The organism is Actinomyces weissii (assembly GCF_016598775.1).
GTDB lineage: Bacteria > Actinomycetota > Actinomycetes > Actinomycetales > Actinomycetaceae > Actinomyces > Actinomyces weissii.
This window is the reverse complement of sequence record NZ_CP066802.1, coordinates 1440778-1498448: the sequence shown is the minus strand read 5'-3', so window position 1 is coordinate 1498448 and position 57671 is coordinate 1440778. Positions and strand designations below refer to the sequence as shown.

The window sequence follows — 57671 nt, the reverse complement described above, 5'->3', positions numbered from 1 at the left end:
CTGCCGCAGCGCCGCCACCGACTCGGCCTGGGGGTTGCGGCTACCTGCGTACGAGAGCGCCGTCGCGGGCTCGCTGCTCTCCTGGAGGCACGGGGGCTGCTGGGGGACCGGGACCACCTGGGAGGGCGGGGGAGTACTGGGCTGCATGGGTGGGACGCTAGCACCGGTGCGGGTCTCCCGGTCCGGGCCACAGCGGCCGGGAGAGGGCCTGCGTGCAGCAGCATCGTGGTTCTGCCCGGGGCCGGGGGTGCGGTGTCGTCAGGTTGGTTCTGGGCAGGGACGCGCTGGGTGCTGCGGCGTCTCCGGGGGCCGCAGGGGAGGCTATTGGCCGCGGGGAGGGACCCTGCAGGGGCGCGTGGGGGCGCGGCGTCCAGGGGGCCTGAGCCCTCCGGCCAGCGGGGTGGGGAGCCCGGTAGCCTGGGGGCGTGACCGCACCCGTGTTCGTCCTCACCGCCCAGACCACCTCGCCCGCCGGAGCCGCCGCCGCTGCACGGGCGGGGGACGTCTTCTCCCTCCTGGGGCCGGAGGCCCGCCACGCTGTCAGCGTGCGCCGCCTGCGGGTGGGCGAGAGGGTGGACCTGGTGGACGGCGTCGGGCTGCGCCTGGTGTGCGAGGTGCTGGAGTCGGGGGGCCGGGACCGCAAGGACCAGCTGGCCGTGAAGGTCCTGGAGCGGGTGCAGGAGCGGCCCGCCCCGCTGCGCCTGGCCCTGGTGCAGGCCCTGGCCAAGGGGGACCGGGACGCCCAGGCGGTGGAGACGGCCACGGAGGTGGGGGTGGACCTGGTCCTGCCCTGGCAGTCCGAGCGCTGCGTGTCCGTCTGGAAGGGCCCTAAGGCCGCTAAGGGCCAGGAACGCTGGCAGGCCACCGCCCAGGAGGCGTCCAAGCAGGCGCGGCGCGCCCGGGTGCCGGTGGTGGAGGGGCTGCGAGGCACCCCGGAGCTGTGCACCTGGGTGGCCCAGGTGGTGTCCGCCGGGGGCGTGGTGCTGGTGCTGCACGAGGAGGCCAGCGCGCCGATCAGCGGGGCCACCCTGCCTGCTCCGGTATCGCAGGCTGCTGCGGGCGTGGCAGAAGGCACAGAGGCGGCAGAGAGTACCGCGGTCCTGGGGGCGACGGCGGGGCTGGCACCGGTGCTGGCCGTCGTCGTCGGCCCGGAGGGCGGGATCAGCGCGGCGGAGACGGCGGCGCTGGAGGAGGCCGGGGCGGTCACGGTCCGCCTGGGGCCGCACGTCATGCGCACCGCCTCGGCGGGGCCGGTGGCGCTGGCCGTGCTGGCCCAGCGGGCAGGACTGTGGGAGCCGCAGGAGCAGGGCTAGCGAGGGCAGCCACCTGGGGCCGGAAAGAGCGCACCCAGGCGGCGAAGTGCCTACCTGGGTGCGTGTGCCTGCCGACGGGACCGGGATGGCTGGTTCCCTGGGCTGGCGGGGCCCTGGACCGACGAGACTTGGCTGGCTGGCTGGCTGGTGCCATGATCCAGCTGGTGCCGTTAGCACTGGCTGCTGGCCAGGCAGTGGCACCTGCCGAAGGGCCGGTGCGGCCATCGGTCTCAGCGGCTGGTCTCAGTCACTGGTTTCAGCGGGGGCCTTGACCGCCTTGGCCAGGGCGTGGAAGTACAGGGCGAAGCCTGCGGTCAGGATGATGTGCCCCAGGCCGGAGATCCCGGCGATGGCGGGGCTGGAGTAGAGCTCCTGGCCAGTGACCTGCAGGGTCCCCTTGACGGTCTGCATCAGCACCGTCCAACCGACCCCCACGTTCCAGACCACATAGGCCTTGGCAGCCAGCGGAGAGTGCTGGGAGACCCGGAAGACCCGCTCCAGGGCCAGCATCACCAGCATGAACAGGCAGCCGAGCACCAGGGTGTGCGTGTGCACGGTGGACAGCTGGGTGAAGGTCGGGTGGTCCCAGCCCTGGAAGCGGGTGAGCTCACGGTAGTAGACGCCGCTGAGCAGGCCGAGCACGGCCCAGATGGCAGAGGAACGGAACAGCAGCTTCTCCATGAAGGCTCCTAAAAGTGGTGACACGGTGTCAGAAAGACGCAGTGAAGCACAGGATCGGCTGCTGCACAATGGCGTGGCGCACTAGGGGCTGGTGTGTTACCGGAGGCGAGGGTGCTGCGGGTGCTGGGTGGGTGCTGGCCAGGTAGGCGCCGATAAAGGGCTCGTGGCTGGTAGTGGGGGCTGGAGTGATCCCGCCCGGCCTGTAGCACCGCTCAGCGCAGGTCGTCGTCGAAGTCAAAGCCGACGGCGTCGGCCGCGGTGACTAGTGCGGTGATGGCCTCGTCGTCGGTGAGGTAGCGCATCAGGCAGGTGGCCAGCTGTTCCGTGTCGGCGCGGTCACCGTAGGCGTAGAACATGGTGCCCTCAGGGTCGGTCTGAACGTCCGGGAGCTCGCCGCGGTCGACCAGCCAACGCACCACGCCCTCCCAGAAGTAGCCGTTGGGCTCGTGTCCCAGGGCCTGCACGGTGCTGGAGGTGCTAAAACCCGCCACGTCAAAGAAGCAGGTGGTGAAGGAGCCGTCCTCGGCGTCGCGCAAGCGAATTCGGCTGGGCGCAGGGGGTGCCGCAGTGAGTGTCATCGCAGGGCCTCTCGTTGGGTGACAAGCCTGAAGGTTGGGGAAGTACTGAAAATAACCTCTAGACGGTGATATCTGGAACCAGATTGTAAGCAAGGTGCAGCGTGTCGCAACACCGTCCGATCGGCGGGTGTGCCTCAGGGCTCTGCCGGCGACGGCGGGACTGGTGGGCGCTCGCGGCCGGTCGCCAGCAGGGGCGCGCCTCGGATCTGTCCCTGTGCGGCGTGCCGGGGTGCGGGCCGGGGCATGGTGTCCGGGTGCGGGTCGGGGGGAAGGGGTGTGGGCCGCGTGCCCGCCGTCGAGGCTGGTCCGAGGGCCTTGAGGGGGGCGTCTTCGGCGGCCAGGCGTCCGGAACGATGACAAAGTCCTTCCTCGGCCCTGCGTGCCCCGGCAAGGATCGCGGAATCATGCGGGTCGCAGGTGGTGCTGCGTGCCGTTTGCCATCGATTTGGGCAGGTCCCCGCCCGCCAGCTCCGGAAACCAGTCACGAAACCACTGCGACCAGGCTCCCCTGACCAAGTCGGCCCTGCCCGCTGAGTGGGAGTGGGCAGGCGCCCGTGCGGACCTCGCCCCCTGCCAAGAGCCCCGACCCTCACCCTGGCCGCCCCGAGACCACCGGGTAACTAAGGCAACCCTTGCCGGTCTCGCGGTACATATGTCCCGGTCTCGCGGTACATATGTCCCGGTCTCGCGGTAAGAAAGTGGGGGGTTAGGGGGAGGGCACTAGAATCCGGGGTGATGACGACTCCGCCTTCTGCCGTGACCGGCGTCAGCAGTCCGCTGCCGCCCTCTGCCGTCCCCTCCACGGTCTCCCGCACCCTCGTGCTGCCCCCGGACCTGGCCCCCGTGACCCTCCTGGGAGCGCATGACGAGGTGCTGCGCGCCATCGAGCGGGGCTTCAAGGACGTCAGCATCCACGTGCGCGGCGACTCCCTGACCGCCACCGGCCCCAGCGAGCGCGTGGACATGGTCATCCAGCTGGCCGCCGAGCTCGTGGACGTCGCCCGCTCCGGCACGCCCCTGAGCGCCGACGCCGTGCAGCGGGCCATCAGCCTGCTGGACACCGCCACCCGGCCCACCGAGGTCCTGGGGGAGGACGTCTTCTCCGGGCACGGCAAGTCGGTGCGCGCCAAGTCCCTCGGCCAGAAGGCCTACGTGGACGCCATCGAGGACTCCACCATCACCTTCGGCATCGGCCCGGCGGGCACCGGCAAGACCTACCTGGCCATGGCCAAGGCGGTGGCGGCCTTGGAGCGGCGGCAGGTCTCCCGCATCATCCTGACCCGCCCCGCCGTGGAGGCCGGGGAGAACCTGGGCTTCCTGCCCGGCACCCTCACCGACAAGATAGACCCCTACCTGCGGCCCCTGTACGACGCCCTGCACGACATGCTCGAGCCCGAGGCCCTGCCCAAGCTCATGGCCGCCGGCACCATCGAGGTGGCCCCCCTGGCCTACATGCGTGGGCGCACCCTGAACGACGCCTTCATCATCCTGGACGAGGCCCAGAACACCAGCCCCGAGCAGATGAAGATGTTCCTGACCCGCCTGGGCTTCGGCTCCAAGATGGTGGTCACCGGGGACGTCTCCCAGATCGACCTGCCCGGGGGCCGCCCCTCCGGCCTGCTGGTGGTGCGCCGTATCCTGGACGGGGTGGAGGGCATAACCTTCTGCGAGCTGGGCAGCGCTGACGTGGTCCGTCACCGCCTGGTGGGCGACATCATCGACGCCTACGCCCAGTACGACGCCGAGCAGGCCACCCTGCAGGCCCAGCGACCCACCGCCGGCAGGCAGGCCGAGACCAGCCGCCCCGGCGCCCGCAGCGGCAACCGCCCGGGCCGCACCCCGCAAGGGTTCAGAGGAAGGAACCGCGCATGAGCATCGAGGTCAACAACGAGACCGAGGTCGCCGTCGACGGCGCCGAGTTCGTGGCCCTGGCCGAGCACGTGCTGGCCAATATGCACGTCAACCCGCGCGCCGAGCTCAACATCCTGTTCATCGACCCCGAGCCCATGGCCGACCTGCACCTGCGCTGGCTGGACCTGCCCGGGCCCACCGACGTCATGAGCTTCCCCATGGACGAGCTGCGCCCCGGCACCCCCGAGGCGGAGACCCCCGCAGGCACCCTGGGGGACGTGGTGCTCTGCCCGCAGGTGGCCGCCCAGCAGGCCCTGGCCGCCGGGCACAGCGCCGTGGAGGAGATGCTGCTGCTGACCACCCACGGCATCCTGCACCTGCTGGGCTACGACCACCAGGAGCCGGAGCAGGAGAAGGAGATGTTCGCCCTGCAGCGCCGTCTCCTGCTCACCTTCCTGGCCAACCGCTGAGGCCCGGCGCCCGTGAGCGGAACCCCTGTGCCCCTGCTGGTGGTGCTGGCCCTGGTGGCCCTGGCCCTGGGCGCGGTGCTCTCAGCGGCGGAGGCCGCCCTGGCCCGCACCACCCGCGCCGCCGCCGACGACCTGGTGGAGGCCGGGCGCCCCCGGGCGCGCACGGTGCGGGAGCTGGCGGAGCGTCGCGGCGAGGTGCTGGGTACCGTCAGCTCGGTGCGGGTGGCCGTGGACATGTGCGCCGCCGTCTGCCTGACCCTGGCGGTGTCCGGGGTGGTGCAGCGCTGGTGGCTGGTGCTGCTGGTCTCCCTGGGGCTCAACGCCCTGGTACTGGGGCTGCTCGTGGGCCTCTCGCCGCGCTCCGTGGGGCGCCGCAACCCGGACGCCACCCTGCTGGCCCTCGCGCCCCTGCTGACCCGGGTGGACGCCGTGGGCCGCCCCTGGCGCTGGTTCGACTCCCACTACGGGCACGCCTCCACCCTGACCGACGCCGAGGCCCGCGCGGAGGTCACCGAGGACCTGCGGGAGATGATTGACGAGATCGGGGAGGCCGACTCCATCGAGGAGGAGGACCGTGAGATGCTGCGCAGCGTCGTCGAGCTGGGGCAGACGCTGGTGCGGGAGGTGATGGTGCCCCGCACGGACATGGTCACCATAGACGCCACCAAGCCCGCCTCCAGCGCCCTGCGCCTGTTCATCCGCTCCGGCTACTCACGGGTGCCCGTGGTGGGTGAGGACACCGACGACGTACGCGGCATCCTCTACCTCAAGGACGTGCTGCGGCGCGTGGACGCCCACCCGGAGCACGCCTCCCTGCCGGTGTCCGGCTTCGTGCGGGAGGCCGTGTTCGTCCCGGAGATGAAGCTGGCTGACGACCTGCTGCGCGAGATGCAGACCACCCAGGTGCACATCGCCCTGGCCGTGGACGAGTACGGGGGGATCGCCGGGCTGGTGACCCTGGAGGACCTGCTGGAGGAGGTCGTGGGCGAGCTCACTGACGAGCACGACCGGGCCCTGCCCGAGCCCGAGGACCTGGGCGACGGCGTGTTCCGGGTGCCCACCCGCCTGCCTATCGACGAGCTCGGGGCGCTGTTCGACCTGGAGATCGACGACGACGACGTCGACTCCGCGGGCGGCCTGCTGACCAAGGCCATCGGGCGGGTGCCCTTGCCGGGTGCGGTGGGCGTGGTCCAGGGTGTGCGCCTAGAGGCGGAGGAGGGCAGCGGGCGGCGGCGCCAGGTGGCGAGCCTACTGGCCTCCCGCGCCCCCAAGCAGGAGGATGAGCACGATGACTGAGCAAGACCGCACCCCCCAGCCGGACCCCGCCGCCGACCCGCAGGACGCAGCCTCCCCGGCGGCTGACTCGCACGCTGCTGACGTACAGGACGCGGAGGCGCAGGCCGCGGGCCCTGGCCGCCCGGCGCCCCGCAGCCCCCGTTTTCCCACCGACGCCGAGCTCATGGCCGGACCCAACGCCCTGGAGGAGATGGAGGCTGAGGCGCTGGACGAGGACGGCGACGGCGGCGGCCGCGCGCACGACGTCGAGGACGGCGCTGCTGACGGCGCTGATGACTGTGATGAGGACGACGCCTGGGAGCCGGGGGACTGGGACTCCACCCGGGCCCCGGTGATCGTGCCCGCCGTCCCTGAGGGCTTCCGGGCCGGCTTCGCCTGCCTGGTGGGGCGTCCTAACGCTGGCAAGTCCACCCTGACCAACGCCATGGTCGGCCAGAAGGTGGCTATTACCTCGGGCCGCCCCCAGACCACCCGCCACAACGTGCGCGGCGTCATCCACCGGGAGCGGGCCCAGCTGGTGCTGGTGGACACCCCCGGCATGCACCGCCCCAGGACGCTGCTGGGCAAGCGCCTGAACGACCTGGTGCGCGAGACCCTCACCGAGGTGGACGTCGTCGCCTTCTGCATCCCCGCCAACGAGAAGATCGGCCCCGGTGACCGTTTTATCGCCCGCGACCTGGCGGACCTGCGCCGTCCGGTGGTGGCCGTGGTGACCAAGGCCGACACCGTCTCCCGGGAGGACCTGGCCAAGCAGCTGCTGGCCGTGGACGCCCTGGGGGACTGGGCCGACATCGTGCCGGTCTCCGCCAGGCGCGGCGACCAGGTGGACGTGCTGGAGGAGGTGCTCATGGGGCACCTGCCGCCCTCACCGCCCCTGTACCCCACCGGGGAGGTCACCGACGAGCCGCAGCAGGTCATGATCGGCGAGCTGGTGCGGGAGGCCGCCCTGGAAGGTGTGCGTGACGAGCTGCCGCACTCGCTGGCGGTCGTCGTCGATGAGTTGGTGGACCCGGCGGACAAGGAGACGGCGGGCTTCGTCAAGGGCGCGGGCAGGCGCCTGCAGGTACGGGTCAGCCTGTACGTGGAGCGCGACTCCCAGAAGGCCATCGTGATCGGCCGGGGCGGGGCCCGCCTCAAGGAGGTGGGGGTGCGCGCCCGCCAGGGCATCGAGCAGCTCCTGGGCCGCAAGGTCTACCTGGACCTGCACGTGCGCACCGCCAAGGACTGGCAGTCCGACCCCAAGGCCCTGTCCAAGCTGGGCTTCTAGGCGCCCTCCCCGGGGCTAGTGCGAGGGCGGGGCCGGGTGGCTTGGGTTCTGCCACCCGGCTGGTTGCTCTGCCGCTCTGCTAGTGGGTGCTCTGCGGCTCGGCTGGTTGCTCTGCCAGCGGGCGGGGGCTGGCGGTTGCCGGGGGCGCTACGGACGGGGTTCAGACTGCCGACGGCGTCCACACTGCGGGCCGCGCTGCCAGGCGGACGTGACCTGGACTACGGTCATTGCCATGCGAGTGACACGTAACCTCCTTCTTAGCCGCCGCGGCGGGGTCTGACCGGCCAGCACCCCGACCGTGGCAGACTCGTAGCGCTGGCCAAGCCCAGGCCCAAGCGCGCCACGCCGGGCGCCGCCCTGGGACACCCGCAGCACCCACAGGAGAACCCTTATGCGCACCGCCTTGCCCGCTCCCCAGCAGCCCTCCGGTATGCCCTTCAGCAAGTACCGGCCCTTCCGCGCGACCATGGACACGGACCTGCCGGACCGCACCTGGCCCTCCAGGCACCTGACGGCGGCCCCCCGCTGGCTGTCCACCGACCTGCGTGACGGCAACCAGTCCCTGATCGAGCCTATGGACGCCGCCGCCAAGCGCACGGTCTTCGACCTGCTGGTGCGCATCGGCTTCAAGGAGATCGAGGTGGGCTTCCCGGCCGCCTCCCAGACCGACTACGACTTTGTGCGCTCCCTGATCGAGGACGGCGCGATCCCGGAGGACGTCACCATCTCGGTCCTGACCCAGTCCCGGGAGGACCTGATCGACCGCACTATCGACTCCCTGGTGGGGGCGCCCCGGGCCACCGTGCACCTGTACAACGCCCTGTCGCCCCTGTTCCGGGAGGTCGTCTTCCGTATGGACCGCACCCAGGTGCGGGACCTGGCGGCTGACGGCACCCGCCTGGTGCTCGCCCGGGCCGAGAAGGTCCTGGGGGACGACACGGTGTTCGGCTACGAGTACTCCCCGGAGATCTTCGTGGACACGGAGCGTGAGTTCTCCCTGGAGGTGTGCTCCGCCGTCATGGACGTGTGGCAGCCGGAGGCGGACCGCGAGATCATCCTGAACCTGCCTGCCACCGTGGAGCGCTCCACCCCCAACGTCTACGCCGACCAGATCGAGTGGATGAGCCGCCACCTGCCCCACCGTGAGCACGTGTGCCTGTCCCTGCACAACCACAACGACCGTGGCTCGGGCGTGGCCGCCACCGAGCTGGGGCTGCTGGCGGGCGCCGACCGGGTGGAGGGCTGCCTGTTCGGGCACGGGGAGCGCACCGGCAACGTGGACCTGGTGACCCTGGCCCTGAACCTCTTCAGCCAGGGCATGGACCCCATGCTGGACCTCTCGGACCTGGACGAGCTGCGCCGCGTGGTGGAGCGGGCCACGCAGATGGACGTGCCGCCCCGCACCCCCTACTCCGGGGAGCTGGTCTACACCTCCTTCTCCGGCTCCCACCAGGACGCCATCAAGAAGGGCTTCGCGGCCCGTGCCACCGCCGTCGAGGCCCAGAAGGCCGCCGGGCTGGACGATGTCGCGGCGGAGTTGGCCGTGCCCTGGCAGATGCCCTACCTGCCTATCGACCCCCACGACGTGGGCCGCTCCTACGAGGCCGTGGTGCGGGTCAACTCCCAGTCCGGCAAGGGTGGGGTCTCCTACCTGCTGCGCCAGGCCCACAACCTGGACCTGCCGCGCCGCCTGCAGATCGAGTTCTCCCGCATCATCCAGCGCCACACGGACACCTACGGCGGGGAGGTCGCGGCGGCCACCCTGTGGAGCATCTTCACGGACGAGTACCTGCCCGCCAAGGCCGCGCCCGAGGCCGGGCTCCAGCGCTGGGGGAGGTTCTCCCTCAAGGGCGCCACCCTGACCTCCGCCGGTGACGGGGAGGAGTCGGTGCTCACGGTGACCCTGCGGGACCGGGAGGAGAAGAAGCTGCTGACGGCCTCCGGCTCCGGCCCCCTGGACGCCTTCGTCGCCGTGCTGGAGACGCAGGGCCTGAGCCTGCGGGTGCTGGACTACGCCGAGCACGCCCTGAGCACCGGGCGGGACGCCCGCGCCGCCGCCTACGTGGAGTGCGAGGTCGGGGGGCAGGTCCTGTGGGGGGTGGGTATCGACCCCTCTATCACTACCGCCTCCTTCAAGGCGGTCATCTCCGCCGTCAACCGGGCCCTGCGCTGATCCCGACGGCGCAGCCGCCAGGTGGTCTGGGGTCCTGCTGGTCCGGCGGGAGCAAGCCGGGGCTGCCGGGGCCGCGCGTCAGGCTGCTGAGGGCGGCGCCCAGGTGAGAGGATCGGGCCGTGCCCATTCCCCTCTACCGTGACGAGGCGCTGGTGCTGCGCACCTACAAGCTAGGTGAGGCCGATCGCATCATCGTGCTGCTGACCCGCGCCCACGGGCAGGTACGGGCCGTGGCCAAGGGGGTGCGGCGCACCACCTCGCGCTTCGGGGCGCGCCTGGAGCCCTTCACCATGGTGGACGTGCAGCTCCACCGGGGCCGCAGCCTGGACGTGGTCACCCAGGTGGAGACCATCACGCCCTTCGCCCGGACCATCGCCGCGGACTACAGCGCCTTCACCTGCGCTTCCACCATGGTGGAGACCGCCGAGCGCCTCACCGAGGACGACCCGGACCTGGACACCGCCGACACCCCCCAGCAGTTCCTCCTGCTGTACGGTGCCCTGCACGCCCTGGCGCGCCGTCGGCACGCCCCCGGGCTGGTGCTGGACTCCTACCTGCTGCGGGCCCTGGCCCTGGCAGGCTGGGCCCCCTCCTGCTTCGACTGCGCCCGCTGCGGCGCGCCCGGCCCCCACCTCAGCTTCCACGTGCAGGCCGGGGGCGCTGTGTGCGGCACCTGCCGCCCGGCTGGCAGCGTGGACGTGGACCCGGCCACGATGCTCCTGCTGGGGGCCCTGCTCTCCGGGGACTGGACGGTGGCCGACTCCTCCGCCCCCCGCGCCCGTGCCCAGGCCTCCAGCCTGGTCTCCGCCTACCTAACCTGGCACCTGGAGCGCCGCCTGCGCTCCCTGGCCCTAGTCGAAAGGTCCTGAATGGTCTCCCGTCCCACTGCCGCCCCCAAGGCGTACCAGGACCCGCCCGCCCACCCCTCCGGCGCCCGCCCGCCCGCCCTGGACCCGGCGGCGGTGCCCGCCCACGTGGCCGTGGTCATGGACGGCAACGGCCGCTGGGCCAACCGCCGGGGCCTGCCCCGCACCGAGGGGCACCGGGTGGGGGAGGCCACCCTGATGGACGTGGCCGCCGGGGCCGTGGAGATCGGGGTCAAGGAGCTCAGTGCCTACGCCTTCTCCACCGAGAACTGGAAGCGCTCACCCGCCGAGGTCCGCTTCATCATGGGCTTCGCCCGTGCCACCCTGCGCCGTCAGCGCGACGAGCTCAACGACTGGGGGGTGCGGGTGCGCTGGGTGGGGCGCACCCCACGGCTGTGGAAGTCCGTGCTCTCCGAGCTGCGTGCCGCCGAGGAGCTGACCGCCGGAAACACCCGCATGACCCTCAACATGTGCATCAACTACGGTGGGCGGGCGGAGATCGCCGACGCCGCCAGCGCCATCGCCGCCGACGTCGCCGCCGGGCGCCTGAAGGCCTCCGCCGTGAACGAGACCACCGTCTCCCGCTACCTGTACGCGCCGGGCATGCGCGACGTGGACCTGTTCATCCGTACCGGCGGCGAGCAGCGCACCAGCAACTTCCTCATGTGGGAGTCGGCCTACGCCGAGCTGTACTTCTCCGACCTGGCCTGGCCGGACTTCGACCGGCGTGAGCTGTGGAAGGCCTGCGCCGCCTACGCGGGCCGGGAGCGGCGCTTCGGCACCGCCGTGGACCGGGTGGCTGCCCCGGCGTCCCCAGCCGAGGGGACGGCGCAGGACTAGCCTTGCTCGAGCCGCCCCGGCAGACCGGACCAAGCGGCCTCGCCTGGGCCAGCCCGGCCAGCCTGGCTTGAGCGGGCCCGCTTGGGCCAGCCGCCAAGCCTGTCCTCAGCCGCCTGCGGCGGGCAGCGGGCGGCCCGCCCGGGTCTCCGCGAGCAGGTGCCGGACCACGGCCGGTCCGCCCCCGGCGCCTGCTGCCACCGCCCGCTGGCGCTCCGCCCCCGAGCCCAGCCGCAGCACCTCCAGGACGCTGCCCAGCTCCTCCAGGCAGCCCAGCGCGTCCGCCACCGGCTCCAGACGGCGCACCAGCTGCGCCAGGGACTCCCGCACCGGCACCGGCTCCGCGCCCCGCTGCTCCACCAGCAGCGCGTCCAGCCCGTAGCGGGCCGAGCGCCACTTGTTCGCGGCCAGCAGCCAGCGCGGCAGGCCGCGCAGCGGCTCTCCGGCGTCCAGCAGGCGCAGCGCCTCCTCCACCAGGCAGTGCGTCAGCGCCGCCACCGCCCCTACCTCCAGCAGGTTGGAGGAGGCGTCACAGGCCCGCACCTCGATGGTGCCCAGGCGGGGAGCAGGCCGCACGTCCCAGCGCAGCTCGTTGACCTCCCGCAGCGCACCGGCGCGCACCAGGTCATCCATCAGCTGCTCCAGCTCGCTCCAGGAGCCGATAGCTTCCGGCAGCCCCGCCGTCGGCAGCTGCTGGAACATCATGGCGCGGTTGTCCGCGTAGCCGGTGTCCTGCCCCGCCCAGAAGGGTGAGGAGACAGCCAGCGCCTGCAGGTGCCCGATGTATGTGCACAGGTGGTTGAGCACCGGTACCAGCCGGTCCACGTCATCTACCCCCACGTGCACGTGGGTGCCGTAGATCAGCATCTGGCGGCCCCAAGCGGCTGTGCGGCCCACCAGCTCACGGTAGCGCTCGCACTCAGTTATGGCCTGGGCTGCGGGGTCGGCGAAGGGGTGTACGCCCGCGCTGGTGACCTCCGCCCCGTGCTGGGCCAGGACCGGGCAGAGCAGCCCCAGGGCCTCATCCAGGTCCGCCAGGCACTGCCCCACCCGCTGGCGGGGCCGGGAGACCAGCTCGACCATGGCCTGGTGCATCTCCGGGACCACCAGCCCACCGGTACCACCTGCCTGGTCCAGCTGCTCCAGCGCCGCCGGGGCCACCGGCAGCAGCTCTCCGGTCAAGGGGGAGACCAGCTGCAGCTCCCACTCAACCCCGATGCTTGCCCTCGTGGAGGAGGCGAGCTCCAGCCTCACTTCTGTGCCTCCGCCTCTGCGGTGGCGCTGCGGCAAAGCTGGATGAAACGGGTGACCAGGCTGTTGGCCTCCCGCACGTCTGCGCTTTCGCAACGTTCCAGCACGGTGGACCGCTCACTGGCGGCGTAGTAGGTGTCCCCGTAGGCGGCAATTCGCAGACGCATCCCGGCGGTGGTGATCTCCGGGTGGAACTGGGTGCCGTACACGTGCCGCCCCCAACGGGCCATCTGTATGGGGCAGCGCTCCCCGGAGACCAGCAGCACGCCTCCGCCCGGCAGACCGCTGACTGACTCCGCGTGCCCCACGTAGGCCCGGAAGCGCTGCGGCAGCACGCTGGTCAGGGGGTCCTGGCGGCCCTCCTCGGTGAGGGCCAGCCAGGGGGCCTGCAGCTCCTCCCCGACGTCGTCGCGCAGGCTGCCGCCCAGCGCCAGCACGACCGCCTGCAGGCCGAAGCACAGGCCCAGGCTGGGCACGTCCTCCTCCACGAGCCGCTGGGCCAGGTGCAGTACCCGGCGGGACAGGTGCTGCTGCTCGGGGGAGGGTCGTCCGTGCCTGTTCAGGCTCAGGGGGGAGCCGGTGATGATGACCCCGGCGTAGGCCTGCAGGTCCAGGTCCTCCGGCTCGGGCGCCTGCGGGTCCAGCAGGTGCAGGCTCTCCAGGTCGTGCCGGGCGTGCAGGCCGCCAGCGGTCAGGATCATGCTCCTCTCGTCGTCGGCTATGGCACCTGGGGGGCGGCAGACGGCGAGCAGGAAGGGCCGGTTACGGGGGTGCAGGGGCGCGGGCTGCACCCTTGGGGCGGCGATCAGGTCTCCTTGGGGCTGCATTCTGGGCAGAGGCCGAAGAACTCCGCCGTGTGCTCCAGGCCGGTGAAGCCGGTCTCCGCGCTGACCTCCGCGATCCAGGCCTCCAGGGCCCCGCCGGAGACCTCCACGGTGCGGCCACAGTTGCGGCAGACCACGTGGTGGTGGTGGGTGGTGTCCCTGCAGCGCCGGTAGAGGGTCTCTCCCTCGGTGCTGCGCACCTGGTCCACCTCACCGGACTCGGCCATGCCCGCCAGCGTCCGGTAGACGGTCGCCAGGCCGATCTTGGTGCCCTCCTCGGCCAGGGCGGTGTGGATCTGCTGGGCCGAGCGGAACTCCTCGGTGCGCGCGAGGATGTCGGCGACGGCGGTGCGCTGGCGGGTGGTGCGGGGCCGCGACTGGGCCGACTGGTGGGTGCGGCTGTCGGGTCCGTGGTCGTGCGAGTGCGCCATGGTTGACATCATGCCACCTGGGGGTGGCTGCGCGGCGCCGGTAGCCCCCACAGAGGTCCCAGCGGGCAGGTAGCCCCACAAGGTCCTGCTGCGCCGGTAGCCCCCACAGAGGCCCCTGGGGCTGGGCGGTACTAGCGTCCGGCCTCGCCGTCGGGCTGGCTGCCGGAGCCGCGCAGGGCCGCCAGGAGCGTGCTGACCAGGGCCACCAGGGCGTAGCCCCCGACCAGCAGCAGCACGATCATGGCGCCGGGGGAGGCGCTCACGAAGTAGGTGACGGCCAGGCCGGTCACGCAGGAGACCACCCCGATCAGCATGGCTAGGTGCATGGTGCGGGAGAAGGAGTGGGTGACCAGCTGGGAGATCGCCACCGGCACGATCATGACGGCGGAGACCAGCAGGGCCCCGACCACCCGCATGGACACCGACACCGTCAAGGCCGCCACCACCGCCACGAGCACGTTCAGCACGCTGGCGGGCAGGCCGACGGCGCGGGCGAACTCCTCGTCGTGGGAGAGCGCGAACAGGGGGCCGCGCAGCCCCAGGCCGACCAGCAGTATCAGGGCCGCCAGCCCGGCGGTGAAGCCCACGTCCTGGGGGGAGACGGTGGAGATGGAGCCGAACAGGTAGGAGTTCAGGTTGGTGGTGGTGCCCCCGGCCAGGCCGATCAGGATCACGCCGCCGGCGATACCGCCGTAGAACAGGATCGCCAGGGCCACGTCACCACGGGTGCGGCCCTGGGCCCGGATCACCTCGATCAGCACTGCCCCCAGCACCGAGACGACCATCGCGGCAGGCAGGGCCAGGGCGTCACGGGGCGTGGTGTTGGCGGCGGACCCGGCCAGCCAGCCCAGGGCCACGCCGGTCAGGGCGATGTGCCCGATACCGTCACCCAGCAGGGCCAGTCCCCGCTGGACCAGGTAGGTGCCCACCACGGGTGTGGCCAGGCCCACCAGGACGGCGACGACGAAGGCCCGCTGCATCAGCGGGCTGGACAGCATCTCGGCGATGGCCTCGCTCATGCTCAGTCCTCCTGGAGCCGGGGTCGGGTGGACAGGGTGGGGGCGTGGTGCGGCACGGGGCTGGGGCCCAGGTGGGGGTGCTGGCCGCCCAGGGACTCGTCCAGGGCGCGCCGGTGCTGCTCGGTGACCACCTCCTTGCTGGGGCCGTCCAGGAGCACGCGTCCCTGGTCCAGCAGGACCGCTCGGTCCACCACCTCGGCCAGCGCCCCGAGCTCGTGGAGCACGGTCACCAGGGTCAGGCCCTCTGCCCGCAGCTGTTGCAGGATCGTGGCCAGGGTCTGCTGGGAGCTGCGGTCTATACCGGCCAGCGGCTCGTCCAGCAGCAGCAGCTCGGGCCTGCGGACCAGTGCCCGGGCGATCAGCACCCGCTGGGCCTGGCCGCCGGAGAGGACCTGCACGTGGTCCTGGGCCCGGTGGGCCAGACCTACCGCCTCCAGGGCCTCCAGGGCGCGGGCGCTGGCCTGCCGCCCCCGGTCCGCGAAGGGCCGACGGGGTCCCAGCAGCCCGGAGCGCACCACCTCCAGGGCGGTGGCGGGCACCCCGGAGCTGGCGCCGATGCGCTGGGGGACGTAGCCGACCCGCTCCCAGGGCACCTGCCTGCGGCGTCGTAGGTCCACCCCGAATAGCTCGGCACGCCCCTGGCTGAGGGGCACCAGGCCCAGGCAGGCCCGCATGGTGGTGGACTTGCCGGAGCCGTTGGCGCCCAGCAGGGCCACGGACTCGCCCGCCTCCACGCGCAGGTCCACGCCTGACAGGACCAGGCTGGAGCCCAGCACGACGCTGGCCTCCTGCAGGTGGACCAGGGTGCTGGCGGAAGCGACGTCGGTGGGTGCGCCGGTCACTGGCAGGCCAGGGCGGTCTTGAGGGCGCTGAGGTTGGCCTCCATGGCGGCGGGGTAGTCGCCTGCCTGGGGGCGGACCTCCATGGGGGAGAGCACCGCGGTGGTCACGCCGGTCTCCTGGGCGACTACCTGGGCGGTCTTCTCGGAGACGCGCTCCTCGGTGAAGATCGTGGTGGTGCCGGTCTCCTGGACCACCTTCTTGACCTTGGCCAGGTCGGCGGGGCTGGGCTCGGACTCGGGGTCCACGCCGGAGATGGAGGTCTGGCTGAGGTTGTAGCGCTCTGCCAGGTAGCCGAAGGCCGCGTGGTTGGTGACGATCGTGCGCCGCTCGCAGGTCTGCAGGCCGGTGGAGTAGCTGGCGTCAAGGTGGTTGAGCTGCTCGGTGACGGCGGCCAGTCCGGCCTGGTAGTCGGCGGCGTGCTCCGGGTCGGCCTGGGTCAGCGCGGCTGCGACGGCCTGGGCGGCCAGCACCATGCGCTGCGGGTCCAGCCAGAAGTGCGGGTCGGTGGCCGCGTGGTCGTGGTCAGCGGCGTCAGTGTGTCCGTGCTCGTGCTCGTGGCCAGCGGCGTCATTGTGTCCGTGCTCGTGCTCGTGCTCGTGGTCGGCGTGGTCGTGGCCAGCGGCGTCAGTGTGTCCGTGCTCGTGCTCGTGCTCGGCGTGGTCGTGCGTGTTGTGGCCGCCCGCGTGGCTGACCAGGTTCACGCTGCCGGACAGGTCCACGACGGTGGGGCCGGAGACCTTCTCCACGGCCTCGTCCAGGGAGCCCTGGAAGCCCTTGACGTAGGTGATGAGGTCCGCCTTGCCCAGGTCCGAGACCTCCTTGGGGGACAGCTCGTAGTCGTGCGGCTCGACGTCACCGGGGGTTACGGAGGTGACCTGCACGTGCTCGCCCCCGATACCCTCCACCAGGTACTGGATGGGGTAGAAGGAGACCGAGACGTCCAGCCGGCCTGAGCCCTTGGTGGCGGTGGTGCCGCAGGCGGTCAGGGACAGGGCCAGGCAGACGGCGCCCAGGGCCGTCAGGCTGCGCGTGAGCGAGGCACGGCGGGAGCTGGTGACGTTCATGGGACTCATTCTCATGGTTGGGACCGGGCTAATCAATCAGCGCTGCTGATGTGTGTGTCGCACCGCCCTTAGCCAGGCCTTATACTGCGGCAGCCGGATCCCAGCCGTGTCCACCCTGCCTACGTCCCTCCCTGCTACAGGCCGCAGGCCCTCTGACCGCTGTGCCAGATCCGCCTGGAGCGCCAGAGCGCACGGGTTCCGACCAGGCTGGCGCCGTCGGCCTGCAGGAGGCTACTGTCATGCAACCGATGCTGTTAGGGGCTGTTAGGGGGGCGGATGGGGCCTGGGGGACTACGTTGGCTGCTGTTTCGGATCTGGGCCCCGGAAGGGGTGTCTAGGGCGCTGTCCAGCGCAACAGCCACGGCGTTGTCGCTGCTCCTGTTCGACAGGACGCGCTCGGCCCTGGTCCTGTCTTCAGTCGTTGGCTTCTCAATGCTGTCCTCGATCTACGTGTCGCCTCTGCTGGGCGGGTTCGTGGACCACTTCCAGAAACGTCACGTCCTGATGGTCTGCAGCCTCGCGCAGGCGGTACTGGTCGTCCTGCTAGGGATATCGGTGGCCTCTGCGGTTCCGGGCTACGTGGTGCTGTTCGCGGTGGTCGTGCTTGCCGGAGCGATCGACTCCGTCCTGGCTATCACGCTGCAAGCGGTGATCGCTGATCTGGCGGAAGACGGGACGCTTGTGCAGGCCAACGCCTTCGTGTCGCTTGTCCAGGGGGCGCCAGTGGTCCTGGGGCCGGCGATAGGTGCCGCGCTCTACTCAGTCACCTCCTTCACCTTCATAGTCGTGCTCGACCTCCTGTCCTTCCTGATGGCTGCGCTGGCTGCGATCCAGGTGCCGCTGGCACCTGCCGTAAAGGGTGGCGAGAGGTGGTTCAGGCTGCCGTTCTCCGGGGCTAGAACAGGATTGAGGGTGCTGCTCGGGAACGCGGACATGCGTTCCTCGCAGCTGCTGTACAGCCTGTCCAACTTTGGCAACGGCCTGCCTGCGGGACTGCTGCCGGTCTACGTGCTGCTTGTCTCGAACAGCTCGACGACGGCGCTCGGGGCCTTCGGAGTGGCTTCAGCGCTGGGCGCGGTAGCGTCAGCGCTGCTGCTGGGAGCTGTCAGGGTGCCAGGTAGACGTTTCGTGCTCGTCGTTGCCGGGCTCGGGCTGGCTGCGCTGCTGGGGCGGCTGCCGCTGGTGCTGGTGTCCTCCGTGGCAGCTGTCGTGGTCGTCGGATTCCTGCGGTCCTTCTGCTTAGGGGCCTCCAACTCGCCCTTGCTGGCCATCTGGCAGCGCGCCACCCCCAAGGAGGTCCGGGGGCAGGTGTTCGGCGCCCGCAGGCTCCTCGCCCAAGCTCCCTACCCGCTCGCGGTGTGGCTGGGTGGCTTGCTGGCGGAGAGTGCGGCTCCCTCCTCACAGGCCTCGCAGCTGCACGCTGTGGTGGCGCTGATCCTGGTGGGAGTGGTTATCGAGCTGGTCAGTGTCGTGGTTCTGCTGCTCACGGGCTGTCTTGCGCGGCTGGAGCAGACCGGCGGTGAACAGGTCCCCGCCGGGAGCCGGTAGTCAGCGGTGGCGGAGACGACGTCTCCTTCCTGGCCCACGCCCGGCTGACGGCGCCGGGGCCACCTGGCACGGGCGTGGGGCGGGCGCACGCCGTCGAGCGGTTTCCGGCTGCGTGGGGCGGCCTCCTATGCTGAGTGCACTCGTTCCTGCCAACCAGGTACGGACCACGACTAAATCAGGAGAACCACGGTGGCAAAGACCCCCTCCAAGCTCGACAGCGTCATCAACCTCGCCAAGCGGCGCGGCTTCGTGTTCCCCTGCGGGGAGATCTACGGCGGCACCCGCTCCGCCTGGGACTACGGGCCCCTGGGCGTGGAGCTCAAGGAGAACATCAAGAAGCAGTGGTGGCAGCACATGGTCCGCTCGCGCGACGACGTCGTGGGCCTGGACTCCTCTGTCATCCTGCCGCGTGACGTGTGGGTGGCCTCCGGGCACGTGGGCGCCTTCACCGACCCGCTGGTGGAGTCCCTGCACACCCACAAGCGCTACCGCGCCGACCAGCTGATCGAGGAGTACGCCGAGCGCAAGGGCCTGGACCCCGCCACCGTGCAGCTCGCCGACGTGCCGGACCCGGTCACCGGCCAGCCCGGCTCCTGGACCGAGCCGCGCGAGTTCTCCGGTCTGCTCAAGACCTACCTGGGCCCGGTAGACGACGAGTCCGGGCTGCACTACCTGCGCCCTGAGACCGCCCAGGGCATCTTCGTGAACTTCGCCAACGTGATGAGCGTGGCCCGCAAGAAGCCGCCCTTCGGCATCGGGCAGGTGGGCAAGTCCTTCCGCAACGAGATCACCCCCGGCAACTTCATCTTCCGCACCCGCGAGTTCGAGCAGATGGAGCTGGAGTTCTTCTGCGAGCCGGGCACCGACGAGGAGTGGCACCAGTACTGGATCGACTACCGCAAGGCCTGGTACGTGGACCTGGGCATCGCGGAGGAGAACCTGCGCATGTACGAGCACCCGCAGGAGAAGCTCTCCCACTACTCCAAGCGCACCGTGGACCTGGAGTACCGCTTCGGCTTCCAGGGCGGCGAGTGGGGCGAGCTGGAGGGAATCGCCAACCGCACCGACTTTGACCTGTCCACCCACGCCCAGCACTCCGGCAAGGACCTGTCGTTCTTCGACCAGACCAGGAACGAGCGCTGGGTGCCTTACGTGATCGAGCCCTCGGCGGGCCTGACCCGCTCCCTGATGGCCTTCCTGGTGGAGGCCTACACCGAGGATGAGGCCCCCAACACCAAGGGCGGCACCGACACCCGCGTGCTGCTCAGGCTGGACCCGCGCCTGGCCCCGGTCAAGGCCGCCGTCCTGCCGCTGAGCCGCAAGGAGGAGCTGACCGGCCCCGCCAAGGAGCTGGCCGCCCGTCTGCGCCGCAGCTGGAACGTGGACTACGACGACGCCGGCGCGGTGGGCCGCCGCTACCGCCGTCAGGACGAGATCGGCACGCCCCTGTGCATCACCTACGACTTCGAGTCGCCGCAGGACGGTGCGGTCACGGTGCGTGAGCGCGACACCATGGCCCAGGAGCGCATCCCGCTGGAGGGCGTGGAGCGCTACCTGGCCGAGCGCCTGGTGGGCTGCTGAGCCTCCCGTCTCCCGGGCCCGGCCGCGTCCCTGTCCTGACCGCCTTTGCCGGTCCTTACCGGTCTCGTGAGCCATATGTCCCGGTCTCGCGAGACCGGGACATCGGTACCGCGAGACCGGGACATATGGACCACGAGTTCGGTCCGCTGACTGCGCAACTGGGCGACACCAGGTGCCCCGCCGTCGAAAGGCAGCGGGGCACCTGTGCATCATGAAGGCGTGAGCACTGACCTGGAACCGGAGCCCCAGCACGACGACGCCCGTCCCGCCCGCCGTCACCGGCGTGCCTCCGAGCCTGCCGCGGCCCCTGAGCAGCAGCCGGAACACACAGGGAGCGCAGGGCGTGCAGAGCAGCCGGGGCGCGCCGCGCTCACAGAGCACACGGGGCAAGAGCACACAGCGCGCAGGCGGCACTCCCACTCTCACGCTCATGCCCACGCCCACTCCGGCCCCCTGGACCTGGGCGAGTCCGAGCGCCGCCGGGTGCGGGCGCTGCTGGCCGCCATCGTGGTACCGCTGGTGGCTGCCACCTTGATCGGCCTGGTGGTGCTGTGGCCGGGGCGCAGCTCCCTGATCGGCTCCCAGCCCTTCCTCGCGGCGGACTCCTCCACCGCCACCGCCACCGTGACCTCCACAGACGTAGGCCCTTGCAAGGACGCGGCGGCACAGCTGGGTGCGGTGGTCAACGAGGCGCTGCTTACGGACGCCGTCTGCGCCCGCATCACCTCCGGGGAGGGGCAGGGCCTGGTGATGCCGGTGCACGTGCCCGCTGAGTCCCGGGACAGCGCGCAGGTGGGGGTGGGGCTGCGGGTCGCCTACTCGCCGGCCGCCGTCGCCTCCGGCACCCCCTACGTCTTTATCGACTACGCCCGGCAGCTGCCGGTACTGGCCCTGAGCCTGGTCTACCTGCTGCTGGTGGTCGCCGTCGCCGGCAGGAAGGGGGTGGCTTCCGTGCTGGGTCTGGTGCTTTCCACCGGGGTGCTCGTGGTGTTCATGATCCCGGCGCTGCTGGCGGACCGCTCACCGCTGGCGGTGACCCTGGTGGGGGCCAGCGCCATGATGCTGCTGGCGGTGTACGTGGCCCACGGCGTCTCGGTGCGCACCACTACGGCGCTGCTGGGCACCCTGGCGGGGGTTGGCGTCACGGTGCTGCTGTCCCTGTGGGGTGTGGAGGCGGCACACCTCACGGGCGCCAATGAGGAGGCCGGGCTGGCGCTGCGCAGCCTGGTGGAGGGCCTGGACCTGCGGGCGCTGCTGACCTGCGGCATGGTGGTGGCGGGCCTGGGGGTGCTCAACGACGTCACCATCACCCAGGCCTCCGCGGTGTGGGAGCTGCACGCCGCCAACCCGGCCCTGGGCTGGGGGCGCCTGTTCACGGGTGGTATGCGGATCGGCCGGGACCATATCGCCTCCACGGTCTACACCATGGCCTTCGCCTACGCGGGCACCGCCCTGCCCCTGATCCTGGCGGCCTCCCTGATGGACCGGTCGGTGGTGGATACGGTGCTGTCGGGGGAGATCGCTGAGGAGGTGGTGCGTACCTTGGTGTCCTCCATCGGCCTGGTACTGGCTATCCCGGCGACGACGCTGATCGCGGCCCTCCTGTGCCGCACCACTCCGGTGCTGGAGGAGGACGGCCAGGACTGGGAGGCGCAGGCGGGCGAGGCCTTGCCTGAGGCGGAGCCTGCCTGAGACGGCTCCCGACCGTGAGGGAGCCTGCTGGAGTCGGAGTCGGCCTGCGACGGTTCCTGTTCGCGGGGGAGCCTGCCGGAGTTCTGCCTAAGACAGAGCCCGGCCGGGGCGGCTCCCGACCGGGCTGAGCCTGCCGGAGCTGCCGGGTGCGCTCAGCCGCCGGAGACGTCGGACTCGGCGTCCAGCAGCAGCAGCCGCTGTGCCTCACTGAGAGTGGGGGAGTCGAGCCAGCCCTCCGGCAGGTGCGGGCGCTTGGGGGTGCCTGCCCGTCCCCGGGGACCCTCCACCCGCTCACCGGGGTAGGGGACCTGCTGCGGCAGGCGGGCCCGCACGGCGGCCAGGGCCTCGTCCAGACCCGCCAGGGAGCTGACGTGCATCAGCTCGTCGCGCGAGCGCCCGCCCACCGGGTAGCCCTTCAGGTACCAGCCCACGTGCTTACGCAGGTCGCGCACGCCCCGGTCCTCGCCCATCTCGGCGGACAGCAGGCGTGCGTGCTCCTTGATGACGGCGATCACCTGGTCCAGGTCGGGGTGGGTGCGGGCGCTGCTGCCGTGGAAGGCGGAGACGATGTCCGCGAAGAGCCAGGGGCGTCCTTGGCAGCCGCGGCCGACCACGACGCCGTCAGCACCGGTCTGACGCATCATGCGCAGGGCGTCGTCGCCGGTCCAGATGTCACCGTTGCCGAGCACGGGCAGGCGTGTGCTCTCCTTGAGCCGGGCGATGGCCTCCCAGTCGGCCTGCCCGGCGTAGTGCTGGCGGGCGGTGCGCCCGTGCAGGGCGATCGCGGCCACGCCCGCGTTCTGCGCGGCCCGGGCCACGTCCAGGTAGGTCAGGTGCTCCTCGTCCACGCCTAGGCGGGTCTTTACCGTCACGGGCACGGGGAAGGGGCGGCCGACGGCGGTGGCCGCGGCCTCGGCGGCCCGTACGGTCTCGCGCAGGATCGCTGCCATGAGATCGCGCTTCCAAGGCAGGGCGGCGCCACCGCCCTTGCGGGTGACCTTGGGGGCCGGGCAGCCGAAGTTCAGGTCGATGTGGTCCGCCAGGTCCTGCTCCACGAGGATCCGCACAGCCTTGGCGGCGATGCTGGGGTCCACCCCGTAGAGCTGGATGGAGCGGATCCGCTCGGCCGGGTCGGTACGCACCATGCCCAGGGTCTTCTCGTTGCCTTCCACCAGGGCCCGGGTGGTGACCATCTCGGTCACGTACAGTCCTGCCGGGGCGCTCAGGCCCGTGGTGGTGAGTATGGGGCCGGGGCTATCCGGGCGGAGCCCCTCTGGCAGGGAGGACTCCCCGTAGAGACGGCACAGGCGCCGGAAGGAGGCGTTGGTGACCCCGGCCATAGGGGCCAGCTCCACGGGCGTGGCGATGCTCAGGGGCCCGATCTGTAACGGCGGGAACAGGCTGGGAGCGGCAGACGGCGGTGTCTGGGCGGCGTCGCTGTCGGTGGCTGGTGCGTGGCAGGAGGAGGGCACCCGCACATGCTCGCACAAGAAGGTTGGTATCTGACCGGTGCAGGTTGCTCCTCTTAGTGGTTCGAGACACGTAGGCTTTACCCATGCCTTCCTGGTCCCTGCCTGACGCCGTCCCTGCCCGCCCCTGGTCGCCTGACAGGAGCGGGAGCCCTGAGATGATCGATGATCCGACCCAGGAGATGCCTGCCCTGGTGTGGGCGCCGCTGCGCCCGGCCGCGGCGGAGCGCCCGGAGGACCGTACCCTAGACGGTTGCACCAGGCTGCCGGGGCTGGAGGACCCGGATGACTCTGCGGAGACGGCGGAGTCTGCCCCGGAGACTGCGGACCCGGCTGAGTGGGCGGCCGTGGATGTCGTGAAGCCGGAGAGCGCAGACGTGGTTGCGTCTCAGCCGGTAGTAGCCGCAGGTCCGGAGGAGGCGGCAGAGCCGGAGCTGTCCTCCGAGCTGACAGCGGGCTTGGATGAGCCGGGGCCGGACGCCGTGGACGCCTTCGCTACTGGCCGGGACGACCAGTCCCCTGCGGAGGGGTCGGAGGACACGGCGCCTTCTGCGTCCTCCCCAGCCTTGGCGGTCCCGGAGGGGGAGAGGGCGCAGGCCGCGCCCGTGGAGAGCGTTTTCGGGGTGGAGGGGCTTGATCCGGAGCAGATCGAGGCCCAGTCAGCCCGCGGGGACACCATTCCGGTGCTTGTGGTGGTGCCGCCGGAGGTGCTGGCCTACCAGGCGGAGACCGAGCAGCAGGGGGGAGAGGCTCCTTCCTGGTGCACGGGCGGGTGGCATGCTGCTCCTGCTCCTGGGGCCAGCCCGGCGCCTGTGGGGTACTCCCCGGACTGGGCCTGCCAGGTGGGTGCGGCCACGGCTGACGAGCCCGATGAGGTCTCGGATCAGGGTGTGGAGCCGGTGGCCTCCGGCTTTGGGAGTCCCGCTGGCAGCCCGGACAGCGCCGTGCAGGCGGAGGCTGACGAGCCGTCCTTGCCACCAGCGGAGCAGCTGAGCGGCACTTCATACGGCGTTCTCGTGCAGGAGGCTGCGGGCGAGGCGGGCAGTGAGCGCCAGGTGCCTGATCTGGCTAACTTGAGCCCTACTGAGTACGGCTATGTGCTGGCTCTGCCGCCGGAGCCGGAGTCCGGCGCACCTGCGCGGGAGAATGGCGTGGCTGCGCCGGAGGACGACGAGCAGGCGCTGGAGACTGAGGCTGGGATGCTGTCCGATGAGGCACAGGCAGAGGCAGAGGCAGAGGCAGAGGCGGGGAGCGGTGGCTCTGGGCCTGAGCCTGGTGAGCCGGATGCGGAGGCTGCTGCCTTCGAGCTGGCACCCGAGCCGGAGCTGGAGGTCGGGTCGGAGCCCGGTGAGCCGCAGCCTGCACCGGAGCCAGTCGCTGAGCCTGAGGAGGCGGAGGAGACCGCACCGGAGGCGGAGCCTGTACCTGAGTCCGAGTCGCTGGCAGAGCGGGAGGCTGCTGCCTTCGAGCTGGCGCCTGACCCTGTGGTGGAGGCGGAGTCTGAGCAGGCCATTGCATCTGAGGAGGAGCCCGCGCTAGAGCCTGAGGTGGCGTTCGATAAGGCAGAGGCGGAGTCCGGTGGCTCCAAGCTTGAGGTTGTGTCGGGTGAGCCAGATGTGGAGGCTGCTGCCTTCGAGCTGGCGCCTGAGCCCGCAGTGGAGACTGACCCGGAACTCGATGAGCCGGAGGAGGGACCTGCGGGGGAGGCTGAGCCGGAGCCCGTCACTGCGCCCGAGGAGGCGGCTGGAACCGTGCCAGAGTCGGAGCCTGCCCTGGAGTCCGAGGCGCTAGCAGAGACGCAGGAGGAAGCGGCACGGACCACGGATCTGCAGCCGGACTCGGCCCCAGAAACCGCCCCGGAGCTTCCGTACGCCCCCGAGTCCGAGCCTGCTCCAGAGCCCAAGCCTGCCCTGGAGCCTGAGTCTGACACCGTCCCGGAGACAGCCCCGCAGGTGCCGGAGGCTGCCGCTGCTGCCGCCGGTGCCGCTGCTGCGGTTGCCGCTGCCGCCCTGCCCAGCCCGCGCACCGCGCCCCGCAGCCGCTCGGAGCGTCCCCGTTCCGTGCTGGTCACGGGCGCCTCCCGGGGGATCGGCCGTGCGGTGGCCCAGGCGATGCTGGAGGCCGGTGAGCACGTCGTCGGCCTGTCCCGCAGCGGTGAGGTCCCGGAGGGGGCGCTCGGCCTGGCCACCGACGTCACCGACGAGACCTCCCTGGCTGAGGCCGTCGCCCGGGCGGAGGCCGAGTACGGCCCTGTGGAGGTGCTGGTGGCCTGCGCCGGGATCGCGCGCGACTCCCTGGCGGCCCGGACCTCGGACGCCACCTGGGAGGCCATGCTGGACACCGACCTCACCGGTGTGTTCCGTACCGTGCGTGCCGTACTGCCGCAGATGATGCGGGCCCGCTCGGGCCGCATAGTGCTGGTCTCCTCCGTGGTCGCCTCGCGGGGCGGGGTGGGGCAGGTGGCCTACGGCGCCGCCAAGGCCGGGGTGGAGGGCCTGGTGCGCTCCCTGGCACGCGAGCTCGCCCCCCGTGGCATCACGGTCAACGCGGTGGCCCCAGGCTTCGTGGCCACGGACATGACCAGCTCCTTGCCCACCGTGGTGCGGGAGGCGCACGTGGCGGCCACCCCGATCGGACGCATGGCCACCGCCCAGGAGGTCGCCGCCCCCGTGGTGTTCCTGGCCTCCCCGGCGGCCTCCTACATCACCGGCACCGTCCTGCCCGTGGACGGTGGCCTGGGCATGGGACGCTAGAGGTATGAGCCCCCAGGACCCCGCCCCCCAGCCTGCCGCGGCTGCTGGCACCCAGTCAGGGACAGCTCCCGTCTACCTGGTCACCGGGGTCCTGCGACCCAGCTCCGTCGCTACCGCCGTCGCCCGCCTGGCCCAGCGCGGCGGGGACCGGGTGCTGCTGACCGCTCCGCCCGCCACCGCCCGGCTCACGACGGCGCAGGCCCGGCGCCTGGGGGTCACGGAACCTGTGCTCAGCTGGGACGCGGCCGACCCGGGCTCCGGCGATCAGCTGCGCGAACAGCTCCAGGCGCGGGGCGTGACACGGCTGGACGGCGTGCTGCACGCCGTCGCCCACGCCGACGCCAGTCTGCTGGGCAGCCTCCTGCCCGGTGCGCAGCCGCTGGAGACCGCCACCCGGGCCCGGCTCCTGGAACAGGCCTTCACGGTGTCTGCTGCCAGCCTGGTGGCCCTGGCGGAGGGCCTGCGCAGCCTGCTGGGACCGGGCGGGAGCCTGGTGGCCCTGACCTTCGACACGGGCCACGTGCACCAGGGCTACGGCTGGATGGGGCCCTTGAAGGCCGCCCTGGAGTCCGCGGTGCGCGGCCTGGCGGTTGAGCTGGGGCCCAGCGGCGTCCAGGTGAACGCGGTCTCCCTGGGGCCGCTCAGTACCCCGGCCGCGCAGGCGATCCCCGGGTTCCCCCAGCTGGCTGAGGACTGGGCCGGACGGGCTCCCCAGGGCTGGGACCCTGCCGACCCTGCCGCGGCCGCCCGCACCGTGCTCGCCCTGCTGTCCGGGGCGCTGCCTGGGGTCACCGGACAGGTGCTGCCCTGCGACGGCGGAGGCACGCTGAGCCTCGGCTGAGTCGGAGCCGCCCACCTCCTTGCCGTAACCTGATTACGTGACCCTAAGAACCCTTGTCCTCGTGCGCCACTCCAAGGCCTCCCATGACGCGCCGAGCGACATCGACCGCCCCTTGACCAAGCGGGGCCGGGAGATGGCTGAGGCCCTTGCCCAGGAGCTGGCGCACCGGGTGGGCAGCCTGGACCTGCTGCTGGTCTCGCCGGCGGCCCGGGCGAGCCAGACCGCTGCCCCTCTAGCCGCCCACCTGGCCCCGGAGGAGACGCGGGTGGAGCCCGCCATCTACGAGACCGGTCCCGGTGGCGTCCTGGACCTCATCAACACGGTTCCGGAGACGGCCAGCGCCGTCGCGGTGGTGGGGCACGAGCCCACCATCTCCTCCCTGGCCCGTCTGCTGCACGACGCCGACGACGCCCAGGCCGCGGAGATCTCCTTCGGGGTCCCCACCGCCACCGCCGTCGTGATCGAGGTGTCCAGCACCTGGGCGCAGCTGCAGATCGGGTCCGCCCGCATCCGGGAGGTATTCACCACCCGCCGCTGAGAGGTCTCAGGTACAAGCGACGGCGCACCAGGCAGGCGGGGGTACTAGCCGCCGGGGTACTCCGGGGAACGCCAGGGGCTGCCAGTGGCTGCTGGGGCTTGTGGGCACCTGCCTGAGCCGCGGCCTGCCCAGCAGGCGAGCACCGGCCTAGAACAGCTCCAGGACCGCCCGCAGGTCGCGGACGTTGACGCTGGCGGGTGCCTGCTCCCGCACCACCGGCTTGGCGCAGAAGGCCACCCCCAGACCGGCGGCCGCGATCATGGCGAGGTCGTTGGCGCCGTCACCCACAGCCACGGTGCGTGCCATAGGCACCTGGCGCTGCGCGGCCCAGGCCCGCAGGCAGCGGAGCTTCTCGGTGCCGTCCACCACCCGCCCCAGCACCCGGCCGGTGAGGTGGCCGTCCTGGACCTCCAGGCGGTTGGCAGCCACGTGGTCTATGCCCAGATCCTGCGCCAGGGGGACCGCCACCTCCTCGAAGCCGCCCGAGACCACCCCCACCAGGCAGCCGCGCTGGTGCAGGGCCGCGATCAGCTCCGGTGCTCCGGTGGTGGGCACCACCTGTGCCCGCACCTCCTCCAGCACCTGGACGGGCAGTCCCCGGAGAGTGGCCACCCGCTCCCGCAGGGAGCTGGCGAAGTCCAGCTCGCCGCGCATGGCCCGCTCCGTCACCTCCGCCACCAGGTCGCGGGTGCCAGCGTGCTCGGCGATCAGCTCAATGACCTCCTGCTCGATCAGGGTGGAGTCAATGTCCATGACCAGCAGCCCGGGCCCCTGCGTGGTCAGGGGCCCGCTGGTCAGGGCCCCGGTGGTGCGGGGGGTGGCGGGGGCGGCGCCCAGAGACTCAGTGGCCATAGACAGAGCGTAGCGGGAGCCGAGGCGGCCCCCGCTACGCAGGTCCTGGATGCTCCCGCCCGGGGCGGGGCACCTGGGGCTCAGCTGGTGACCACCTGGCCCTTGGCCACCACGGTGATGCCGGACTCGGTGACGGTGAAGCCGCGCGCCCGGTCGTGCTCGTGGTCGATACCAACCATCGCGCCTTCCTCCACACGCACGTACTTGTCCAGGATGGCGCGGTTGACCACCGTGTTGCGGCCCACCATGACGCCGTCCATCAGCACCGACTCGCGGACCGAGGACCAGGAGTTGACCCGGACCTGGGGGGAGAGCACCGAGGAGATGACCTCACCGCCGGAGACGATTACCCCGGGGGAGACGATCGAGTCGATGGCGTGCCCCAGCCGCTCGTGGTAGCCGTAGACGAACTTGGCCGGCGGCATGGAGTTGGTGTAGCCCGCGAACAGCGGCCAGCTGGAGTTGTAGAGGTTGAACACGGGGTTGACGCTGATGAGGTCCAGGTGGGCCTCGTAGAAGGCGTCCACGGTACCCACGTCCCGCCAGTAGTCGCGGTCGCGGTCCGAGGCACCAGGGATGTCGTTGTCCTTGAAGTCGTAGACCCCGGCAGCCTGCTGCGACACGAACCAGGGCACGATGTTGCCGCCCATGTCGTGCTTGGACTCCTCGATGCTCGCGTCCACCGTAACGGCCTCCAGGAGCGCGTCGGCGTTCATGATGTAGTTGCCCATGGAGGCGAGCACCTCGTCAGGGGAGTCGGGCAGTCCCGGCGTCTCCTTGGGCTTCTCCACGAAGGCCTTGATACGGCCCGGGTCGCCCGGGTCGGTCTCGATGATGCCGAACTGGTCAGCCAGGGAGCGCGGCTGGCGGATACCCGCCACCGTCAGGGGCAGTCCCGAGGCGATGTGGTGCTCCAGCATCTGGGAGAAGTCCATGCGGTAGATGTTGTCCGCCCCGGTGATGACGACGTAGTCGGGCCGCTCGTCGTCGAGCAGGTTCAGGGACTGGAAGATCGCGTCCGCGCTGCCCAGGAACCAGTGCTTGCCCACGCGCTGCTGGGCCGGGACCGGGGCGATGTAGTTGCCCAGCATGTCTGACATGCGCCAGGTCTTGGAGATGTGCCGGTCCAGCGAGTGGGACTTGTACTGGGTGAGCACCACGACCTTCAGGAAACCTGAGTTGATCATGTTTGACAGGGAGAAGTCGATCAGCCTGTAGATACCCCCGAAAGGCACTGCAGGCTTGGCGCGGTCGACGGTCAAAGGCATAAGCCGTTTGCCTTCACCGCCTGCGAGAATGATTGCCAGGACGCGTGGAGAAGCCATGGTCATACCCTACTTTGGGCAGGGGTTCCTGGGAGGCCAAATGAGGCAGGTCCGGGCGGTTAGCAGGGCCTGCCTGCGCACTGGCAGGAGCCCTCAGCAGAGGTACAGTCCTGAACGGCCTCGCAGGCCCAGGAGCCTACAGGTGGCCGGGCCGGTACGTGCCGCTGCCCGCCCAGGCCGGGGCGCTGGGCGGGCAGCGGCAGGGCGTGCCTCAGAACGAGGGAACGAGTATCTCCACGCGGCGGTTGAGCTGGCGCCCGGCGGGGTTGTCTGAGCCGTCAGCATTGGTGTTGGGCGCAACCGGCCTGGTCTCCCCGTACCCGGTGACGGTCAGGCTCGTGGTGGCGCCGTTGGCCTGCAGCTGGCTGGCCACGGCCTGGGCGCGCTGCTCAGACAGGGTCTGGTTGTAGGCGTCGTCCGCCAGGGAGTCAGTGTGTCCCACGACCTGGGCCTGGGGTGCCTGGGCCTCGTTGAGCACGGTGGTCAGGTTGCGTAGGACCTCCTGGGCCTCGGGGCGCAGCTGGTAGGAGTCAAAGTCGAACAGCAGGGAGGAGTCCAGGCTTATGACGGTGCCGCAGGACTCCACCGGGCTGAAGGCCGCCATCTTCGGCAGTGAGCCGATGTCACCGACAGCTGCCAGGGGGTCCATCTGGACACCGGACACGCCGTTGACGGTGCCGGTGCCGTCCCCGTAGTTGACGATCGTGATCCCGGGGGCGGTGTAGGTGCCAGAGCCGTCTCCGTAGTTGGTGATGGAGACCCCCGCGCCTGAGGTGTAGGTGCCTGAGCCGCCGCCGTAGACCGTGATCGTCTCAGTGGTCTGGCTGTTGGAGTAGGTGCCCGCGCCGCCGCCGTAGACGACCACGGAGCGGGTCTGGTCGGTGTAGTTGCCCGAACCGTCCCCGTACAGGACCGCTGACACGGTGGGGCTGGTGTAGCTTCCCGACCCGTCCCCGTAGCTCACGACCGTGGCCGCGCCGTCGGTGTAGGTGCCCGCCCCGTCGCCGTAGTTGACGATGGTCCTAGAGCTGTCCTGGTAGGTGCCTGAGCCGTCGCCCCCGAGGACGGTCGTTGACGAGCCTGTGGTGATCACCCCGGCGCTGTCACAGCGGGCCGGGCCGACGGTGACGCCGGGCACGGAGGTCAGTGGGCTGGTGAGGCTGGTGGGGAAGGCTCCCCGGTCAGCGGTCAGGGTCCCTAGGTCCGGGACGGTGAACAGGGGGACGGGCGGGATCTGCCCGTAGGCGTAGCCGGGCACGGTGGGTCCGGGGGCGTTGGCGGTGCCCGCGCTGGTGGCACCTGTGCCCTGCGCGGGACCAGCGGCTGTGGCGGACGCCTTGGCAGCGGGTTGGCTGGCCGGGGCGCTGGGCGCGGGTTGGCTGAACGGGGTGCTGGCGGAGCAGGCACTCAGGGCCAGGGAGCTGGCGCCTAGCGCTGCCGCAGCGCTGAGGGCGGTGAGTGTGGTGCGCATGTCAGGGCCTACTTCCTGTAGGGCTCGACGTCGGTGTTGTGGCCGTGGTCGTGGACTACTGGCGGGGTGGTGCCTCCCCAGTAGATGTCGGCGTTGCCTGCCCGGGCCTCAATGGTGATGGTCTTGACGTTGCAGGCGTAGACGGTGGCGTTCTGGCCGGACACGACGATGTGGTCCACCTTGTTCACGGCGACCTCGTTGTTGGTTGACAGCACCGTGAGCTGCTCCAGGTCGTTCTGGATCCAGAGCTCCTCGTGGTTCTGGTTGAGTATGTAGTGGGGGCCAGGCGCGGTCACGGGGGAGCTGCCCTCAGCCTCCTGGGCCAGCCAGGGGCAGGTGGCTTCCGGGGCGCTTTGCCCCTCAGCACTGGGGGCGCCGCCGGGGGCTGGTGGCTGGACGGGTGGCTGGACGCTGGGCGCGGTTGCCCCTCCTGGTGCACCGTTGGCGGTGGCGTCCTCCGCGGCGTGTGCCGCGGTGCCCTGCGTAGGGGCGTCTGCCTGAGGGCTGGCTGCGGCGGGGCTGGGATCGTCCTTGGCGGTCAGCCTGACCTCGCAGGCGGCGGTGGCCGTCAGGCTGAGGGCTGCAGCCAGGGCGGCAGCCAGACGTAGGGTGCGGGTGGTCAGGCTCATGGTGACTCCTGTTTCTCGGTGGCGCTGAGAGCTTGGCCGGAGGTGCTTGGGCCGGGTTTGCTGTGTGACCTGTGTTACTAGGAGTCTATTTGCCGGGGTGTCGCCCCCGGGTCGCCCGGCTGTCGCAGTTACGCGACATCATCAGCGCTGGTGCGGGGGCCGCTGACCGGCAGGGTGAGCCACACCCTGGTGCCCACGGTCTCGCGCGAGCTCATGCCCAACAGGCCGCAGTGCCTCTCGGCGATGGTGCGGGCCAGGGCCAGGCCCAGTCCTGAGCCGGGCAGGCCGCAGGCGTTGGAGGCCCTGCCCAGCTCCCGGAAGACCGTCTCTATCTCCGCTGGGGGCACGCCTATGCCGGTGTCGGCGACCTCAATGGTCACCAGGCCCTGGTCCTCACGACCGCGTACCTCGACCACGCCACCGGGCGGGGTGTACTTCACGGCGTTGGAGACCAGGTTGTAGATCGCCGAGTACAGCAGGTCACCGTCACCACGCACGTGGGGCAGGGGCCAGGGGACCTGGGGCAGGTCCAGGCGGACGTGGGCCCGGCCCCCGTGGGCCTGCGCCTCCTGGGTGACGGCCTCGACGGCGTCGGTGACGGTCTCGGCCAGGTCCACGTCCTCAACTGACAGCGGCGCGGTCTCCAGGTCGGCGAGCTTACGCAGGTCGGTCAGCAGCCTGCTCATGCGGCGGGACTGGGACTCGATGACCTCCAGGTTGGTGGCGATGGCGCCAGGGGCGTTGCTGGCGGCGTCGGCGGCTGCCGCGCGCACGGCGGTGAGGGGGTTCTTGAGCTCGTGGTCCAGGCGCCGCAGGAACTGGCGGTGGTGGTCGCGTGCCTGCTGGTGCAGCTCCTCGCGGAGGCGGGCCTGGGAGCGCAGGGCACGCAGGTGCAGGGCGTACAGGCCGGCCCCTGCGGACCAGGCCAGCCCTCCAGCCACCAGCACCACCTGCCACAGGGAGGAGCGCAGCGTGAGCTCAAGCCCGCTGGCGCCCTGGTACAGGGCCAGGGCCGCTAGGCCAACCAGCACCAGGGTGCCCGCCCCCGACAGCACCGCGTGGCGGCTGGGGGCGGGCAGGCGCTGGCCGCGTGGGGGAGCGGGAGCGCTCATGCGTGTACCTGCGCGCGGAAGCGGTAGCCCACGGAGGGCACGGTCTCAATGTAGGTGGGGGCGGAGGCGTCGTCACCGAGCACCTGGCGGATCTCCCGCACCCGGTGGTCCACGGCCCGGGTGGAGGAGGCGAAGTCGATGCCCCACAGGGACGACAGCAGCGCCTCCCGGGTGTGCAGCTCGCCGGGGTGGCTCATGAGGTAGTCCAGCAGAGTGACCGCCTTGGGCGTCAGGCTCAGCTCACGGCCCGCCAGCTCCACCCGCCGGGCGGTCCGGTCCAGCACCAGGTCCCCGGCCACCAGGCGGGTGGCTGCCGTCAGAGGCTGGGTCATGCCCTGGGTACGGCGCAGCACGGCGCGGATACGTGAGGTCAGCTCGGCGGGGTCGAAAGGCTTGGACAGGTAGTCGTCCGCACCGTCGTCCAGGGCGGAGACACGCTCGTAGGAGGCGTCAAGCTGGGTGAGCATGATGACCGGGGTCCAGGTGCCTCCCGCCCGCAGGCGGCGCACCAGCTCGCGCCCGTCCATGCGGGGCATGAGCACGTCGGTGACCACTATGTCGATGTCGTAGCCGGAGAGCAGGTCCAGGGCCTCCAGGCCGTCGCTGGCCAGCAGCACCCGGTAGCCGCTGCGCTCCAGGTAGGGGCCTAGGGAGCCGCGGATCGGCGCCTCGTCGTCCACCAGCAGCACGGTTCCAGCCGGGGTGGCCCCTAGGGATCGGGCAGGCGCGGGCATACGGGTGTCCTTCCTGGGCGTATGCGCTCTGAATCTACACGCCGGGGCCCCCTCCCGCCCCGGTTTCAGAGACGGTCCCGGGGAGCGCGGCAGGCCGGGGCGAATGGGGAAGTATGGGGTTGACATCTCAGGAACAAAACGGGGAGCGCGGCAGGCCGGGGCGGGTGGGGTCCCAAAGCGCGGCCAGGGGGCGGTCCACACGCTAGAGTCGTTCCTGACGGTGCCTGTAGCCGTCGGCGCGGGGCGGGAGCGGACCTTAACTGCGTGCGGTTGGTGCCACGTGCGTGACGTGCGTAGTGAGGAGACGGTTGTGAGGGTCGACCTGCTGACCAAGGAGTACCCGCCTTTCATCTACGGGGGCGCCGGGGTGCACGTAGACGAGCTGGCCAGGGTGCTGCGGCCCCTGGCCGACGTGCGCGTGCACGCCTTCGGTGGGCCCCGGCAGGACGCCGAGCCCGGCGTCACCGGCTACCCGGAGCTGGCTGAGCTGGAGGGGGCCAACGCCGCGCTGCGCACCTTCGGGGTGGACCTGGAGATCGCGGCGGGCTGCGAGGGGGCCGACATCGTCCACTCGCACACCTGGTACGCGAACCTGGCCGGGCACCTGGCCTCCCTGCTGCACGGTGCCCCGCACGTGCTCTCCGCCCACTCCCTGGAGCCTCTGCGCCCCTGGAAGGCCGAGCAGCTGGGTGGCGGCTACGCCCTGTCCTCCTGGGCCGAGCGCACCGCCTACGAGTCAGCGGCAGCGATCATCGCCGTTTCCAACGGGATGCGTGAGGACATCCTGCGCTGCTACCCCAAGGTGGAGCCGGAGCGCGTCAAGGTGGTGCACAACGGTATCGACCTGGACTCCTGGGTGCGCCCCCAGGGGGAGCAAGAGCTGGCTGCGGCCGCCGCCACCCTGGCCCGCCTGGGCATTGACCCGCAGCGGCCCACGGTCGTGTTCGTCGGCCGGATCACCCGCCAGAAGGGCCTGCCGCACCTGCTGCGCGCCCTGGAGCAGCTGCCCCAGCAGGTGCAGGTGGTCCTGTGCGCCGGCGCCCCGGACACCCCGGAGATCAAGGCTGAGGTGGAGGCCCTGGTGGCTGGCCTGCGCGAGAAGCGCACCGGCGTGGTCGGGATCGAGGAGATGCTGCCCCGCCCGGAGCTGATCGCGGTGCTGGCCGCGGCGGACGTGTTCGTCTGCCCCTCCGTGTACGAGCCCCTGGGGATCGTGAACCTGGAGGCCATGGCCGTGGGGCTGCCGGTGGTGGGCTCAGCCACCGGCGGGATCCCGGACGTGGTCGTGGACGGGCAGACGGGTCTGCTGGTGCCTATCGACCAGGTGCAGGACGGCACCGGCACCCCCAAGGACCCGGCCCGTTTCGAGGCGGACCTGGCTGAGCGCCTGACGGCCTTGGTCATGGACCGGGAGCGGGCCGCCGCGATGGGGGCGGCTGCGCGCCAGCGGGTGGAGGAGCACTTCTCCTGGGAGGCGATCGCCCAGCGCACCATGGCGGTCTACGACTGGGTCCTGAGCCGGGGCTGAGGCTGCCGCACGGACGCCGTTAGCAGACGGACTCCAGATGACGGGCTGGCTAGCGTCCTGGCGGCGCGTCCCCCGGCGTCGGCTGCCTGCCGCAGGGGCCCCGCCGCACCTGGGCGCGGCAGCGGGAGGACTCAGCGCGCCCACCAGTCCGTGGCGGCCATGACCCCCTGCCTGGCGGTGTCCAGCAGGGGACGCAGCACCTGGGCACGGCTGCTGGCCTGGGCGGCGGTGCTGGCGGCGCCGTCGTCCTGCAGGGCCAGCTCGCACAGCGCAGACAGCCGTAGCGAGCGCTCCAGCAGGTCCCGGTCGCGCGCGCCAAGGCCCGGGGGCACCAGCGACGGGGGCAGCACCGCCGTTACGACGTCGTTGAGGCGGTCCGCCAGCTCCGGCCGCTCCCGGGCCAGGTCCAGGGCCACCAGGGCGTCAACCGCCTCGTTCAGGGCCGCCTGCACCTGTCTACGAGCTTGGCCTGCGGACAGCTGCGGCACCGGGGCCACCAGCTCCTCCACCAGCCAGGTGGTCGAGGTGCCTACAGCGCACGGCACCAGCAGCAGCGACTCGTTGCTGCTGGTGAGCAGCACCGCCTGGCCCGCTGCCATGGCCGCCGGGCTGGCCACCACCGGGGCGGCGGGGGAGGGCAGCAGGGCCACGGCGCGGCGCAGCGGACGCAGCCCCGGCAGCAGCTCGGCCAGCGGCAGGCTCGTGCCGGAGGGCAGGCGCACGTCGTGGGCGCCGTCGGGCCCCTGCAGCACGTCCAGGCCCCGGGAGGAGGGGCAGGAGGCCCACAGGGCCAGCAGCACGGCGACAGGCGGCTCGGTAGGTGACAGCGGGACCATGCCCCTGACGATACTGGGGCGGTACAGGGGGCACACGCGCCCGGCACGCCGGGCCGGGGCCCCCGGCAGCGGCTACGCTGGTGCCATGACCAACGTGCTGAGCCTGGAAGACGTGTGCCTGAAGCGAGGCGCCGTGCAGATCCTCGACCATGTCAGCTGGGAGGTGTCCGAGGGCCAGCACTGGGTGATGCTGGGACCCAACGGGGCGGGCAAGACCACCATCGCCCGGATCGCCGCCGCCCGTCTGTTCCCCTCCTCCGGCACGGTGAGCATCCTGGGGGAGCGCCTCGGGAAGGTGGACCTGGGGGAGCTGCGCCCCCGCATCGGGATCTCCTCCTCCGCCCTGGCTTCGCATATCAGCGCGGGAGAACGGGTCATGGACCTGGTACTGTCCGCTTCCTACGGGACCATCGGGGTGTGGCGCCAGGAGTTCGAGTCCCTGGACACCGACCGGGCGGAGGCGCTGCTGGAGGCCCTGGGCATCAGCGCCCTGGCGGAGCGCCGCTGGGACCAGCTGTCCACCGGTGAGCGCAAGCGGGTGGCTATCGCCCGGGCCCTTATGCCGGACCCTGAGCTGCTGGTCCTGGACGAGCCCGCCTCAGGGCTGGACGTGGCTGGCCGGGAGGAGCTGCTGGCGGCAGTCACCGAGATCCTGGGCGGCAAGGGGGCCCCCACGATCGTGCTGGTTACCCACCACCTGGAGGAGATCCCCCTGGGCTTCACCCACGCCCTGGCGCTGCGTGAGGGCAAGGTGCTGGCTAGCGGACCGGTCTCCGAGGCCATCACCTCACAGACCATGTCCGAGACCTTCGGGCTGCCCCTGGAGGTCAGCCAGGACCGGGGGCGGTTCACCGCCCGCCTGGCCTGACCTGGGCAGGCGAACCTCGCCGGGGCGGGTGGCACGGCCCACCCTCCACCTGTAGGAGGAGTCCCGGGCCCGGAGCCGCGTTGATAGGATCAGGGCGTTCGCTCGTCACGGTGACGAGCCTGTGTCGGAAGGACTCTGATGGCTTGGCTCTTGTGGCTCGCAGCGGGGCTGGTCCTCGCCGTCGTCGAGACCCTGACCGTGGACCTGACCTTCCTGATGCTCGCTGGCGGGGCCCTGGGCGGTTCCCTGACCGCGCTGCTGGGTGGTCCGGTGTGGCTCCAGGTGCTGGTGGCCGCGGTCGTATCCGCCCTGCTCCTGGTAGCAGTGCGCCCCTGGGCGCGGCGCCGTATCCAACGCACCACGCCGAATATGAAGACCAACGCGGCGGCCCTGGTAGGCCGTGGGGCCACCGCCCTGACCGCGGTGGACGCCCGCGGGGGGCGGGTACAGCTGGGCGGTGAGGAGTGGAGCGCCCGCCTCGCCCCGGAGCTGGCCGCTGCCGGGAGGGTCTGCGAGACCGGGGCCTCCCTGCAGGTCGTGGAGATCGACGGCGCCGTGGCCGTCGTCGCCCCTAAGGCACCGCACCTGGCGGCCCCGCAGCAGTAGGCAGCCGCGGCCACGGGCAGCCCCCTACCGGCTGCCGGGCCTCAAACAAGCAGCTTTCACAACGATCTAGAAAGGCAGAAACATGCCCAGTATTGAGACGATCCTGGCAGCGGTACTGCTCCTGTTCCTCGTCTTCGTGGTGGTCTCCCTGCTGCGGGCCGTGCGGATCGTGCCCCAGAGCTACGCGATCATCGTGGAGCGCCTGGGGAAGTTCCAGGCCGAGTTCGGTGCCGGGATGCACATCCTGGTGCCTTTCGTCGACCGGGTGCGTGCCACCGTGGACCTGCGTGAGCAGGTGGTGTCCTTCCCGCCCCAGCCGGTTATCACCTCAGACAACCTGGTGGTCTCTATCGACTCGGTCATCTACTACCAGGTCACTGAGCCCAAGCGGGCCACCTACGAGATCTCCAACTACCTGCAGGCCATCGAGCAGCTGACCATCACCACGCTGCGTAACGTGATCGGCTCCATGGAGCTGGAGGAGACCCTCACCAGCCGGGACCAGATCAACGGCCAGCTCCGGGGCGTGCTGGACCAGGCCACCGGCCGCTGGGGCATCCGCGTGAGCAACGTCGAGCTCAAGTCCATTGACCCGCCCGCCTCCATCCAGGGCGCCATGGAGCAGCAGATGCGCGCGGAGCGTGACAAGCGTGCCGCCGTCCTGACGGCTGAGGGTGTCAAGCAGTCCCAGATCCTTACGGCTGAGGGTGACAAGCAGTCCGCCATCCTGCGCGCGGAGGGCCAGGCCCAGTCCGCGATCCTCAAGGCCCAGGGTGAGTCCAAGGCCATCCTGGCGGTCTTTGACGCCATCCACCGCGGCAACGCCGACCCCAAGCTGCTCGCCTACCAGTACCTGCAGACCCTGCCCAAGATCGCCAACGGCTCCTCCTCCAAGATGTGGATCGTGCCCACCGAGTTCACGGCCGCCCTGGACGGCATCGCCGCGGCGCTGGGTGGCCAGGGTGCCAAGGCCCCCGGCGGCTCGGCCGCCTTCAGCGGACAGGCCCAGGACGTGCAGGTGGACCTGTCCGGTATGGACACCACCGCCCTGGAGGTGCCGGAGGACCTGGCCCGCACCCGTCTGGAGAGCCCCCGTGAGGCGCTGGCACAGGCCCGCCAGGAGGCCGACGCCGCCTCCGACGAGGCCGAGTACGGCAGCGTCGGCTACCCGCAGCCCGGCTCCGAGCAGCTGCCGCCCCCGGTGCCCCCGCAGCGCTGAGCCCACCCCGGCTCTGAGCGAACCGAGCCCCGGTGCCCCGGGGCGCGGTTCTAGTATCAGTCGGTGCTTGTCAGGACGCTGCGCAGCTACCTGGGACCCTACTGGGCCTCGTTGATCCTGGTTCTGGTGCTCAAGCTGGTGGAGACCGTCGCCGCCCTGACGCTGCCCACCCTGAACGCCAGGATCATCAACGAGGGCGTAGTGGCTGGAGACACCGGTCGCATCTGGCGGCTGGGGGTCCTCATGCTGGTGGTGACCACGCTGCAGGGCCTGGTGGCCATCGGCGGGACCTACCTGGCGGCCCGGGCCTCCATGGGCCTGGGACGCCACCTGCGCCAGGACCTGTTCGCCCACGTCCAGCGCATGAACGTGGAGGAGGTCTCCCGCTTCGGGGCGCCCACCCTGATAACCCGCGCCACCAATGACGTCCAGCAGATCCAGATGGTCGTGTTCCTGGTGTTCTCCATGATGCTCATGGCCCCGATCATGCTGGTGGGCGGCACCTTCATGGCCCTGCGGGTGGACGTGCCGCTGTCGGGGCTGCTGCTGGTGCTGATCCCGCTCCTGCTGGTGGTGGTCGGGGGACTGATGAGCCGCCTGCTGCCTCACTTCAAGCAGATGCAGTCCCGTATCGACCGCATAAACCTGGTGATGCGCGAGCAGGTGCAGGGGGTGCGGGTGATCCGCGCCTTCGTGCGGCAGCAGGAGCGCCAGCAGGTCTTTGCCCGGGCCAACGAGGAGCTCACGAGCACCGCCCTGGCCATCGGCTACCTGTTCGCCGTGCTCATGCCCGCGGTCATGCTCATCATGAACCTGGCCTCCCTGGGCGTGCTGTGGTTCGGGGGCCGACGCATCGAGTCCGGGGCCCTGGAGGTGGGGGACCTGACCGCCTTCCTGAACTACATCACGCAGATCCTGTTCGCCGTGATGATCTCCGTGATGATCGCGACGGTCCTGCCCCGCGCCCAGGTGGCCGCCGAACGTGTCCAGGAGGTCCTGGAGGTCCGGCCCGCCATCACCGCACCCGCTCGGCCCCGCCACCTGCCCGCCCTCACCGGGTCGGGCCGGGGCCGCACCGTACGGCTGGAGCAGGTCACCTTCCGCTTCCCCGGGGCCCAGGCCCCCGCCCTGCAGGACGTGAGCCTGACACTGGCCCCCGGCACCACCACCGCCCTGATCGGCTCCACCGGCTGCGGCAAGACCACCCTGGTCAACCTCCTGCCCCGGCTCCTGGACGTGACCAGCGGCCAGGTCACCGTCGACGGCGTCGACGTGCGTGACCTGGACCCCCAGGAGCTGCGCGCCGCCGTCGCCACCGTGCCCCAGAGGGCCTACCTGTTCTCCGGTACGGTCCGCTCCACCCTGCAGCACGGCCAGCCGGGTGCCGATGACGGAGCCCTGTGGGCGGCCCTGGAGACCGCCCAGGCCGCGGGCTTCGTGCAGGCCCTGGAAGGCGGGCTGGACCACCAGGTGGACCAGGGTGGGGTCAGTTTCTCCGGCGGGCAGCGTCAGCGCCTGGCCATTGCGCGCGCCCTGCTGCGGCCCGCCGGGGTGTACGTCTTTGACGACTCCTTCTCCGCCCTGGACCAGGCCACCGACGCCCGCCTGCGCGCGGCCCTGCCAGCAGCCACCCAGGGGGCCACGGTGCTGGTGGTGGCGCAGCGCGTGGCCTCGATCAGGCACGCCGACCAGATCGTGGTGCTGGACCAGGGCCGGGTCGTGGGCACCGGCACGCACGAGGAGCTGATGGCCTCCTGCCCCACCTACCAGGAGATCGTCCTGTCCCAGATCAGCGCGCAGGAGGCGGCATGAGCCACGGACCGGGGCCCCGCGGCGGCAGGCCCGTGGAGAAGGCCAAGGACTTCAAGGGCACCTGGCGCCGCCTGCTCCAGGTGCTGGCCCCGGACCGGGCACGGGTCAGCCTGGCGGTGCTGCTGGCCGTAATCGCCGTGGTGCTGAACGTGCTGGCCCCCAAGGCGCTGGCGCGGGCCACTGACATCATCTTCGCTGGCGTGCTCTCCAGCCGACTGGCCACCATAGGGCTGCCCCCGGGGACCCGAGGCAGCGAGCTGGTGCGCCTGCTGGTGGAGGCCGGGGAGGACGGCTACGCGGCCATGGTGCCCGCCTACGGCGTCGTGGTGGGGCAGGGCATGGACACGCCCGCCCTGCTGGTGGTGCTGGCCCAGGTGCTCGCCCTGTACGGGGTCTCCGCCCTGTTCATGTGGCTGCAGGGCTACGTCCTGGTCGGGGTCGTGCAGCGCGTAGGCAGGCGGATGCGTTCTGACGTGGAGGACCGGCTCAGCCGGGTGCCGCTGTCCTACATCGACCAGGGCAGCCGTGGTGACATGCTCTCCCGCCTTACCAACGACATCGACAACGTCACCCAGACCCTGCAGCAGACCCTGTCCCAGTCGGTCAACGCCTTGGTCATGGTGCTGGGCGTGCTGGCCATGATGCTCACCGTCTCGGGGGAGCTGTCCCTGGTGTCCCTGGCTGGCCTGCCGGTGGCCGTGCTAGTCACGGTGCTGATCGCCAAGCGCTCCCAGCCGCACTTCAAGGAGCAGTGGGAGGCCACCGGCGACGTCGGCGGGGTGGTGGAGGAGGCCTTCACCGGCCACGAGGTCGTGGCCCTGTACTCCGCGCAGGAGGAGTTCTCCCGCCTGTTCGAGCAGGAGAACCAGCACCTCTACCACAGCTCCTACAAGGCCCAGTGGATCTCCGGGACCATCCAGCCCGCCATGCGCGTGGTGGCCAACCTGGGATTCGTGCTGATCGCGGTGGTGGGGGCCCTGTGTGTTACGCAGGGGCGCATGACCCTGGGGGACGTGCAGGCCTTCATCCAGTACTCCCAGCAGCTCACCCAGCCGGTCACCCAGCTGGGGGCCATGGCCAACCTGCTGCAGTCCGGGGCAGCCAGCGCGGAGCGCGTCCTGGAGATCCTGGACGTCCCCCAGGAGGAGGAGCCGCCGCAGCCGCAGCACCTGGCCCAGCGCGTGCAGGGGCGGGTGGTCTTTGAGCACGTCCGTTTCTCCTACACGCCGGACAGGGAGCTCATCAAGGACCTGAACCTGGTGGTGGAGCCGGGACAGACCGTGGCCGTCGTGGGTCCCACGGGGGCGGGCAAGACCACCCTGGTGAACCTGCTGCTGCGCTTCTACGACCCCCAGGGGGGCCGGATCCTGCTGGACGGCGTGGACACCCGCCAGGTGCCGCGCAACGAGCTGCGGAACCAGATCGGTATGGTGCTGCAGGACACCTGGCTGTTTGAGGGCACGATCGCGGAGAACATCGCCTTCGGGGCCGCGGGGGCGGGGGAGGCGCAGGTGCTGGCCGCAGCCCGTGCCGCCAGCGTGGACCACGTGGTCTCGGCCCTGCCCAAGGGATACGGTACGGTGATCGACGACTCCGGCGCCGGGGTGTCGGCGGGGGAGAAGCAGCTGATCACGATCGCCCGCGCCTTCCTGGCCGACCGCCAGGTACTGGTGCTGGACGAGGCCACCAGCTCGGTGGACACGCGCACCGAGCTGTTGGTGCAGCAGGCCATGGTGGGGCTGCGGCAGGGGCGCACCAGCTTTGTGATCGCCCACCGGCTCTCTACTATCCGGGACGCGGACGTGATCCTGGTGATGGAGGAGGGGGACATAGTGGAGCAGGGCAGCCATGAGGAGCTGCTTGCCCGCCGCGGGGCCTACTGGCAGCTTTACCAGGGCCAGTTCGAGGGGCCTGCCGTCGCGGAGGGGAAGGCCTCCGTTGAGGGGCAGGCCGCTGAGCCGGGGGCCCTGCCGCCTGGGGGCACCGGCCAGGCCGGGAACACTGGAAAGCCTGGGGACTCCAGGCAGTCCGGGCAGGCCTGTGAGAGCAGGGAGAGCAGGGACGGCGCACGCCTGGGGAGGACGTCTTGATCATCAAGCTGGAGAGCCTGCAGGGGCTGGGCGAGCCCGCTACCGCCGCCCTGCTGGAGGACTACACGAGCCTGACGGACGTGGCGCTGCGCCGTCGCCTGGAGACGGAGCGGGGCCTGTACATGGCCGAGTCCTCCAAGGTGATCGCCCGGGCGGTGCAGGCCGGGCACGCCCCGCGCTCCTTCCTGATGGCGGAGCGCTACCTGGAGGAGTCGGGGCCGCTTATCGCCGCCGCCACCGGCACCGGCGGGCGGGCCGACGGCGGGCAGGTGCCGGTGCTGGTGGCCCCTGAGCCGCTGCTGCGCCAGATCACGGGCTTCCACCTGCACCGGGGCGCCCTGGCGGCCATGCACCGCCCCGCGCTGCCCTCCGTGAGCCAGGTGCTGGCTGGTGCCCGGGGTGGGGCAGGTGCCCGGCGGGTGGCGGTGCTGGAGGACCTGGTGGACCACACGAACGTGGGGGCGGCCTTCCGGTCGGCCGCCGCCTTGGGGATGGACGCCGTGCTGGTGACCCCGCAGTGCGCGGACCCGCTGTACCGGCGCAGCGTGCGGGTGTCCATGGGCACGGTCTTCCAGGTGCCGTGGACGCGTATCGAGCGTTGGCCCGCGCTGGACGAGCTGCACGCGGCGGGCTTCACGGTGGCGGCGCTGGCGCTCAGCGACGACTCGGTGAGCCTGGACGAGTTCACGGCCTCCCCGGCCTGTACGGAGGCAGGCTCCCGGGTGGCGGTGGTGCTGGGCACGGAGGGGGACGGCCTGGCCCAGCGCACCATTAGCGCCGCCGACGCCGTCGTGCGCATCCCGATGTCCGGGGGCGTGGACTCCCTGAACGTGGCGGCCGCGGCGGCGGTGGCCTTCTGGGCGCTGCGCGTGCCTGACTGAGCGCCAGCCGCTTCTGTAAGGCGTGTCCTAGACGGCTGTCGGCCCGCTCCCTAGATGGGGAGCGGGCCGACCTTCGCGCAGCCGCAGGCTGTGCCTGCGCTCCTGGGTGTCAGGCGGTCACGCGGATCAGCGGCGCGCCGGGGGAGACCTCACCGGAGGCCACCAGCTCCACCTTGGAGAAGGCGGCCGTGTTGGTGACGATCACCGGGGTGGTCAGCTTGTAGCCAGCCTCCTCCACGACGGCGCGGTCCACCCGCACCAGCTCCTGGCCCGCGGTGACCCGCTCACCCTGCTGGACCTTCTTGTCAAAGCCCTTGCCCTCCAGGTTCACGGTGTCCAGGCCCACGTGGATCAGCAGCTCCACGCCGGAGTCCAGGGCCAGGCCGAAGGCGTGGCCGGAGCCCATGGCGGCCACCACGGTGCCGTCGGCCGGGGCCGTCACCACGATGTCGCCAGCGGGCTCGACGGCGGCGCCGTCGCCCACCACACCGGTGGAGAACACGGGGTCCTCCACCTGGGCCAGCTCCAGGGCGGCACCCTGGACCGGGGCGGCGACCTGGGTGACCGTGCCGGGCACCAGGGCGGGCTTGGCGTCGGTGACGCTGCTGGCAGCGGTGGCCGTGGCAGCAGCCGGGGCGGCCATCAGCGCCATGTCGGCGGCGGTCTCAGCCGGATCGGCCTCCACCTGGCCACCACCGGCGGCGGCCAGGGCCTCTGCCCGCTCCTCCTTGGTGCGGTAGTCCGAGACGACGATCAGGATCATGGAGGTGGCGAAGGCCGCGGCGATCGCGATGCCGTAGACGCCGATCGGGGAGAAGACCGGGATGGTCAGCAGGGAGGTGAACACGAAGGTGGAGGCCTTTACACCACCCAGGATGCCGACGGTCAGACCGCCGACGGCGCAGCCCACCAGCATGCGGGGGTAGATGCGCTTGTAGCGCAGGTGGATACCGTAGAGGCTCGGCTCGGAGATACCACCGAGCAGACCGGCGGCCAGCGCACCGGTAGCGGTCTGCCGCATCTCCTTGTCCTTGTCACGGATGGACAGGAACAGCACGCCGGCGGTGGCCCCGAAGCAGGCAAAGTTCCAGGTGCCCATGGGGCCCTGGATGAAGTCGTAGCCCAGGGTCTGGATGTTGAGCAGCATGAGCGCGTTCAGCGGCCAGTGCAGGCCCAGGGGTACCAGGAAGGGGTACAGCAGCGGGATGACGATCGCGAAGACGATGGGGGCGTGGCCGTTGAGCCAGGCCAGTCCGGCACCGATACCGGTACCCGCCCACACGGCGATCGGGCCGAGCACGAAGGCCGTCACCGGCATCATCACCAGGAAGGACAGGAAGGGCACGAAGACCATCTGCAGGTTCGTGGGGATGATCTTCTGGAAGCCCTTGTAGATAGGAGCCAGGACCGCCACCATCAGCAGCGGCACGAAGACCTGGCCGCCGTAGTCATGGAGCTGCATGGACAGGCCGAAGACCTGGGCGACGCAGGACTCGGTGCCCAGGGTGGCGTTGGTGGTACAGGTCACCTGCTCGCCGAACTTCAGGGCGGTGGTGAACAGTCCTGAGCCCTCGGCGGTCTCGGTGTAGGCCTTCTCGCCCAGGCTCATGAAGTTGGGGGTCAGGAGGGCCGCCATGATGGCGGTGCCCACCCAGGGGTCGATCTTGAGCTTCTTGGAGGCGTTGTAGGCCACCATCACGGGCAGGAAGTAGAAGACCGAGCGCCACATGGAGTCCACGAAGACCCAGCTGGCGCCCTTGCTGACGTCGTCGCGGAAGTCGATGATCCCCAGGGCGTCGAGCATCGCCTCGGCCGCGATGATCAGGGAGGCACCCAGCAGGACCGGCAGCAGGGGCCGGAAGGAGTCGGACAGGTACTCGAAGAAGGCGTCCACGATGGCGTTCTTGCCGCGGGCCTTGGCGCGGGCGGCGGCCTTGACGTCGGCGTCGGACATGCTGCCTGCCGACCTCATGGACGGCAGCTCCATGATCTGGGTGTAGACGCCCTGCACGGCACCGCCGATCACGATCTGGTAGCGGTCGCCGGACTGGGGTACGGCCCCCATGACCCCGGGGATCTTCTCCACCGTGGCCTTGTCCACCACGGACGCGTCCTTGAGCTCGAACCGTAGACGGGTGGCGCAGTGCGTCAGGTGGATGATGTTGGAGGCGCCACCGACTGCGTCGAGGATCGCCTCCGGTGTGCTTGTGGTTGTTGCCATGCTGCAAACCTCTCAGGTGCTCAATGCGCAAAATGGCGCGGTCCAGCCAGGGAGGGCACGCGGGTGCCCTCGGACGGCTGGACGGCTTGAAACAGGACCGTAGCGCGAAACTTCGCGTTGTCCACAGTATTTCCAACTCCTGTCAGAAAGTCTGATGTCCACCGACAAGCTGGGAGTGGCCTTCTTACAGAAGCAGGCTGGTGCCTGGCACTACCAGGTGCCCCTGACCTGAAGGAGGCCCACCGATGACCGCCAGCACACAGTCCCTGATCTGCCCTACCGCAACAGAGGACTCCTCCGGCAGCGTGCTGCCAGCGCCACAGTCCCCGCCGCAGCCCCCGCCACCCAGGCCGGGGCTCTACGGCGCGCGTGGCTGGACCGTGCGGCTGGGGCTGTGGACGCTGCTGTCCCGTTTCCCTGACGAGCTGCGCCCAGTGCCACCGGCCTGTGCCGGTGGTCCTTCCACCAGCCCGCTGGACGGGGCCGGGGCGCCGGTGAGCGACTATGTGCCCTTTGCGGGTCTGGACGCCCAGGCGGCCACGGACCTGCTGGCGGTGCTGCCAGAGGATGCCTTGCAGGACCGCCAGAACCAGGCGCCAACGCTGCGGGCGCTGCTGCGCGCCTGCGCCCAGGGAGGTGGGCGGGTGCGCCTGTGCGGCTACGGCATCGGCCCCCAGCGCCATGACGAGCGGCTGAGCGTGGAGGGCCTGTGGGTCAGTGACCCAGGGCTGGCCGGGTTCGAGGTGAGTCCCACCCACGCCCCCGGCTGCGGCTGCCAGGGGCTGTGGGCGCGGGTCAGCCAGCGATACCAGCTGGACGCAGAAGGCGCGCCGGACGAGCTGCGGCGCCTGTGCCCGACCTGGGCCGGAGGCCAGGATGGCTGGTGGTTCTGGTGGGACTGAGGCAGGGGCTGGCGGAACGGGCTCGGGTCCTGGCGGCTCTGCGCCCGGACGGGCTGTGACCTGGACGGGCCGGGGTGGGGGCGGTTACCGGAACCGGCGTCGGCGTGCGGATCCTGTGACCTAGACGGGCCAGGGCAGGGGCCTAGCCGGTCCGGCCTGCCCAGGGTCAGCCCGTAGCATGGCCACCGTGATCAACGTCCAGGACCTGACCATGCGCATCGGCGCCCGCCAGCTCGTAGCCTCCGCCAGCTTCCGGGTGGACAAGGGCATGCGCATCGGCCTGGTGGGGCGCAACGGCGCGGGCAAGACCACCATGACCAAGCTGCTGGCCGCCTCCGCCGTCGCCCAGGGCACCAGCCAGTCCGTGGCGGACGCCGACGAGCGCCACGGACTGGAGGCGGTGGAGCACGAGGGCACCATCAGCTGCAACGGCTCGGTGGGCTACCTGCCCCAGGACACCAAGGTCGGTGACCTCAGCGAGCTGGCCCGGGACCGGATCCTGTCCGCCCGCGGCATCGACGCCCTGCTGGCACGCATCCGCAAGGCGGAGGAGCGGATCGCCACCACGCAGGGCGACGCCATGGCCAAGGCCCTGGACCGCTACACCCGCCTGGACCACGAGTTCACCATGGCGGGTGGCTACGCGGCCGCCTCGGAGGCCTCCCGCATCAGCGCGGCCCTGGGCCTGCCGGACCGGGTCCTCAACCAGCCCATCGGCACCCTCTCCGGCGGGCAGCGCCGCCGCGTGGAGCTGGCCCGGGTGCTCTTCCAGCAGCCGGACACGCTGCTGCTGGACGAGCCCACGAACCACCTGGACCACGACTCCGTGGTCTGGCTGCGAGACCACCTGCGCAGCTACTCCGGGGGCTTCATCATCATCAGCCACGACGTGGAGCTGCTGCGGGACACCGTGAACCAGGTGATGCACCTGGACGCCAACCGGGGGGTGCTGGACGTCTACCACCTGGGCTGGGACGCCTACCTCAAGCAGCGGGCCGACGACGAGCACCGGCGTCGGCGCGAGCGCACCAACGCGGAGAAGAAGGCTGCCGCCCTGCGCGCCCAGGGCGAGAAGATGCGGGCCAAGGCCACCAAGGCCGTGGCCGCCCAGCAGATGCTCAAGCGGGCCGAGCGGCTGCTGGAGGGGCTGGAGGCTGAGCAGCAGGCGGACAGGGTGGCCCACCTGCGCTTTCCCGACCCCGCCCCCTGCGGCAAGACTCCGCTGCGGGCCCGGGGGCTGTCCAAGGCCTACGGCTCCCTGGAGGTGTTCGCCGGGGTGGACCTGGCCATCGACCGGGGCAGCCGCGTGGTGGTGCTGGGGCTCAACGGTGCCGGCAAGACCACCCTGCTGCGGCTCCTGGGCGGGGTGGAGCAGCCTGACTCCGGTGAGGTGGTGCCCGGGCACGGCCTGAAGATCGGCTACTACGCCCAGGAGCACGAGACCATTGACAGCTCGCGCACGGTGGTGGAGAACCTGCGCCGTGCCGCGCCCCAGATGGACGACACCCAGGTCCGCTCCGTGCTGGGCTCCTTCCTCTTCTCCGGGGCGGACGCGGACAAGCCCGCCCGGGTGCTCTCCGGCGGGGAGAAGACCCGCCTGGCCCTGGCCCTGCTGGTGGTGTCCTCCGCCAACGTGCTGCTTCTGGACGAGCCCACCAACAACCTGGACCCGGCCAGCCGGGAGGAGATCCTGCGGGCCCTGAGCACCTTCGCGGGCGCGGTGGTGCTGGTGACCCACGACGAGGGGGCGGTTGCCGCCCTCAACCCGGAGCGGGTGCTGCTGCTGCCCGACGGCGACGAGGACCTGTGGAACGACTCCTACATGGAGCTGGTGACCCTGGCCTGAGGCCCCAGGCACGTGGGTGAGGGGGGTCACCTAGCAAGTCGCGTGGCATCCATACAGGGCATGGAAGTAGGGTGGCGGTAGGTAAACCTGGCGCGCACACGCACCGTGCACGTCCCACGCGAGCCCAGACGGGCGTACCAGCAGGAGGCAGGCAGAATGGCAGAGCCCAACGAGGCGGCAACGACCACCGAGACCCCCACCCACGAGGTCATGCTCACCGAGGTGGCTGCCGCCAAGGTAGCCAGCCTGCTGGCCCAGGAGGGACGGGACGACCTGCGTCTGCGCGTGGCCGTCCAGCCGGGCGGCTGCTCCGGCCTGGTCTACCAGCTCTACTTCGACGAGCGGCTGCTGGACGGTGACGCCCTGCGCTCCTTCCCCAGCGGCAGTGAGCACATGGAGAGCGTGGAGGTGGTCGTGGACCGCATGAGCGTGCCCTACCTGTCTGGCGCCACTATCGACTTCGCGGACAGCATCGAGAAGCAGGGCTTCACCATCGACAACCCCAACGCCAAGGGCTCCTGCGCCTGCGGCGAGTCCTTCCACTGACCTCCCTATACCTCTCATGGCCAAGCGGCCACTGCGGCAGCCTGGACCAACCCGCCCGACACAACCCCGGAGGAGCACCCTTGCCTCGCAAACCGATCGTCCTGACCACCCTGGCCCTGGCCACCTCCCTGTGCCTGGCTGGCTGCTCCGGCACCAAGGAGGAGCCAGTGGTGGAGGTGGCCACCAACGTGGACTGCTCAACCTTGACCATTGACAGCGACGCTCCGGCGCTGCCCACGATCAGCGATGTGCGTGGCGCTGAGCCGACCGTTGAGTGGAGCGGCAAGAAGGCCCCCGAGAACCTCACGGTCAAGATCCTCCAGGAGGGTGACGGCGCTGAGGTGGCGGCGGGCGCGCAGGTGACGGTCAACTACAGCGGCTGGCAGTGGGACTCCAGCACTGCTTTTGAGTCCTCTTTCAGCAAGGGGGCGCCTCCTTCGTTCTCGGTGGACGGGGTTATCACCGGCTGGCGCTGTGCCCTGCCCGGCAAGCACGTGGGGGACCGCCTGCTGCTGTCCATCCCGGCGCAGTACGCCTACGGTACGGACAGGTCCAGTGGCAAGCCCACCGGCACCCTGGTGTTCGTGGTCGAGATCGAGGGCACTGAGAGCCTTGAGGAGGTCAACGCTGGCACCAAGGACGCGGTGCCGGAGGGTGACCAGCAGGTCGCTGACCGTGGTCTGACGGTCTCCGGTGAGCTGGGTGCCCCGGCCACCGTCTCCGTGAACGACGGCGCCGTGGCGCCCACGGAGAACGAGTTCATCGTGCTGGCCCGGGGCAACGGGGAGGCCATCACCGAGAACTCGGTCGTGCTCATCCAGACGGCGGGGAGCAGCTGGGACAACCTGGAAACCTTCTCCACCTGGGAAGAGAAGCAGCCCATGCGGATCTCTGCGGGCTCGGACCCGGCGCTCAAGGGCATCATCGGTCTGCCCGTCGGCTCCCGGGTACTGGTACTCATCCCTGGTGACGCGGAGTCTGAGACCCCGGCGCTGGCGCAGGTGATCGACCTGGAGCGCCTGGACTGAGCGCTCGCACCTAGACACCAGCCAGAAGGGGTGGTCCCGGAACACGGTTTCCGGGACCACCCCTTTTCTGCTGGCTGCTGCCAGCGTGCCTCAGCGTCTCAGCGCAGGATCAGGCCCTGGGTGCGGGCGACGGCGTCGGCCAGCCGCTGCGAGACGTCGGCCCAGTTGGCGATGTTCCAGATCGCCTTGACGTAGTCGGCCTTGACGTTCAGGTAGTCCAGGTAGAAGGCGTGCTCCCACATGTCCACCATGAACAGGGGGATGGTGCCCACCGGCACGTTGCCCTGCTGGTCGAAGAGCTGGAAGACCACGAGCCTGCCGGACAGGGAGTCGTAGGCGAGCACCGCCCAGCCGGAGCCCTGGATGCCCATGGCGGCGGCGGTGAAGTGGGCCTTGAAGCGGTCGAAGGAGCCGAAGGAGTCCTTGATGGCCTCAGCCAGCTCGCCCTCCGGCTCGCCGCCGCCGTTAGGGCTGAGGTTCTTCCAGAACACGGAGTGGTTGGTGTGGCCACCGAGGTTGAAGGCCAGGTTCTTCTCCCACAGGTTGACGGCCCCCAGGTCGCCCGCCTCCCGGGCCTGGGCCAGGGCCTCCAGGGCGGCGTTGGCCCCGGCGACGTAGGCGGCGTGGTGCTTGTCGTGGTGGAGCTCCATGATGCGCCCGGAGACGTGCGGCTCCAGGGCGGCGTAGTCGTAGGGGAGCTCGGGGAGCGTGTAGGTGCTCATGTCTGCCTTTCTGGACGGGTGTGCAACCAGACCAGGATAGTCGCCCCGCTGGGACCTTATGCCTAGGAGGTGGCTCCGCTTAGAGCGTGAACCTGTCCCGCTACACTGTGCCTGGACGCCGCCCCACGCCGCACGGAGGAACCATGACCGACCAGGCCGCCGAGAGCCTTGAGCTGCTCGTCTTCGCTGACGACTCGAATGTGCGTGAGCAGGTGATTAACGGTGTCGGGCGCCGCCCCGCCAAGGGCCTGCCGCTGGTGTCCTGGACCCAGTGCGCCACCGCGGAGGGGGTGCGTCTGGCTATCGCGGACCGTGCCCAGGCCGGTAAGGAGCCTTTTGCCGCCCTGGTGCTGGACGCGGAGGCCAAGAAGCTGGGCGGCATGGGCCTGGCGCACGAGCTGCTCACCTCCCTGGACCAGCGTCCCCCGGTGGTGCTGCTGACCGCCCGCCCGCAGGACGGCTGGCTGGCCACCTGGGCGCGCGCCGACGCCGTCGTGCCCCGTCCCCTGGACCCCATGAGCCTGCAGGAGGCCGTCGCTGGCGTCCTGCGCCGCCGCAACGCCTGAGGGGGAGGCTCCCGACGCCGTAGGGGCGGCTGCTCAACGGTCTGAGTGCAGCACCTCCTGGTGGCGGGCGGCACCGGCGACGGGGCTGGAGAGCACGGAGCCGTCACCTTCCGGCCCTTCCAGCTCTACCAGGCGCGTGCCCTCGCTGAGCACCCAGTCCGCCAGCAGCAGCGTCTCCTCCACGCTGGTCTGCGCGCCGATCCGCTCCGGGCGGGCCACTACCTGGGCGGCGGAGCACAGGGCTGCCACCACGGGGCGCGGGTCGGCTCCCGGTGGGGAGGTGGCGGAACCGGCCAGCCGCCCCCAGCGCACGCAGACGATCTCCCAGCCGCCGGCCTCCAGACGGCGTGCCGCGACCAGGTGCGGGCAGGCCAGCAGGGGGCGGGCCCGCTGCGCCCGTTCCGCGGCCCGCAGGAAGGCGCGCAGCCGGTCGGTCCAGGTGCCAGCCTCCTCGTAGCGTTGCGCGGCCGCCAGGGCACGGATCCGCTCCAGCAGGGGCGCGGCCACCAGGTCCGGCTCGTCAGCCAGTGCCCGGCGGGCCTGCTCCAGGGACTCGGCCGCGCCCAGCGGGGGGCCTGCTGCCTGCTGGCCGGGTGGTGGCAGGGAGGTGCTGCTGCCGTCCCAGGGCTCCAGGCGCAGCACGGACTCGGCGGCCCGCAGGGCGGCGGCACCCCGGGAGCGGGAGGAGAAGGGGCCCACCACCTCCCCGAGCCGGTCCGTGTCCGGCACGGTGGTCAGCCTTAGGCGGGGGCGCGGTCCGGGGGCCAGGGCTAGCCAGGGGCGGCGCCGGGGGGAGCGGGAGCGGCGGTTGGCGGGTGGGTCCAGCTCGTCTATCTGCCGCAGCTCGCGCACCCGCGCCTCGATCAGGGTGGGGCACTCCACCACCCGCACCTGCTGGGCCACCCGGAGCATCCGGCGCACGTGGGGGCGGGTCTCAGCGGCGTTGAAGTAGGAGCGCACCCGCCGTCGTAGGTCCGTGGCGCTGCCCACGTACAGGACCTGGCCGTCGGGGGAGAGGAACTGGTAGACGCCCGGGGTGCTGGGCAGGCCGTCAGCCAGCCGGGTCTTGGCGCGCAGCTGGGCGGGGACCCGGTCCTGGGCGGTCGCCAGGTCCTCCACGTGGGTCAGCCCCAGCCCGGCCAGCACCTCCAGGGAGGCGTGCAGCACGTCCACGGTGGCGCGGGCATCGTCCAGGGCCCGGTGGGTGGGGGAGGTGCTGGCGCCGACGTGGGCGGCCAGGGTGCCGAGGCGGTGGTTGGGCACCTGGCTGCGGTCCCAGGCCCGGCGGGCCAGCGCCAGGGTGTCCACCACCGTGGGTGCGGGCCACTCCAGCCCCAGGGCCTGGGCGGCCCCACGCAGGTGGCCGACGTCGAAGCGGGCGTTGTGGGCCACCAGGGCCGTGGCCTCCTCGTGCAGGCGCGCCCACTCCAGGAAGGTGACCAGGGCGGCCCGGACCGGGGGCGCGGTGGCGACCATGGCGTTGGTGATGCCGGTGAGCAGGGTGATCTGCGCGGGCACGGCCACGCCGGGGTTCACGAGCGTGCCCAGCTCGCCGAGCACCTGCCCGCCGCGCACCCGCACCGCCCCGATCTCGGTGATCGCGTGGGCACCCGGGGAGCCGCCGGTGGTCTCCAGGTCCACGACCACGAAGGTGACCTCGGACAGAGGGGTGCCCATGTCGGCGAAGGACGGCTGAAAGGGCACGGTAGAAGGCTAGACTGGTCGGCGTGCCTGAGATGGCCAGGCACCGTCCCTAGCAGGAGTTCCCGTGGCATACCGAGCGATGAAGGTTGTGGCAGGTCCAGGCATTGAGCTGCTGTACCAGCCGTGGATCCGTGGTGCGGAGAACATCCCGGCCACGGGGGCCGCGATCCTGGCCTCCAACCACCTGGCGGTTATCGACTCCTTCTTCCTGCCGCTGCTGATCGACCGGGAGGTCGCCTTCATCGGCAAGTCGGACTACTTCACCGGCAAGGGCGTCAAGGGCTGGGCCGTGAAGCGCTTCATGACGGCGGTGGGCACCATCCCGGTGGACCGTGCGGGCGGGAAGGCCTCCATGGCGGCTATCCAGGCGGGGATCGACCGGCTGCGCTCCGGGGAGCTGTTCGGCATCTACCCGGAGGGCACCCGTAGCCCTGACGGGCGCCTGTACCGCGGCAAGACCGGGGTGGCGCGTATCGCCCTGGCCACGGGGGCCCCGGTGGTGCCGGTGGCCATGATCGGCTCCAACCTGGCCCAGCCGATCGGCCAGGTGCTGCCCTCCACCCGGCACCGGGTGGGGATCGTGGTGGGCAAGCCCCTGGACTTCTCCCGCTACCAGGGGCTGGAGAATGACCGTTTCGTGCTGCGCTCCATCACTGACGAGATCATGTACGCGCTCATGTCGCTGTCCGGGCAGGAGTACGTGGACCTGTACGCCGCGGACGTGAAGAAGGCCATGGACGCCGAGCACAAGACCGCGGCGGAGGTCACCGAGCAGATGCTCGCCGAGCAGCGCAGCCGCCGCCCCGCCGCCCCCGTGGTGGAGGCCCCCGGTGGGCGCCCCGCCCCCGAGGTGGAGGTCCCCGAGCCGCCCCAGGAGGAGGCCCCGGAGCCAGACCCGGGCGCGGACGGCGCTGAGACGGCTGACCCCAAGCACTGAGGTGCCGTAAGGCGCACCATTTGGGTGGTTGAGTCCACAGGCTCCCTCTAGTCTTGGCCTTGCCAAGTACCGATGGGGGTAGAAGCGTTGGAGACTACAATCCTGGTCCCTCTGGGGATCACCCTATTCAAGACAGTTGCTTGGGCGGTAGGCGGTTCTGATGCTGCTGACGGCGTTGAGCGTGCCGAGGGTGTGGTGAGTGGGTTTCTGCGCCTAACCAGATCGCCCAAGAACAGGGCTCAAGGTGGTGAGCAGCTGGCCAAGGACCTCTGCCGCCAGGTTGAGGCGTATATCCAGGGTTCTAGCGAGTACCGGGATGTCAGTGACGCTGACTGGCAGGCGGCTGCTGCGGGCGTGGTGAAGGTGGTGGAGCAGTGGCCGGAGACCGCGCGAGTGCAGGCTGGTTTCTCCTGGGAGGCGGCCCGGGAACTGCTCTTGGAGCATGGTGGCCGCCGGGTACGTGGTGAACTTGGTGACGAGGGTGCCAAGGCTGCTTTTGACCTGCTGCTGGAGCTGAGCTCCAAGAAAATTGCTGAGTACTTCAGTGACCGCGATGCGCTAAAGCGCCTGGTTGAGGACCTGGAGACCATGCAGAAGCAGACGGCAGAACTGGTGAGTCGGCCAGTGGATGGCCAGCGTGCTAGCAGTGTTGCTCAAGAAAGCCGCGACAGGCTGCAAAGACTGGCTCCAAGAAAACTAATAGGTCGCGAGAAAGAGCTATCTGATCTGAAGGAGTTCGTGCTCGGTGACGAAGGCTCTTGGTTGGCCTATCAGGCTCCAGCGGCCAGCGGGAAGACTGGCCTTCTGGCAACCTTTGCCCTTAATCCGCCAGAGAATGTGTGGGTGGTGTCGCACTTTGTGCGCCGGAACGAAGGTCTTCATGACCGGGATGAGTTTGTCTTATCTGTTCTGGGGCAGTTGGCTGAAATGGTGCAACGGTACTATGTGCGTCATCCTCAAGGTGCGGAGCAGAACAATGTTTTTCAGGAAGCGTTGAAGGAGGCTTGGAAGCTGTGTGAGGCTAGCGATCCCAAGATTAGGCTTGTGCTGGTGGTTGACGGGCTTGATGAGGATGCCTTTTTTGAGGGCTCAGAAAGTTCCGGAAGGAAATCTATACTCTCTGTCTTTCCGCTCAGGCTCCCTGCTGGGGTCAAGGTGATTACCGCTTCGCGTCCGAATCCTAAAGCACCTCCCGATGTGCTCTGCCAGGACTTTGGGGGTAGGGTAGACGTAAATTTGACTCTGTCTGAGCATGCGGCTAAAAGTGTCAAACGTGAAGAGGTGGTTGAGTTTCTTGAGAGTGAGGGAGGCCTAGAGGTTGCTGCCTTTCTGGCGGCCTCTCGCGGTGTGCTGACCGTGGATAATCTGAAGCAGCTTCTTCGTTGTCTGGATTTGCCTAGTAGGCTCCCTGTGCAAAAAATGGTTGATCGGTCGCCGGGGAGAATGTTGTTGCGCCAGAATGTCGGATATGATGGGGTTGAGGTGTGGGCCTATCGCCTGGGGCACGACTTCGTAACTAGGGCGGTGCTACGCGAACTGAAGTTGGAAGAGTTTGGCGAGGGTCCTGAGCCAGAAGAACAGTCCTTCTGGAGTAGGTTGGATGAGGAGGCTCTCCAAGAGTATAGAGAGATCATATGCAAATGGGGGGAGGCCAGAACCGAGAAGGGGTGGTCTGAGCGGACTCCCGGTTATCTTCTCAGTAGCGGCTATCTTGAGGTTCTGCAACGTACGGACGGGGGTGGCTGGTCCTGTTTGGAGGTTCTGGCTAACTCGTCTCGTAATGATGAGGTGGTTCGCCGTCACGGTAGTGCCTATCGGGTTATTAGTGACATAGATATGCTGGGTGAGGGCATGTTGCGTGAGTGGCGTGCAAGCCTGACTGCTGGCCAGTTGGGGCAGTTCCTTGCCCTAATTAAGGAACGGGCCAGGTTGAGTGGATCCTTCATATATGTTCCCGGGCTTGTTAAGTATATGCTTTCAGATGAAGGGTCCGAGTCTTCAAGGTTGGTGATTGAGAGGATTCTTACGCTCTCCAATCCTGAGAGTATGGTGGCTGCGCTAGAAGAGTATGTTGACTCTGAGATAACTGCTGAAGAAGTCGAAAGCTGTCTAGAATCCCTTGGTTCTGTCTATGGGTGGGTTCGCTATAGTGAACAACTTTGCGGTCGCGTGCGGCGCGTAGAAATTAGGGCTCTTCTGAAGTCTGGGAAGATGCTTGATAGGGCATGTGAGGCTGCCCGGCAGGTGGAGGAACCGCACAGTCGTGCTGAGGCTCTGAAGGATGTGGCGGTGGCTTTGGTGGGGGCTGATCGTGGGTCTAAGGCTGTTGAGTTGCTTCGGGAAGCAGGTGAATCTGCCCGGCATGTGAGAAATTCCCTATTCCGTACGGTGGCTCTTAAGGGTGTGGCGCAGGCTATGGCGGGGGCTGGCCAGTTGGGTGCGGCTTTGGGGCTTGCCCAGCAGGTGGAGGACCCGCGTGGTCGTGCTAAGGCTCTTGCTGGTGTCGCGGTGGCGCTGGTGGAGGATGGTCGCCGGGGTGCGGCCTTGGTGCTTGCCCGGCAGGTGGAGGACCCGCGTGGTCGTGCTGAGGCTTTGAAGGATGTGGCGCAGGCTTTGGTGGTGGCTGGTCGGGAGTCTGAGGCTGTTGAGCGGCTTCGGGAAGCAGGCGAATCTGCGCGGCAGGTGGAGGACCCGCGTGGTCGTGCTGAGGCTTTGAAGGATGTGGCGCAGGCTTTGGTGGTGGCTGGTCGGGAGTCTGAGGCTGTTGAGCTACTTCGGGAAGCAGGCGAATCTGCCCAGCAGGTGGAGGACCCGTATAGTCGTGCGGAGGCTCTGAAGGATGTTTCGGCGGTCCTTGTGGAGTCTGGCTGGGTGGATGAGGCTGTTGTGCTTCTTGGGGAAGCAGGTGAATCTGCCCGGCAGGTGAGAAATTCCCTATTCCGTACGGTGGCTCTTAAGGGTGTTGCCGAGGTCATGGTGGGGGCTGGGCAGGTAGGCGCGGCCTTGGATTTTGCTCGGCAGGTGGAGGATCCGCGTGGTCGTGCTGAGGCCTTGACCGGCGTGGCGCAGGCTATGGCAGGGATTGGTCAGGTGGATGAGGCTGGTAAGGTGATTGATGAGGTGCTTGAGAATGCTCGGCAGGTGGATGACCCCAACGATCATGCTAATGCTCTGACCGGTATGACGCAGCCTATGGCAGGGGCTGGCCAAGCGAGTGAAGTGACGGAGTCTGCCGGGCAGGTGAAGTACCCGAACCTGCGTGAGAAGGATCTGTGGGGTGTGGCAATGTCCCTGATGGATGCTGGTCAGTTAGACTTAGCCACAGCCGTGGGACTTGCACGGCAGATGGAAGACCCTGGCGAACGTGCGCAGGCACTGAAGGAGATGGCCCAGATGTTGGCCCAAGCAGGCGAGCATGACAAGGCGGCCGCGATAGTTCAGGACGTGCTTGATCCAAATGCTCGTGGAGAGGGTCTGAATACTGTCATTCACGAGCTCTGCGCGAAGAATAAAGGTCAGAAGGCAATTGACTTGGTGCAAGGCGAGTATGAGTGGGTTCGCAGCAACAGTTTTGAACGAGACACGGTTTCAGGGTTCTACGGCGTGCTGGCTCGCGCCTGCTCAGACGGTGCGAGGACCCTGGCGGAGCAAAGCGCCAGCGAATCGGAGGCCAGTACGCTGAAGTCCCTGGCCCGAACCGGGCTGGCGCACTCGTGGATGCTTGGCGCCTCGGTCTGGGACAACTTTGCGGCCCTCCTGCACGTCGCCCCGGACCTGGCTTATAGTCTCGTCAACGAGCGGCTGCTCAATGGTGACAAGCAGTCTGAACAAGCCTGCTAGGCCCCGGCGCTAGGCTAAGGCTCATGCTTGTCCGCGTCCTCTTTTACGGCCTGAACATCGTCTACACCGCCGTACTGGCAGGCTTCATGATCTCCTAGGTGGTCACCATGGGGGCTTTCTTCAACTACCCCCTCAGCCGCGGGCGCCGCCAGGAGCTCCAGCACCTCCTGCTGCCCTTCCACAAGGATGAGAAGGTAAGCGCCAAGTACGC

The 57671-nt window shown here is 70.2% G+C and carries 48 protein-coding genes and 1 pseudogene (2 of these 49 only partly in view); 29 read left to right on the top strand and 20 right to left on the bottom strand.

All coding sequences use genetic code 11. The features are described 5' to 3' along the window. Positions 1-147 carry the start of a YggS family pyridoxal phosphate-dependent enzyme gene (locus JG540_RS06165; RefSeq protein WP_200274772.1) on the bottom strand. It extends 684 nt beyond the left edge of the window, so 147 of the gene's 831 nt are visible here — the first part of the coding sequence; it begins with the start codon at positions 145-147; the stop codon falls past the left edge of the window. Positions 148-425: 278 nt separating this feature from the next. Between JG540_RS06165 and JG540_RS06160 the strand changes: the two genes are divergently transcribed. Continuing rightward, positions 426-1313 carry a 16S rRNA (uracil(1498)-N(3))-methyltransferase gene (locus JG540_RS06160; protein WP_200274771.1) on the top strand — a complete coding sequence of 296 codons (888 nt, stop codon included), beginning with the start codon at positions 426-428 and terminating at the stop codon, positions 1311-1313. A gap of 243 nt (positions 1314-1556) precedes the next feature. Here JG540_RS06160 and JG540_RS06155 read toward each other — a convergent pair whose 3' ends face one another. After that, entirely contained in the window at positions 1557-1994 is a 438-nt protein-coding gene (locus JG540_RS06155; protein ID WP_200274770.1) for a DUF2871 domain-containing protein, read from the bottom strand. Between the two features lie 212 nt (positions 1995-2206). After that, on the bottom strand, positions 2207-2530 hold the full coding sequence (locus JG540_RS06150) for an Imm51 family immunity protein (RefSeq protein WP_200274769.1): 324 nt from the start codon (positions 2528-2530) through the stop codon (positions 2207-2209). Positions 2531-3307: 777 nt separating this feature from the next. Here JG540_RS06150 and JG540_RS06145 point away from each other — a divergent pair. The 7 genes from JG540_RS06145 to JG540_RS06115 all read left to right on the top strand — a co-directional run bounded on the left by JG540_RS06145 (position 3308) and on the right by JG540_RS06115 (position 11335). Beyond that, positions 3308-4444 (top strand): PhoH family protein, encoded by a 1137-nt coding sequence (locus tag JG540_RS06145; RefSeq protein WP_200274768.1) that lies wholly within the window; start codon positions 3308-3310, stop codon positions 4442-4444. Next, positions 4441-4893 (top strand): rRNA maturation RNase YbeY, encoded by a 453-nt coding sequence (gene ybeY, locus JG540_RS06140; RefSeq protein ID WP_200274767.1) that lies wholly within the window; start codon positions 4441-4443, stop codon positions 4891-4893. The genes JG540_RS06145 and ybeY overlap by 4 nt, the downstream gene beginning before the upstream one ends. Before the next feature lie 12 nt (positions 4894-4905). After that, a complete protein-coding gene (locus tag JG540_RS06135; protein ID WP_200274766.1) occupies positions 4906-6189 on the top strand; it encodes a hemolysin family protein in 1284 nt (427 codons plus the stop codon). Beyond that, entirely contained in the window at positions 6182-7456 is a 1275-nt protein-coding gene (era, locus tag JG540_RS06130; RefSeq protein WP_200274765.1) for a GTPase Era, read from the top strand. The genes JG540_RS06135 and era overlap by 8 nt, the downstream gene beginning before the upstream one ends. Positions 7457-7847: 391 nt before the next feature. Then, positions 7848-9629, top strand: coding sequence for a 2-isopropylmalate synthase (leuA, locus tag JG540_RS06125; RefSeq protein ID WP_200274764.1), 1782 nt, complete (start codon positions 7848-7850; stop codon positions 9627-9629). 125 nt (positions 9630-9754) lie between these two features. After that, on the top strand, positions 9755-10498 hold the full coding sequence (gene recO / locus JG540_RS06120; RefSeq protein ID WP_407648355.1) for a DNA repair protein RecO: 744 nt from the start codon (positions 9755-9757) through the stop codon (positions 10496-10498). Beyond that, entirely contained in the window at positions 10499-11335 is an 837-nt protein-coding gene (locus JG540_RS06115; protein ID WP_200274762.1) for an isoprenyl transferase, read from the top strand. Between the two features lie 105 nt (positions 11336-11440). Here the strand turns inward: JG540_RS06115 and JG540_RS06110 are convergent, their stop codons facing one another. From JG540_RS06110 to JG540_RS06085, 6 genes are all read right to left on the bottom strand, one after another. Continuing rightward, positions 11441-12586: a carboxylate-amine ligase gene (locus JG540_RS06110; RefSeq protein ID WP_200274761.1), complete on the bottom strand. Its 1146-nt coding sequence runs from the start codon at positions 12584-12586 to the stop codon at positions 11441-11443. After that, positions 12583-13284: a glutamine amidotransferase-related protein gene (locus JG540_RS06105; RefSeq protein WP_234042708.1), complete on the bottom strand. Its 702-nt coding sequence runs from the start codon at positions 13282-13284 to the stop codon at positions 12583-12585. The genes JG540_RS06110 and JG540_RS06105 overlap by 4 nt, the downstream gene beginning before the upstream one ends. Positions 13285-13388: 104 nt before the next feature. After that, entirely contained in the window at positions 13389-13838 is a 450-nt protein-coding gene (locus JG540_RS06100; RefSeq protein ID WP_200274759.1) for a Fur family transcriptional regulator, read from the bottom strand. Between the two features lie 131 nt (positions 13839-13969). Beyond that, positions 13970-14857, bottom strand: a complete 888-nt coding sequence (locus JG540_RS06095) for a metal ABC transporter permease (protein ID WP_200274758.1) — start codon at positions 14855-14857, stop codon at positions 13970-13972. Positions 14858-14859: 2 nt separating this feature from the next. Next, positions 14860-15705 carry a metal ABC transporter ATP-binding protein gene (locus JG540_RS06090; RefSeq protein ID WP_200278180.1) on the bottom strand — a complete coding sequence of 282 codons (846 nt, stop codon included), beginning with the start codon at positions 15703-15705 and terminating at the stop codon, positions 14860-14862. Next, entirely contained in the window at positions 15696-16763 is a 1068-nt protein-coding gene (locus JG540_RS06085; RefSeq protein WP_234042706.1) for a metal ABC transporter substrate-binding protein, read from the bottom strand. The genes JG540_RS06090 and JG540_RS06085 overlap by 10 nt, the downstream gene beginning before the upstream one ends. 276 nt (positions 16764-17039) lie before the next feature. Between JG540_RS06085 and JG540_RS06080 the strand changes: the two genes are divergently transcribed. The 3 genes from JG540_RS06080 to JG540_RS06070 all read left to right on the top strand — a co-directional run bounded on the left by JG540_RS06080 (position 17040) and on the right by JG540_RS06070 (position 21584). Next, entirely contained in the window at positions 17040-18311 is a 1272-nt protein-coding gene (locus JG540_RS06080) for an MFS transporter (protein ID WP_234042705.1), read from the top strand. Positions 18312-18500: 189 nt separating this feature from the next. Further along, entirely contained in the window at positions 18501-19892 is a 1392-nt protein-coding gene (locus JG540_RS06075; protein ID WP_200274755.1) for a glycine--tRNA ligase, read from the top strand. Positions 19893-20345: 453 nt separating this feature from the next. Then, positions 20346-21584: a YibE/F family protein gene (locus tag JG540_RS06070; protein WP_234042981.1), complete on the top strand. Its 1239-nt coding sequence runs from the start codon at positions 20346-20348 to the stop codon at positions 21582-21584. Between the two features lie 152 nt (positions 21585-21736). Here JG540_RS06070 and dusB read toward each other — a convergent pair whose 3' ends face one another. Then, positions 21737-22984, bottom strand: a complete 1248-nt coding sequence (dusB, locus tag JG540_RS06065) for a tRNA dihydrouridine synthase DusB (RefSeq protein WP_407648354.1) — start codon at positions 22982-22984, stop codon at positions 21737-21739. Between the two features lie 155 nt (positions 22985-23139). Here dusB and JG540_RS10740 point away from each other — a divergent pair, with 155 nt between their 5' ends. From JG540_RS10740 to JG540_RS06050, 3 genes are all read left to right on the top strand, one after another. Beyond that, positions 23140-25806, top strand: a complete 2667-nt coding sequence (locus JG540_RS10740) for an SDR family oxidoreductase (RefSeq protein ID WP_456048977.1) — start codon at positions 23140-23142, stop codon at positions 25804-25806. A 4-nt stretch (positions 25807-25810) separates the two neighbouring features. Then, positions 25811-26647 (top strand): SDR family oxidoreductase, encoded by an 837-nt coding sequence (locus JG540_RS06055; RefSeq protein ID WP_200274754.1) that lies wholly within the window; start codon positions 25811-25813, stop codon positions 26645-26647. 61 nt (positions 26648-26708) lie between these two features. Next, on the top strand, positions 26709-27185 hold the full coding sequence (locus JG540_RS06050) for a SixA phosphatase family protein (protein WP_234042704.1): 477 nt from the start codon (positions 26709-26711) through the stop codon (positions 27183-27185). Between the two features lie 147 nt (positions 27186-27332). Here the strand turns inward: JG540_RS06050 and serB are convergent, their stop codons facing one another. The 6 genes from serB to JG540_RS06020 all read right to left on the bottom strand — a co-directional run bounded on the left by serB (position 27333) and on the right by JG540_RS06020 (position 33308). After that, positions 27333-28037, bottom strand: a complete 705-nt coding sequence (serB, locus tag JG540_RS06045) for a phosphoserine phosphatase SerB (RefSeq protein ID WP_200274752.1) — start codon at positions 28035-28037, stop codon at positions 27333-27335. A gap of 80 nt (positions 28038-28117) precedes the next feature. Beyond that, positions 28118-29362: a glucose-1-phosphate adenylyltransferase gene (gene glgC, locus JG540_RS06040; protein ID WP_200274751.1), complete on the bottom strand. Its 1245-nt coding sequence runs from the start codon at positions 29360-29362 to the stop codon at positions 28118-28120. 211 nt (positions 29363-29573) lie between these two features. After that, positions 29574-30833 (bottom strand): OmpA family protein, encoded by a 1260-nt coding sequence (locus tag JG540_RS06035; RefSeq protein WP_200274750.1) that lies wholly within the window; start codon positions 30831-30833, stop codon positions 29574-29576. 8 nt (positions 30834-30841) lie between these two features. Next, complete coding sequence (locus tag JG540_RS06030) at positions 30842-31462, bottom strand: hypothetical protein (RefSeq protein WP_200274749.1); 621 nt, start codon at positions 31460-31462, stop codon at positions 30842-30844. A 128-nt stretch (positions 31463-31590) separates the two neighbouring features. After that, positions 31591-32574, bottom strand: a complete 984-nt coding sequence (locus JG540_RS06025) for a sensor histidine kinase (RefSeq protein WP_200274748.1) — start codon at positions 32572-32574, stop codon at positions 31591-31593. Then, on the bottom strand, positions 32571-33308 hold the full coding sequence (locus JG540_RS06020) for a response regulator transcription factor (RefSeq protein WP_200274747.1): 738 nt from the start codon (positions 33306-33308) through the stop codon (positions 32571-32573). The genes JG540_RS06025 and JG540_RS06020 overlap by 4 nt, the downstream gene beginning before the upstream one ends. A gap of 310 nt (positions 33309-33618) precedes the next feature. Between JG540_RS06020 and glgA the strand changes: the two genes are divergently transcribed. Then, entirely contained in the window at positions 33619-34836 is a 1218-nt protein-coding gene (glgA, locus tag JG540_RS06015; protein ID WP_200274746.1) for a glycogen synthase, read from the top strand. 131 nt (positions 34837-34967) lie between these two features. On the opposite strand, the gene JG540_RS06010 is transcribed toward glgA, so the two are convergent. Further along, a complete protein-coding gene (locus JG540_RS06010; RefSeq protein WP_325132678.1) occupies positions 34968-35672 on the bottom strand; it encodes a hypothetical protein in 705 nt (234 codons plus the stop codon). Positions 35673-35757: 85 nt separating this feature from the next. Between JG540_RS06010 and JG540_RS06005 the strand changes: the two genes are divergently transcribed. From JG540_RS06005 to JG540_RS05980, 6 genes and pseudogenes are all read left to right on the top strand, one after another. Continuing rightward, positions 35758-36540, top strand: a complete 783-nt coding sequence (locus JG540_RS06005) for an ABC transporter ATP-binding protein (RefSeq protein WP_200274745.1) — start codon at positions 35758-35760, stop codon at positions 36538-36540. A gap of 138 nt (positions 36541-36678) precedes the next feature. Further along, positions 36679-37146: an NfeD family protein gene (locus JG540_RS06000; RefSeq protein ID WP_200274744.1), complete on the top strand. Its 468-nt coding sequence runs from the start codon at positions 36679-36681 to the stop codon at positions 37144-37146. An 82-nt stretch (positions 37147-37228) separates the two neighbouring features. Then, positions 37229-38365 carry an SPFH domain-containing protein gene (locus tag JG540_RS05995; RefSeq protein ID WP_200274743.1) on the top strand — a complete coding sequence of 379 codons (1137 nt, stop codon included), beginning with the start codon at positions 37229-37231 and terminating at the stop codon, positions 38363-38365. A gap of 63 nt (positions 38366-38428) precedes the next feature. Further along, positions 38429-40177: an ABC transporter ATP-binding protein gene (locus JG540_RS05990; protein WP_200274742.1), complete on the top strand. Its 1749-nt coding sequence runs from the start codon at positions 38429-38431 to the stop codon at positions 40175-40177. Then, a pseudogene (locus JG540_RS05985) lies at positions 40174-42066 on the top strand (ABC transporter ATP-binding protein); the annotation flags it as partial. The gene JG540_RS05990 and the pseudogene JG540_RS05985, both read left to right, overlap by 4 nt. Positions 42067-42263: 197 nt before the next feature. Continuing rightward, the gene (locus JG540_RS05980; protein ID WP_407648295.1) at positions 42264-43148 is read left to right on the top strand and encodes a TrmH family RNA methyltransferase; all 885 of its coding nucleotides are present in this window, start codon (positions 42264-42266) and stop codon (positions 43146-43148) included. 109 nt (positions 43149-43257) lie between these two features. Here JG540_RS05980 and JG540_RS05975 read toward each other — a convergent pair whose 3' ends face one another. Further along, positions 43258-45369 (bottom strand): glucose PTS transporter subunit IIA, encoded by a 2112-nt coding sequence (locus JG540_RS05975; RefSeq protein ID WP_200274740.1) that lies wholly within the window; start codon positions 45367-45369, stop codon positions 43258-43260. A 245-nt stretch (positions 45370-45614) separates the two neighbouring features. On the opposite strand from JG540_RS05975, the gene JG540_RS05970 reads away from it, so the two are divergent. The 4 genes from JG540_RS05970 (at position 45615) to JG540_RS05955 (ending at position 49691) form a co-directional block, all read left to right on the top strand. Continuing rightward, a complete protein-coding gene (locus JG540_RS05970; RefSeq protein ID WP_234042702.1) occupies positions 45615-46271 on the top strand; it encodes a hypothetical protein in 657 nt (218 codons plus the stop codon). A 187-nt stretch (positions 46272-46458) separates the two neighbouring features. Further along, positions 46459-48117: an ABC-F family ATP-binding cassette domain-containing protein gene (locus JG540_RS05965; protein ID WP_200274739.1), complete on the top strand. Its 1659-nt coding sequence runs from the start codon at positions 46459-46461 to the stop codon at positions 48115-48117. A 156-nt stretch (positions 48118-48273) separates the two neighbouring features. After that, positions 48274-48663 carry a HesB/IscA family protein gene (locus tag JG540_RS05960; protein WP_200274738.1) on the top strand — a complete coding sequence of 130 codons (390 nt, stop codon included), beginning with the start codon at positions 48274-48276 and terminating at the stop codon, positions 48661-48663. Between the two features lie 80 nt (positions 48664-48743). After that, positions 48744-49691, top strand: coding sequence for an FKBP-type peptidyl-prolyl cis-trans isomerase (locus JG540_RS05955; protein WP_200274737.1), 948 nt, complete (start codon positions 48744-48746; stop codon positions 49689-49691). A gap of 98 nt (positions 49692-49789) precedes the next feature. On the opposite strand, the gene JG540_RS05950 is transcribed toward JG540_RS05955, so the two are convergent. Then, entirely contained in the window at positions 49790-50413 is a 624-nt protein-coding gene (locus JG540_RS05950; RefSeq protein ID WP_200274736.1) for a superoxide dismutase, read from the bottom strand. 143 nt (positions 50414-50556) lie between these two features. Between JG540_RS05950 and JG540_RS05945 the strand changes: the two genes are divergently transcribed. Next, positions 50557-50979, top strand: coding sequence for a response regulator transcription factor (locus JG540_RS05945; RefSeq protein ID WP_200274735.1), 423 nt, complete (start codon positions 50557-50559; stop codon positions 50977-50979). Between the two features lie 33 nt (positions 50980-51012). On the opposite strand, the gene JG540_RS05940 is transcribed toward JG540_RS05945, so the two are convergent. After that, complete coding sequence (locus JG540_RS05940) at positions 51013-52656, bottom strand: DEDD exonuclease domain-containing protein (RefSeq protein ID WP_200278163.1); 1644 nt, start codon at positions 52654-52656, stop codon at positions 51013-51015. Positions 52657-52762: 106 nt separating this feature from the next. Here JG540_RS05940 and JG540_RS05935 point away from each other — a divergent pair, with 106 nt between their 5' ends. From JG540_RS05935 to JG540_RS05925, 3 genes are all read left to right on the top strand, one after another. Next, positions 52763-53620, top strand: coding sequence for a lysophospholipid acyltransferase family protein (locus tag JG540_RS05935; RefSeq protein WP_200278162.1), 858 nt, complete (start codon positions 52763-52765; stop codon positions 53618-53620). A gap of 354 nt (positions 53621-53974) precedes the next feature. Continuing rightward, positions 53975-57460: a hypothetical protein gene (locus JG540_RS05930; protein WP_200274734.1), complete on the top strand. Its 3486-nt coding sequence runs from the start codon at positions 53975-53977 to the stop codon at positions 57458-57460. 107 nt (positions 57461-57567) lie between these two features. Then, a protein-coding gene (locus tag JG540_RS05925; RefSeq protein WP_234042701.1) for a hypothetical protein crosses the window boundary here: on the top strand, positions 57568-57671 show its beginning. Its footprint extends 286 nt past the window's final position; only the first 104 of its 390 coding nucleotides appear in the window; its start codon is at positions 57568-57570; its stop codon lies off the right edge, out of view.

Coding starts and splice junctions, on each gene's coding strand:
- JG540_RS06155 (WP_200274770.1), bottom strand. CDS start 1,994: ATGGAGAAGCTGCTGTTCCGTTCCTCTGCCATCTGGGCCGTGCTCGGC.
- JG540_RS06145 (WP_200274768.1), top strand. CDS start 3,308: ATGACGACTCCGCCTTCTGCCGTGACCGGCGTCAGCAGTCCGCTGCCG.
- ybeY (WP_200274767.1), top strand. CDS start 4,441: ATGAGCATCGAGGTCAACAACGAGACCGAGGTCGCCGTCGACGGCGCC.
- era (WP_200274765.1), top strand. CDS start 6,182: ATGACTGAGCAAGACCGCACCCCCCAGCCGGACCCCGCCGCCGACCCG.
- leuA (WP_200274764.1), top strand. CDS start 7,848: ATGCGCACCGCCTTGCCCGCTCCCCAGCAGCCCTCCGGTATGCCCTTC.
- JG540_RS06115 (WP_200274762.1), top strand. CDS start 10,499: ATGGTCTCCCGTCCCACTGCCGCCCCCAAGGCGTACCAGGACCCGCCC.
- JG540_RS06105 (WP_234042708.1), bottom strand. CDS start 13,284: ATGATCCTGACCGCTGGCGGCCTGCACGCCCGGCACGACCTGGAGAGC.
- JG540_RS06100 (WP_200274759.1), bottom strand. CDS start 13,838: ATGGCGCACTCGCACGACCACGGACCCGACAGCCGCACCCACCAGTCG.
- JG540_RS06095 (WP_200274758.1), bottom strand. CDS start 14,857: ATGAGCGAGGCCATCGCCGAGATGCTGTCCAGCCCGCTGATGCAGCGG.
- JG540_RS06085 (WP_234042706.1), bottom strand. CDS start 16,763: ATGAACGTCACCAGCTCCCGCCGTGCCTCGCTCACGCGCAGCCTGACG.
- JG540_RS06080 (WP_234042705.1), top strand. CDS start 17,040: ATGGGGCCTGGGGGACTACGTTGGCTGCTGTTTCGGATCTGGGCCCCG.
- JG540_RS10740 (WP_456048977.1), top strand. CDS start 23,140: ATGCCTTCCTGGTCCCTGCCTGACGCCGTCCCTGCCCGCCCCTGGTCG.
- JG540_RS06055 (WP_200274754.1), top strand. CDS start 25,811: ATGAGCCCCCAGGACCCCGCCCCCCAGCCTGCCGCGGCTGCTGGCACC.
- serB (WP_200274752.1), bottom strand. CDS start 28,037: ATGGCCACTGAGTCTCTGGGCGCCGCCCCCGCCACCCCCCGCACCACC.
- glgC (WP_200274751.1), bottom strand. CDS start 29,362: ATGGCTTCTCCACGCGTCCTGGCAATCATTCTCGCAGGCGGTGAAGGC.
- JG540_RS06035 (WP_200274750.1), bottom strand. CDS start 30,833: ATGCGCACCACACTCACCGCCCTCAGCGCTGCGGCAGCGCTAGGCGCC.
- JG540_RS06030 (WP_200274749.1), bottom strand. CDS start 31,462: ATGAGCCTGACCACCCGCACCCTACGTCTGGCTGCCGCCCTGGCTGCA.
- JG540_RS06025 (WP_200274748.1), bottom strand. CDS start 32,574: ATGAGCGCTCCCGCTCCCCCACGCGGCCAGCGCCTGCCCGCCCCCAGC.
- JG540_RS06020 (WP_200274747.1), bottom strand. CDS start 33,308: ATGCCCGCGCCTGCCCGATCCCTAGGGGCCACCCCGGCTGGAACCGTG.
- JG540_RS06010 (WP_325132678.1), bottom strand. CDS start 35,672: ATGGTCCCGCTGTCACCTACCGAGCCGCCTGTCGCCGTGCTGCTGGCC.
- JG540_RS06005 (WP_200274745.1), top strand. CDS start 35,758: ATGACCAACGTGCTGAGCCTGGAAGACGTGTGCCTGAAGCGAGGCGCC.
- JG540_RS06000 (WP_200274744.1), top strand. CDS start 36,679: ATGGCTTGGCTCTTGTGGCTCGCAGCGGGGCTGGTCCTCGCCGTCGTC.
- JG540_RS05995 (WP_200274743.1), top strand. CDS start 37,229: ATGCCCAGTATTGAGACGATCCTGGCAGCGGTACTGCTCCTGTTCCTC.
- JG540_RS05975 (WP_200274740.1), bottom strand. CDS start 45,369: ATGGCAACAACCACAAGCACACCGGAGGCGATCCTCGACGCAGTCGGT.
- JG540_RS05970 (WP_234042702.1), top strand. CDS start 45,615: ATGACCGCCAGCACACAGTCCCTGATCTGCCCTACCGCAACAGAGGAC.
- JG540_RS05960 (WP_200274738.1), top strand. CDS start 48,274: ATGGCAGAGCCCAACGAGGCGGCAACGACCACCGAGACCCCCACCCAC.
- JG540_RS05950 (WP_200274736.1), bottom strand. CDS start 50,413: ATGAGCACCTACACGCTCCCCGAGCTCCCCTACGACTACGCCGCCCTG.
- JG540_RS05945 (WP_200274735.1), top strand. CDS start 50,557: ATGACCGACCAGGCCGCCGAGAGCCTTGAGCTGCTCGTCTTCGCTGAC.
- JG540_RS05940 (WP_200278163.1), bottom strand. CDS start 52,656: ATGGGCACCCCTCTGTCCGAGGTCACCTTCGTGGTCGTGGACCTGGAG.
- JG540_RS05935 (WP_200278162.1), top strand. CDS start 52,763: ATGAAGGTTGTGGCAGGTCCAGGCATTGAGCTGCTGTACCAGCCGTGG.